The organism is Acinetobacter sp. YH01009, from assembly GCF_013420765.1.
GTDB lineage: Bacteria > Pseudomonadota > Gammaproteobacteria > Pseudomonadales > Moraxellaceae > Acinetobacter > Acinetobacter amyesii.
Genome location: NZ_VOYE01000008.1, coordinates 57,672 through 115,342 on the forward strand (window position 1 = coordinate 57,672; position 57,671 = coordinate 115,342).

Here is a 57,671-nt window from a genome sequence, read left to right on the forward strand (position 1 = left end):
TATTAAAGTCGGTCACGACATGAAACTTGCAACTTGCGAGTGGGCGCCACTTTGGGTTGTTGACTTCCCAATGTTCGAAGAAACTGATGACGGTAAATGGACGTCTGTTCATCACCCATTCACGCTGCCAAAATCAAGCGTTGAAGAAGTGAAGAACAACCCAGGTGCTGCACTTTCTGTTGCTTACGATATGGTATTGAACGGTACTGAAATCGGTGGTGGTTCATTACGTATCTTCAACCTAGAAATGCAAAAAGCGATCTTTGAAGCGCTTGGTATTTCTGAAGAAGAAGCAGAAGAGAAATTCAGCTTCTTGCTTAACGCCTTGAAATTCGGTGCGCCTCCTCACGGTGGTTTAGCATTCGGTCTTGACCGTTTAGTGATGTTGATGACTGGTGCATCTTCAATCCGTGACGTGATTGCATTCCCGAAAACTAAGACTGCGGAATGTCCTTTAACTCAAGCGCCTGCGCCAGTTGAAGCAACCCAATTGCGTGACTTAGGTATTCGCTTACGTGAAAAACCAAAAGCTGAAGAATCTAAATAATCTTACATTTTAAGATTTAGATTTTAAGGTTCAAAAAACCCTGCGCTATGCAGGGTTTTTTTATTTCAACCTACAAAAGGTGGTCGAAAACCTACAAAACATAAATTAAAGATTTGATTTACTTTGCTAATATCAAAACGCTTCAAGTACGTTATGATGTTTCACTACATCCTTTGAGCAATGGACAGCTCAATTTTCCACTTCCAATTATTTTGTTTTTAGATTCAGATCTTTTTGTACTTTTCACTGAATAAGTCCGGTCTCTTGGCAAAATTTATTTTATTCCATGCTGTAAATTTTGAGACCTTGTGATCCATGTACTTTATGTTCAAAATCATCGCGCTATTGCCACTTTGGCTGTTACAAAACTTGGCTTTGATGATCGCGTTTATTCTTAATCTATTTAATTCATCGATCAAACGTATCACTAGCATCAATATTCAACTGGCCTACCCAGACTTGTCCGAGACAGCGCAGAGACAGCTCGTCAGCCAAAGTATCCGAAGCCAATGCCTGACCTATATTGAATTTATTAAATGTTGGGGGATGCCGCCAAGTTATAGCCTGAGCTTATTGAAAAACATTTATGGTGAAAATATCCTCACGGAAGCACTTGCGAATAAAAAAGGTGTCATTGTTGTGGTTCCGCATTTTGGCTGCTGGGAACTACTCAATGCATGGCTGAACTTGTATACAGAACCGATGATTATGTATAAACCGAATAAAAATAAAGGGATCAATCGTTATCTGTTAGAAGCACGTGAGAAGTTTAATGCAACCTTAGTCCCGACAGATGAAACAGGGATCCGTGCCATTTTTAAACATTTGAAACAAGGTGGACTAACAGTCATTTTACCTGACCATTTGCCAAAGGCTTCAGGCGGCATATATTCCAATTTTTTTGGGCAAAATACTTTATCGATCACGCTGGTTTCAAAGCTTGCTGCAAAAACCCAATGTAATGTCATCGGCTTAAGTTGTATTCGACAACCCAACTTAAGGCACTTTGATGTGCATTGCCAAACCTTAGCAGAAGAGATTTCCTCTAAAGATTTACAATGCTCAGTCGACGCACTGAACATCGCGATGCAAGACATCATTAACCAAGCACCAGAACAGTATATCTGGTCTTATAAACGCTTTCGGGTCTGCTTTGGCAATATCAATATGTACCGCAAATAAAGGTGATCTAAGAACATCTCAACCTTTAGAGGTGTGTTCCACAGGCTTGAATTAATCTTATTCAATTGAGATCGATTATCGACAGTGGCATAATAGCCTCAATTTCCACTTTAAGTGATTCTCCTATGGCTATGCGTCCTGAAGTCCGTCGTCGTGCAATCGTGTTGATTGTTTTTTCTGTCGTACAATGGTTGTTCATGCGCTACATTTTAGCCAATGAATTATTCAACTTAACCACCTATAACCGTATTGTTTTATTCTGTGTCAGCAGCCTTGCAGGTGCATTATTAATCTTTGTCGGTTTGATTTATATGGTATTGAAAGGTAATGCGGATAAAGCTGAATAAACTAAAATATCGAATTCTGTATGTAATATTGAGGGAAAAAGAAATTTTTCTTATTCCCCCTATCAAATTGTAAATTCAATATTATTCAATCAAAGCCCAAGCTGCTGGTGTTCCCTTCTCAATAGCAATGCGTGCTTTTTTGCCAATCAGGTTCTGATAAAACCGCGGGTGCAAACCAAAACCTGGACGTACTACACGTAGATTGTCTACTGTCAGCACTTCACCTGCCTTAACATCTTCCGAAAAATATACAGAACGCTTAAACATTAAAGATTTTTGTTCAGCTGCTGTAGGTCCATATTGAACAGACCCCAGACTTTGCCAAGCACGTTCAGACTCAACCACCAACGATTTTAACTCAGCGGGTTCAAGCGAAAATGCACTGTCTACACCGCCATCTGCACGATTTAAAGTAAAATGCTTTTCAACAACTGTAGCACCATGTGCAACTGCTGCAACAGATACTCCAACCCCCATCGTATGATCAGATAAACCAATTTGGCAATCGAACATTTGTTTTAAATGTGGAATCGTCAAGACATTGGTATTGTTTGGAGAAGCAGGATAAGTACTTGTACATTTGAGTAAAATCAAATCTTTACAGCCCGCAGCTCGCGCTGTTTTCACTGCTTCCTCAATATCGGATAAAGTTGCCATACCCGTGGAAATAATCATTGGTTTACCTGTTTTCGCCACTTTTTCAATCAACGGCAAATGATTATTTTCAAATGATGCAATTTTATATGCAGGAACATTCAAGCTTTCAAGGAAATCAACAGCACTCTCATCAAACGGCGAACTGAAACACAGCATGCCATGCTTTTCAGCACGCTCCATAATTGGCTTGTGCCATTCCCATGGCGTATATGCTTTTTGATATAAATCATGCAGATTACTGCCATCCCACAGACTATTTTTATCTTCTATTAAAAAATCTTTATTGCGGACATTCAAAGTAATTGTATCTGCGGTATAGGTCTGCAATTTTAATGCATGTGCGCCTGCCTCGGCGGCTGCATCCACAATTTCAAATGCCCGTTCCAATGATTGATTATGATTGCCAGACATTTCAGCAATAATAAATGGTGTATGATCAGCACCAATTGCACGGTGTCCAATATGAATCACTGAATTCATCAAGATCTCTCTATATTTTTCAAATAAGTCGTTGATTTTTTTTGATAGCCCGCATTGATAAACAAATGATGGGATGACTGATTTTCAGCAAGTACTACCGCATTGATCAGCTTGATTTGTATATGGTTATACTGAAGATAATGCTCAGCTTGCTGCAGCATTTCAAGTGCATTTCCACTACCTTTAGCATCGGGAACACAATAAATGGAAATTTCTGCACTTATTCCACTAAAATCAAATCGAATCACACCCACAGGTTCAGAAGCTAATTCTGCAATCAGAATAATCCGATCCGTACTCAGCAAAGTCTGTTCAAACCACTGCTGATGACTTTCTAGTGGAATAATCTCAGTATGACGTGAAACCAATCGTATTGAATCATGATTGCGCCACATCCAAAGCGAATGGCTATCAGATAACTCAGCCTTGCGCACCTGAACGGAATATATTCCCATGGCACGTAACACCCGTTGTACACCACGCCCATCTACTGTTTGCCATGATGTTTGGGCTATACGTTGGCGTGCCAATGGATTATCAATCATTCCCATAACAGCCTGACGAATGGATACTACATTATTCCAGTCAATAATAGGCGAATCAATTAGGCTCTGTAATGCTGCATGTTTAGTCAACAATTGCTGATTTGTTGCCACTGCTATGGCTAGGCTAGGCAGTCCCAAAGCACAACGTTCCCAACTTGCTGAACCTCCTGCTCCAATCGCCATATCGGCCTGTAGCATTAATGTCGCCATCTCAGTGCTATTGATATGACACTCATAATGGTACTGTTTACACACGCCCTGAATATACAATAAATCAGGATGCTGTGCCCCCACGACAACAATCAATTGATATTGTAAGGAAAAATTTGAATGATCAAGGCTTCTTAATAATTTTCCGGTGTAATTATCCTTATCCATCCCTCCAAAAAAAACCATGATTTTTTTGACTTTCACTGTAAAAGCTAGCTGTTTTTTGTGACGAGCAATTCGGAATTCATCTCTTAATAATGCATAGCGCGCACCCAATAATAATTGGGTTTTTACCGGAACTTTATTGTGATAGCGATTTGCTAAATCCAGATATTGGTTCTGATCCAATAAAAGATCACAATCGTGAATACGATCTGCAAGGTCATCAATCACCATGATCTTATCCACGGCTGGACGTAGTATTCTCTCCCAGCGCTGGTCCAATGCATAATGATCAACGATCAACCATTCTATTGTTTGATGATAATCCTGAAGGATCTGTAGTGTTTTCTCAGCATCATCCTGTTGAGATACCCCCAACCAGGCACTATGAAATAATTCATCACTGGCTGCAGACTGTTCTTTCAGCATACTCAGCTGAAATCCTCTGTCCACAATCAGTTTTTTTAAATAATCGGTAATATGTCTGACGACAAATCGTATTTGTGCACCATGCTGTGCCAAAGCATCGGCCAGACACAGACACCGTATGATATGCCCAGAACCAATATGCACTGAAGCATCAGCACGAAATACGACCTGCATAATCAACCTATTAATTTAATCGTTTAAAACCAGCATGACAAATAGGGCCATTCAATAAAGAATGTACATCACGACCATCTTCACACTCTTTGATTAATGCAAACACTGGATCCAATGCCTCAAAATAGCCATTTACAATATCATCAGTATGTTTGGTACAAACATAAATGGCATTGCTAGCCAAATACCCTTTTTTCAACATTTCCTGAGTAATCAGCGTCTTATAGGCAAGCATATTATCACTATTTAAGGAAAAGCTCGTCAATGCAGGTAAACCGCTTGTTAAAACATTTAAGCCATGCTTTTGACCCAACTGCTTCCATCGCTCATTAATTTTTAAGCCTGTCTGAGTAATCATATCCCACGAATGGTTTTTTTCCATGACTTCCAATGTTTTTAACGCAGCACTTGGTCCTATACGTTCTGTCCAGAAGGTACTACTGATAAATGTAGTCTGTGCAGCTTCCATAATTTCTTTACGACCAATGGTTGCGGTAATTGCATAACCATTACCCAACGCTTTACCAAACATGGCCATGTCAGGCTCTACGCCATATAGTTTATGTAATCCACCAAAGGTTTGTCTAAATCCTGAAGTACATTCATCAAAAATTAGTACAATTCCTTTTGCTGTCGCTAAATCCCGAACTTTTTGTAAAAAGCCATCTTCAGGACCATGATTACGTGATACTTCCATTTTTATCACACCAATATCATGCTGGTTCACCAAGGCTTCCAACTCATCATAACGGTTATAATTAAAAGGAAAAACAGTACCGCGTAAATTTTCAGGCACACCATTAGGCTCCAAGCCTGGTAATAAATGCCCCGCCAGATTTTTTTCATCACCCAGGTTTGCGGCAAGATACCAATCATGCCAGCCATGATAGCCACAAATAGCAACTTTACTTTTGCCGCTTGCTGCACGGGCAATACGAATCGCCAATGCATTGGCCTCACCGCCTGAACGGGCGAAACGTACCATATCAGCCCAAGGATGTAACTCGATTAACTTTTCCGCGAGATACACTTCCTCAGGACAGTTTAAAGTAGACATATTTCCTGCTGCTACGGTTTGACGCACTGCCTCATCTACCTCAGGATCACCATAACCTAAGGTGTTGGTCCCTACACCCATAATGGTCATATCCGTATAGGCTATACCATCAAGATCCCATACTGTACAACCTTCGGCCCGACTGAAATATGCTGGCCATTGTTCTGGCAAAAACATTTCTGGTCGCTTAGAGAGCAACATATTGCCCCCTGCAATGACACTTTTAGCACGCTTCCAAAGTTTTTGACCTGTGCTCATCGTTGCTCCTTCATTTCGAATCAAATGCTGGTTTGCTGCGAAAATTTGAGGCTGAGTCTGGCGCAGTTCCAATACTTCAGTCCAACTGAATTCAATACGAGGATGAAAATGCTGAAAAACTTTTTCTACAACATCAAAATCGGTTTGTTCATCGACTGTCCAACGCTCATCAGAATAATCTGTTGTAGAGCAATAACTATCAACTTTAAATAAGCCTGAATTACGTAAAAACGGAGTAACATGTTCTTGGTCAAACGGGCTTTCAGCCTGTCGCCATGCTTTTTCAAGTGCCTGAAATGAAAATACTTCTGTATCAAGTCCATCAGGAAAACTTGCAGGTGAACAGTTACTCACATAGTCGGCATGACTTGACAGATATTTATCAATCACCTGATCGACAAGTTGTGCATCAATTAAAGGACAATCACCTGTAATCCGGATAACAACATCTGCCTGAGCTTGCACAGCTGTCTGATAAAAGCGATCAAGGACATTATTTTCATCGCCTTGATATACCGAATATCCCATCCCCATCACATGTTCCGCCAAGGGCACATTTATTTGATTTTGTGCAGTGGCAAGCCATATTTGATTAATATATTTTGATGCTGACAAACGCTTCAAAAGTATTTCAATCATTGGAACACCCTGAATCGGGCACATCACTTTATTGGGTAAACGGGTGGAACCCATACGGGCCTGTACAATTGCGATAATACGTAATGAGTGAACCTGTGACATATTTTCCAACTTATTTATTCAGTTGCCAACGTGAAGGCTCTATCAGTGCCTTATCTGAAATTGCCCAGTGTTGCCAATCGGTATCGATCTGTACGCGGGCACTTTCCACAATTTGTTGCAGCTGAGCTTCGCTGTCCACTCCAACAATAATGTTTTCAACTTCTGTAATTCCATTCAAAAATGCAATTGCAGCCGCAATCGGCTCAATATTCTTTTCATTACACCATTTATGCCATGCAGACAAATATTTAGTCCACGGTTGAAAATATGCAGGAATATTTTCCTCAGGCATCAACAACAAACCTTGTAAAAAAACCGAACGAGTATGTACCCGAATACCCAGCTCATTAAGCTTTTGTAACCAGCCAGACTGAATCAAACGCTGATCAAAAATATTCAAAGGGCTTTGAATTAAATCGGGCTTCCATATTGGAATAATCTGCTCAAGTTCGACAGGATTATAGATCGAAATACCCACTGCTTTTAGCCAACCTCGATCAACAGCATGCTGCAGAGCCTGCTGCAACACCACACCTTGTGACTCAACAATGTCTAATGAGCGATGTAATAATAATGCATCAAGCTGTTTTAAGTTTAGTCGCTGTAAAGAGGCCTGAATTTGTGTCTCCACCCATTCATTTACGTCTACATTTTCAGGTAATGGAGGGAGTTTGGAAACAATATTAAACTGTTCTACCCCTGCCTGCCCTAGGCACGCTTCACTGTTGCCATAGGCAATTGCTGTATCCAAAGTTCGAATACCCACTGTATGAGCCAAAGCTAAAATATTTTTAACTTCAGTCAGACTGACCTGTCCAGAAGCATTGGCAACGCCATAACTCAAACCAAACTGAACAGTTCCCAACCCCAGTTTCATTGAGCAATTCCTGTCAAAATCTGAGATAAGGTATTCACCACCTGGTCTTGCTGAGCATCTGTCAAAGTTGCATACAAAGGTAGTGAAATACAGCGTTTGTAATAATATTCACTATGAGGAAAATCTCCCCATTTAAAACCAAGCGCCTGGAAATCAGGTTGGGTATGTACAGGAATATAATGTACATTTACCCCTATTCCCAAACGTCGTAATTCACCAAAGATAAATTTACGGTCCAATGATGTCCTGGATTCATCCAATTGAATCACATATAAATGTAATCCCGAATAATCACGCCCAGAATGCTGCGGTAAAATGACCGGTAAATCTGCCAACAACGCATCATATCTGTGCGCGAGTTCATGGCGACGTGCAACCCACTCATCCAAATGAGTCAATTGTGTTGTACCCAAAGCAGCCTGCAATTCGGTCATACGATAATTAAAACCCAGTTGCTGTTGTTCGTAGTACCAGGGACCATGACTCTCTTCAAGCAATTGATCTGCATCACGGGTGATGCCATGTGAACGATACAGTTGCATCTGTGTGGCGAGTTCCGGATCATTGGTGACTGCCATCCCACCTTCTGCGGTGGTAATAATTTTAACAGGATGGAAGCTGAAGACTGTAATATCACTATATTTTCCGCACCCTATGATTGTGTCCTGATATCGACCACCAATCGCATGAGATGCGTCTTCAATAATTTTAAAATTATATTGTTTTGATAATGCGTATATTTTTTCCATATCACAGGATAAGCCTGAAAAATGGACAGGAATCACCACCTTGGGTAAACAACCTTTCTGTTCTGCCTGCTTTAATTTTTCTTCAAGTTTTTCAGGCGACAAGTTAAATGTCAGTGGATCTATATCAACAAAATCGATTTTTGCCCCACAATAACGGGCACAATTTGCACTTGCAACGAATGTATTTGGTGTCGTCCAAACATAATCTCCTTCCTTGACACCTAATGCTAGGCAGGCAATATGCAATGCTGAGGTTGCACTATTGACTGCAACCGCATATTTGGCACCACAATAATTTGCAATACTTTGCTCAAACTGTGGAACAGCTGGGCCCTGCGTCAGAAAATCAGATTTTAAAACAGCGACAACCGCCGCAATATCTTCATCAGAAATGGTTTGGCGACCATAAGGTATCATGTTCTGGACTCTAAATGGTGCCTGACTCAGCACATGAAATCAGGCGAATAAATTTTAAATTTTAAATGATGAATCAACATGTTGAACAATTAATTCACGAATTTCCTCTACACTTAAAAACTCAGTATTGGTGCCAGAGTTATAGCAGAAGCCCTCAGGAACTTTGACCACACCTTCTTTCTCTGCATATTTTTTCCCTAGCACTTGATCAGCAGAAGGTAAAATTGCAAAGTAACGTCCCAAATCATAAGTATTGAAACTGTCACTTTCAGTGATCATTTCTTCATGTACTTTTTCACCAGGTCGAATACCAACAACAGGATGTTCTGCTTCAGGTGCAATCGCTTCTGCGACATCAGTAATTCGGTAAGATGGAATTTTGGGTACTAAAACCTCGCCGCCCAATGCATGTTGAATTGCCCACAACACCATATCCACACCATCATCTAGAGAGATGTTAAAACGTGTCATTGCTGTATCTGTAATCGGTAACACCCCACTTTTCTTCTTACCGAGGAAAAATGGAATAACAGAACCACGACTGCCCATAACATTGCCATAACGAACAACGCTGAAACGCATTTCACGTGGGCCTTTAATATTATTTGCTGCTACAAATAACTTATCTGAACACAACTTTGTTGCACCATATAAGTTAATTGGTGCTGCGGCTTTATCTGTAGAGAGTGCAACAACATTTTTTACGTTGGAATCTAGACAGGCTTCAATCAGATTCTGAGCGCCAAGAATGTTTGTTTTAATACATTCAAATGGATTGTATTCAGCAGCAGGAACCTGCTTCAAAGCAGCTGCATGCACAACAATATCAATGCCTTCCAATGCTCGGCGAATTCTGGCCTCATCACGAATATCACCAATGAAATAACGAATCATTGGATATTCAGCTTCACTAAAAGTCTGGCTCATTTCAAATTGTTTGAGCTCATCGCGGCTAAAGATGACAACACGTTTGATTTCTGGATAGTCCGTAAGAATACGCTTCACAAACGCTTTACCAAATGAACCTGTACCACCTGTGATTAAAATAGATTTCGCATTAAGCGACATTGTTAATTTCCTTAGTAATATCCTGAATGAAAATTCCCCGTTGAGCAAAGTCCTCATAAATGATTTCTAATCGTTTAGCCACACTCGTTTCCATCCAGGGCTGAGGAATTGCCAAGACTTCAAAGTGACAATCATACAGCATTGCCAAGGTGTTTAAAGCAGAAGAACAGAAACTCGATATCTTTTTTGGATAAATTTTATTCTGAAATAAAGCGAGTTCCACTGCACTGTCAAATTGCACAAATGTGATGTTCAATTCTTTAAATTCTGACTGAAAATATGCAAAATCTTCAAACCGGTGTAGAACATATAAAACCTGACTTTCCTGATAATAATTAGCCATAGCCCGAATCAGATGTTTTTCTTGTTCTGTGTTGACAACGGCACCAGCTATTGCTGAACCAATAAACATCACCTCAGTATTCACACCACAATTAACACTATCTACATGCTGTTTAATACAACGATAATCATTCGGAATGACTTTTTCTAATGGCCATTGCATTTCTGTATATGCTGTAAAGAAATAAGCATTTTTTGCATACTGCAAATCAATCTTTCTAAGCAATACGTGGTCGTACCATTGTGGCTGATGCTTTTGATAAAGCACCTGACCACTGAGTTCCTGAGCTAGAATCAATGATGCATTACCATCATCAAGAAAGATAGTTTTTTCCGCTTTCAACTGATTGGCAAAGTGTGCCCGTATTTTAAATGGGTAGCCCAAATATAAACGATGAACACTTCCCAACGTAGTCAGTACAGATGACAACATCCATGAGTAAAATAATTTAAAAGCCTTGGTGTGCTGATAAATATAGGTTTCAGACCATTCGGCATCAAGCATCTGACACATTTGCTGATATTCAACCGATTTTGCCCAAATCACAAAAATATGTGTTTTATCCTGTAAATGAAAACGATCTCTTGCTTCTATTGCATTTAATAACTGTAGCGGGGACCCCACTACGAAAACGATCGTATTTTCATTTACATGGTCGAGCATCGCAGGCTCCTGCATAAATCACTCACATTCAGAAGAATTAATTTATTTTATTGATTATTTTAAGCCATTTTTTAAAATTTGACTGAATAATTGGGTATGTGATTTTAAATCCAGCTGTTTAAGCAAATCACGTAGTACAACCGGAGAGGCTAAATGCCATAAAATAAGTTGCTTCTGTTGTTGCAAAAAATCCAGTTGCTGCTGAATATCTGCATCTGATATGCTCTCGGCTTCCATAACAATCAAATTTTGTTCAGCCATAATCACCTCAGCGACCATGGAAGTTGAATCAGGGCTTGCCAAAACCCAGTCTGCGGCTTTAATAAAGTCTTTTACATCACAGCTCTGCCCTTGTGCGACCCATACAAATTGATCATTCTTATGGATAATGTTTGCTTGCTGCAATACTTGTTCCAAAGATTTTTCAAAGACGATTGGAGTACGCCGGGAGGAGCTCAATAAAATTCTTGCCTGTGGATATTGTGCGCGAATTTCCAATAAAGCCTGTCCCCATTTTTCCACCGATCCTATTTTTACAGTTTTTGTATCTGCCCCCAGTAAAACAGTAATTACCTGTTCATTTTCCTCAATCCCCAGGTGCTGACGTGACTGAGTTTGTGTTAATGGCAATGCTGTCATTTTGTTGGGCGCAATCGGATAATAAACATAATGAGGAAATTGTTTTTGTTCTTTATGAATAGTAAATACAACATCAAACAATCGTGCTGGGATCCCATGTAAAGAACTTGCAACAATATTTTGAGTTTTATTCTGTTCACAGAAATACTGTTTCAATAAAGCATTTACCACAAGCGTGTTTCCACCCGATGAAACAATATAACGTATCGTTCGATTATGAAGCCGAGACCATTCTTCCTGAGTTATAAAGTATTTGAGCCAAGCAGTATTACAGGAAAATTTGAGTAAAAATCTTAAATAACGGTAAAGCCATTTATCAGGAAGTTTAATTGTAATCCATTTTACTTCGAATTCATTGGATGCATTAAGCAACTGTACCAAACCCTGCGTCTGTGTTTCATGACCCGCTTTACCATCAGAGATCGCCAATATGAATGGCTTCACTTCATTCATCAAGTACTGATCCATAAACTTTTTCAATATTATCAATCATACCATCCAGTACCAATTGCTCTTTAGCAAATTCAAATACAGGCTGGTGATCCATTTGAATTTGTCCAAAATCATTCAAAGCTTTCTGTATTAACAAATGCAATGCCGGGACGTCATTTTCAGGACATAAATATTGCTGCGGTAAAATAACAGCCATTGCTCCAACTGCAGTTGAAATCATGGGTGTTTCACACAATAACGCTTCCACCATGGTATAAGGACAACCTTCATAATGAGAAGACATAACATAAAGCGAAGCCTGTTGCATTAAGCTGGTGATATCCGTTCGATAACCTAATAATTTAACAGTATCATTCAAATGATTATCACTGATGAGCCGTTCCAGTTTTTCCTGCTCAAAACCTTCTCCAGCAATCCATAATTCAGCATTTTCGATACCTTTCCACGCCTGAATTAAAATATCAAAACCTTTAACAGGCACCAATCGTCCCACAGCCAAAACAATCGGCTGTGCAGGTTTTTTGATCGTAGGATTTAAAATAGGCGGAACAATCCCATTCAGGACAACACATTTATTTGGATGATTTAATACTTCTGCTGCATTTGGGCTAACGGCAATCACCGCATCAAAATTCTTAAACATTTTTGTGTTTTTCTTACGGCTATGCAGCGTTGCAACACTTTTTTGTTTAAGGAATGGCAACAATCCCCCAACCATGACAGCTGCCTTGTTACCATGCACATGAACGATATCGGGATTTAATGTTTTTAAGGCTTGATATAGTTGATATAAAACCCACAGATTACGGCGACTTTTGCTCAGATCAACTGCAATAAAATTAAGCGGCACCAAACGTGCTCGGTATTTTTCATGCGCAATTACTGTAACAACATGTCCATGTTGAGTTAAGCCCTGTGCCAATTCAACTACATGTTTTTCTAAACCACCCTCTTCATCACCGGCCATGACCAAACAAATATGCATGATTCTTCTCTCTGTTATAATCCACGCTGACCAAGTTTCAAACGGCATTTCACTGCCAACATCGAATCTTTACCACTAATTTTGATCCGTTGTAATTGCATAAAGTCAGGACTGAGACCATCAATCCCCTCTTTGGTGGTCACAGCATTACTATAACCTGCTTCCTTTGCCAGACATACATCACGATTCGAATAAATACCAAAAGGATAAGCAAAACTACTCACAGACGTACCAATTAATTGCTCTAATTGTTTTTTAGATTCTGTAAGTTCAAACACGCATCCTGCATCATCTAATTTATCCAAATTGGCATGCGTCAAAGTATGCGAACCAATTTCAACAAGACCACTATGTGCCAAATACTGAACTTGCTCATCATTCAGTTTAGGTTCTCGCGCTAACTCACCGCTATTGTGATGAGCTTTTTTATAGGTTGACCAGTCTCGGTCATGACGATCCACCACTACATAGATCGTCGCTTTAGCTTGATATTTTTCTAAGATTGGATAAGCATTTTCCAAATTATCCAGATAACCGTCATCAAATGTGATGGCAACAGTTTTTTCCGGATGCTGTCCCCAGTTTTGTTGCAACTCATGCATCGTCACAAAATAAAAACCCTCGGCTTTCATCCAAGCCACTTGCTTCTCAAACTCTTCAGGTTTCACCCTCAACTTATTAAATTTTGCACCATCAATGTGTTCGCGTACCATGTGATACATTAAGACGCGCGGTCTTTTCCAATCTACCGCTGGTTTCCACCATGCATATTTAAGACTAAATGCAATCATCAAAACCAACAGAAAAATGAATATATAAATCACGGTTACGACCAGTTATTTTGTCAAAAGATATGTTGCCACACGATCCGCTTCTTTAAAAGCACTAGGTTCAGTCAATTCCGAACTTGAAGTTGATAAAGAAACCAAACCCTTTTGCAAAATCAAATCCACCGAACCTGTAATACGGTCCTCTTTCAAACGATCAATTTGAATCACCCCGACTTTACACCCCGCAGTCAGTGCCTCATAAATCATCGACACACTATCCCCTGTCACCCAGACGGCTTCGGCTTTTTGCATTTCCTTAAAAATCCAACCTTGCGGCGTTTGTTCCACTGGATAAATCTGAAGTTGCGCAGAAAAATTTTGTTGTTCCAATACGTTCAAAAATGCCTTCGGTGTACGACGAGAGGTGGTTAATATAATTTCTGCTTCTGGGTTATCTGCGGTTATGTGTTGGATTGAGTTAAGTACTTTTGCATCATTCCATTGATGGCGTTTCGACGAGCCACCTAAGGCAATCAAAATTCGCCCTTGCTGATGGCGCTGTTCATTCACAATTGGATTTAATGCACCTTGAGTGACCAACACTTTTTTGGATGCAGTAACCCCATCATGTTCTGGAATCACCGCATAATCAAACAAAGCAAAAGGTAGACTTGGTTTCATTAAAATAACGGTTTTAGCTTGTCGATAAACTTGTCCGAATAACCATACACGAAAATGAGTATGACTCCCGACACCAAAAATATAATTCGGCGCCTGATCCACACCTGCGACTTGATGACGAAATAGACCCGACAGCAATGTGCCGATCGGTAAATCATCAATTGAAATTTCTTGAAAAGTAACAGTCGATGTATATTGACGCTGCATAGCTTTAAATAACCCTAAGGCTTGTGAGCAATGTCCGGCTTTACCATCACTGACATAAACAATATGCATAGTCACTTTCCAATCTTTCAATAATCTAGGGCCATAAAAAAAGGCGAAACTTTCATTTCGCCTTTCCATCTTAACCGATCAACTTATTTTACGTAAGTTAACCAGTGTGCATATTTAGGGTCTTTACCCTGAACAGCATTAAAGAATGCAGTTTGAATTTGCTCAGTAATTGGGCCACGACGACCTTCACCAATTTGACGATCATCATATTCACGGATTGGCGTCACTTCAGCAGCAGTACCTGTGAAGAATGCTTCATCTGCAATGTAGAATTCGTCACGTGTAATACGACGTTCAACTACTTCAAAACCAAGGTCTTTCGCAATCGTAATAATGGTTTGACGGGTAATACCATCAAGTGCACCACCCGCGATGTCAGGAGTATGAATCACACCATCACGAACTAAGAATACGTTTTCGCCTGAACCTTGACATACATAACCTTGTGGGTCGAGTAACATTGCTTCGTCATAGCCAGCATGTGCCACTTCTTGGTGTGCAAGAATTGACAAAGTATAGTTACCAGATGCTTTTGCTTTACACATGGTCACGTTTGGATGATGGTGCGTAAATGAAGACGTTTTAACACGAATACCCTTCGCCATCGCTTCATCACCAAGGTAAGCACCCCAGCTCCATGCAGCAACAACAGCATGAATTGTATTGTCAGTTGCTGCAATACCTAATTTTTCTGAACCAATAAAAATAATTGGACGTAGGTAGCAAGAAGCCAATTTGTTTTCACGAACCACATCAATTTGAGCTTGTTCTAATGCTGCATGATCAAATGGGACTTTCATTTGATAAATTTTTGCAGAATTTAATAAACGCTTAGTGTGTTCTTTTAAACGGAAAATAGCCGTTCCATTCGGAGTTTCATAAGCACGGACGCCTTCAAACACACCCATGCTGTAATGCAATGTATGTGTTAATACGTGAGTTTTCGCCTCACGCCAATCAACCAATTGTCCATCTTGCCAAATAAAACCATCACGATCAGCCAAGTTCATGGCACACACTCCAAATTTTTATACACAGTCATTTTTATCCAATGCAAACGTTGCAGTTGGATCAATTAATCTTTGCCATAGCTTGCAAACGACCACTCGGGTATCGTGCCAATCGTCAGCTGAAACTTGCATGGATTGATTCGCAAGTGCTAAACGGTGGCTCTCGGCTCGTTCACGGAGATAAGCTTGAATCAATGCTGTCGCATCGGCGCTGGATAAGCAATCCGTTCTTGCGGCATCCTCAAGGATTCGTACGTTGTCAGAGTAATGGGCGAGATCGGGATTCGACCCACTCCATGCTAATACTGCATACTGTGCCATAAATTCGATGTCAACGATACCACCTGCATCTTGTTTTAAATGAAAAATTCCATCTTTTTGCTGCTCTTTAGAAGAACCTAGATGGTCTTTCATTTTTTGGCGCATTTTGAGCACTTCTGCACGAACATTGTTCTCATCTCGTGGCTGAGTCAAAATATTGCAGCGCAAGTTTTCAATTTCAATCCGTAAACTGTGCTCACCTGCAATCGTTCTGGCACGTACTAAAGCTTGATGCTCCCAGACCCAAGCATTTTTATGTTGATATTGCTCAAAGGCTTTTAAGCTGGTCACCAATAACCCCGCCTCTCCCGAAGGTCGTAAACGTGTATCCACTTCATACACTCGACCATCTAGGGTTTGCGTGGTCATTAAGGACATAAATTTTTGTGCAACCCGCATGGCAAATTCAAAGCCACTAATTGGTTTCTGTCCATCGGTATCGGCTTGTTCGTCCATATAGTGAATAAACACCAAATCCAAGTCCGAACCATAACCCAGCTCGATGCCACCCACCTTGCCATAACCAATTACCGCGAAAGCCGTGTGATCAATCGAACAACGCTGCCCTTCTGCATCGATTGGATAGCCATGTTTTTTGGCAACAATTTGATATGCCAAATGCAAGGTTGCATTCACCGACACTTCAGCAATATCGGTCAATGCATCCGATACTTTCATCAATGGACTTTCTGCCAAAACATCGCTGGCCGCAACAGCTAAGACATTGGATTTTTTAAACAATCGAAGAACACGCATTTGGTCTTCAACTTGATCAATTTCAATTCGAAGCAATTGCTGACGTAGAGAATCTTCCAAATCTTTACGTTTTGGCAGCTCAAAATCCATCGACAAAAACTCGTCCAACAGCACGGGATAATGCGTCAATTCTTCGCAGATCCAAGGACTGACTGTCGCCATTTTCACTAATCGTTGTAATGCCCCTTTGCTCTCAATCAGCATCACCAAATAGACCGTACGGCGCAGCACCGACTCCACCAAAGGCATGAGACGTAGTAAGGCCACCTGAGGTTTATCTGACTGTAATATCGCCTCAATGAGATGTGGCCAAAAGGTTTTTAAACGCTGTACTGCTTTGGCAGGTAATTTTTTCAGCGCATGTCCATACCAAAATTCGTGAATTAAATTTTTGGCATCATCATCTAAAACATCGTTCAACTGGGCTTCTAAATGACTAAAACTTTCCAGTAACGGATCGGGTTCTTTTTCTTTAATAAGATGCTCAAATTGGTAAATGACTTTGGCGCGTTTCTGATTGAGCACATGCAAAAAATCATCCCAGGTCGCAAAACCTAAAGTATCTAAGATACGTTGGCGAGGTTCAGGCTCATGTGGCAACGATTGGGTTTGCTGATCATTGAGTGCTTGAATCGCATGTTCAATACGACGTAAAAATAAATACGCATCTTCTAAATCAGCAACTGCGGTTTTTTCTAATAATCCGACTTCGCCTAAATGATGCAGACTCACTAAACATTGACGGTCTTGCAGCTCGAGTTTTGAACCTCCATAGATGAGCTGAAAAACTTGAACAATAAACTCTACTTCACGAATTCCGCCTGCACCGAGTTTAATGTCATCTTCGATATTACGACGTAGCACTTCACGTTCGATCATGGCTTTCATTTCACGCATGGCTTCGAAAGCGGTGTAATCGACATATTTTCGGAAGACGAAAGGTCGGGTCATTTCCAGTAACTCGGCGCCTTCTTTACCGCCCGTGACGATACGTGCCTTAATCCAGGCATAGCGTTCCCATTCTCGGCCATGCTGGCTTAAGTATTTTTCTAATGCCGCATGACTGATTGCCAAGGCAGAACCATCACCCCATGGGCGTAGACGCATATCTACACGGAAGACAAAGCCGTCTGCAGTAATATGGTCAAGCAGGTAAATTAATTTTTGTCCCCATAAAATACAGAACTGTTGTACATCGATACATTTTCGACCGTTGGTTTCGCCTTGTTCATCAAAGGCAAATATAAGATCAATATCACTTGAAAGATTAAGTTCCTGTGCACCAAGTTTTCCCATGGCAACCACAATTAGGTCTTGAACTTTCCCCTTATAGCCTAGCGGTTCGCCATATTTCGCAATCAACGGATTCAGCGCAAAATCTTTTGCCGCACAGATGGACGCATCGGCAAAGTCTGAAAGCTCTCGAGTTAAGGTGACGACATCGGTGAGTTGATTGGCTTCTTGCCAAATCCAACGAAACATCAGACGTGCGCGCAGCACACGAATTGCACGCATCCAGCTATTTTCATCTTGGATATCGGCAAGGCTGCTTGCGACAAAATGTTGAATTTGTGCTGTACTGAGCGAGGTTTGAAACTGATCAATTGCATAGTCTTGTTCTAAACTGGCCTGATGGATTCCGAGCACCTGTTCAGCATATTGACTGGCACGTAATGTTTTCTGCAATTGCTCCGTATTCATTTCACAAACCCTAGCGTGATTTTTTTCTAGTTATAACAGTTGATAACGCTTAGGGAAAAGTATTTTTAGGCTTTTATACCAATAGATGCGTATTAAAGTTCACTTAAGGTCGCATCTTTCTGTGCACTGCTGCTCTCGGTATTTAGGGTTTGATGCAGGCTCGTCGCCTGTGGCAACCAGACTTTAAATTGTGTGCCTTCACCTTCTTTCGAGTTCACCACAATTTCACCCTGATTTAAGTCCACAAAACGTTTACAAAGGACTAAACCCAACCCCGTACCACGTTCTCCTGCCGTACCTTTAATACTAACCGTCAGTTTTTGCTGAAATAAATCATCAATCTGAGCTTGGGTCATCCCCAATCCAGTATCTTGAATGGTGAATACAACCCGTTCTCCATCTCGATCGGCTGAAATCGTCACCACACCTCTACCATCGGTATGGGTAAATTTCAATGCGTTTGACACCAAGTTTTGCATCACTGATGTGATCATATTGATATCTGCATTGACTTTAATACCTTCAGGCACGGCATTGATCAGTCGAATATTTTTCTTCACAGCCAAGCTATTTAAGACATCACTTACGATTTTTGCAGACTGATGTAAATCAAAATTAATCGGGTGATAAACAAAGCGACCACCTTCTGCCATAGCCCAGTTTAATAAGCTTTCTAAAAGGTTATACGTCGACTGTGTGGTGTCATATAAATAGTCTGCAATATTTTGCACACTCGAATCATCTAAGGTATGACGCTCCTGTGCCAAAACTTCAGAAAATCCAAGTAGACCATGAAAAGGGGCTCTTAAATCATGCGCAATAATTTGGAAAAATTTAGTCTTACTAAAATTCAGTGCCGACTGCTGTTCATAGGCTTCTTTTAATTCGGCATTTTCAACACGAAGTTGAATAATATTGACTAGACTTTGTACAAATTCTTCAACGATCTTTAATTGTTTGGCTTCAAATGCAGTGACTTGATCATCGAATAAAATAACTTTACCGATAGATTCTTGATCATACTTTAAATCGAAAGCGACTAAACGCTGATGCCCTAAACCCAGTTCTTGCATATAGTCGGAATAAGCTTGGTAATTTTCAGCGTCTCGGTCTATACGAGAATGTTCAGCAAAAAACTGATCTAGACGATCATCATCAGCTTCGGCCATAAAGGCCTTAAATATGTGCTCTGACGCATACCATATATAAGGTTCATTTTTAAATGCGAGGACAGCATTATCGACTTGCACAATACCACGCGCGAACTTTAAAAATTCTGCAATGCGGTTGTCGTCCGTATAAACCCCCATCAATAAAGACAAACGACAGGCAGTTAATAATTCGGTTTGTGTACCAATATCCAGTAAACGTAAAGCCATCCCGTTGCTCTCCTCAGGGTTTATCTTAAAGATAAAAACCAACTGTTCTGTTCAAGATTAATAGCAAAAATAGCCCAAACACTCAATAACAAAACCCAACAAAAAAATAAACATCATTTACGAATGCGCTATTTAATCGAACTTTCATCCAATTAGAAAATAAAAATATCTATAAAGAACATAACATTAAAGGTAAAACAAAAATTAAAACAATAAAATTAAAAACTTAAATTAATTTAAATTTTATTAACTGTTTATTTTAAATCGTACTTTTCGCGTTTTATGCAAACTAAAAACATGACTAAAAGAAATATTCACTTACATAAGACCTAAAAAACTGGGTTTAATTTTCTTTAACTCCATCACAAAAAATAGTGAGTTTTATGACTATTCTATGACCAGATTGCTCATCAGGATGCTCGTTTCAGTCAGCTACACTAAATGAATCTATTTTTAAGTTTTTCTATTAGACTAATTTATTAGTTTTTATCAGTTGTGTGTGTCATTTGAGCATTAAACCATACTTGCTTGCTTTTACTTTATTAAACTGAGCTAAAGATTCGTTTCATGCTTCTACTGTACATGAACTCATTCACCCAAATGACTGAAGCTAAAAAATAGCCATGCCTTATTCATCAGATATATAAGTTATCGCATAAACATTCCGCGAACGTTCAAAGTCAAACGTAGCATCAAACTCACGTCGTTCTTTAATAAAGTCCCCAATCCTGACTAATTTTCGAACTTCCGCACCAAATCTACACCTAAAAGTTAAGGCATTCGGTTTGACCTATCAAACGCTTTACTTTACAACTAAAACTCGAACGAGCCATAAAGAACAGATCAGCCCCAAAAAAATGATATAAATTTAATTGTTCAATAGCTTTAAGCTATGAATAACAAGCTTTCAATATTTCCCTTCTCGGTTTTGCGCTAAAATTGGGCGTCAAACTGCACTTCTTTTGTATCATTTTTCTACGAAATGACCACATCACAGGATCTTGCGTTGACTGAAAAGCAATGAACCCCGATACTTTCATAGTTTTATTTAAGCAAATCGGTTCATAGAGGCGAGCCACAAGCTCGGACCTCAAAGACACAATCTAAAGCAAGGGGCTATATATGGCTGGTGGAAAGTCAACTATCATCTACACACTGACCGACGAGGCGCCATTATTGGCGACTTACTCTCTGCTGCCGATCATTGAAACCTTTACTAAACCTGCTGGCGTTGAAATCGTTAAACGCGATATCTCAGTTGCAGCACGTGTACTCGCTGAATTTTCAGACTATCTAAGCGAAGAACAAAAGGTGCCAAATAACTTGGCAGAGCTTGGACAATTAACCCAAGATCCAAGCACAAACATTATCAAACTTCCGAACATCAGTGCTTCAGTTGGCCAATTAACTGCTTGCATTAAAGAATTACAGTCCAAAGGTTTTGCAATTCCGAACTACCCAGAAAACCCAGCGACTGAGGAAGAAAAAGAAATCAAGGCGCGTTATAGTAAATGCTTAGGTTCTGCTGTAAACCCTGTACTTCGTGAAGGTAACTCTGACCGTCGTGCGCCTACTGCAGTAAAAAATTACGCGAAGAAACATCCGCACTCTATGAGCGAATGGAAACAGTGGTCACAAACTCACGTTTCTCACATGGACGAAGGTGACTTCTACCACGGCGAAAAGTCGATGACTTTAGACCGCGCTCGCAATGTAAAAATGGAATTGATCACGAAGTCTGGTGAAACTGTTGTTCTTAAGCCAAAAGTTGCGCTTCAAGAAGGCGAAATCATCGACTCAATGTTCATGAGCAAAAAAGCACTTTGCGACTTCTATGAAAAAGAATTAGATGATTGTAAAGAAGCAGGCATTTTGTTCTCTCTACACGTAAAAGCGACCATGATGAAGGTGTCTCACCCAATCGTTTTCGGTCACTGTGTGAAGATTTACTACAAAGATGCATTCGAAAAACACGGCAAATTGTTTGATGAGTTAGGTATTAACATCAACAACGGTATGTCTGGTCTTTACGAAAAAATTGAAACTCTTCCGACTTCTCTTCGTGAAGAAATCATTGCTGACTTACATGCTTGCCAAGAACACCGTCCTGCACTTGCAATGGTTGATTCTGCAAAAGGCATCACTAACTTCCACTCACCTAATGACGTCATTGTAGATGCATCTATGCCTGCAATGATCCGTGCGGGTGGTAAAATGTGGGGTGCTGATGGCAAACAATACGATGCTAAAGCTGTAATGCCTGAATCTACTTTCGCGCGTATCTACCAAGAAATGATCAATTTCTGTAAATGGAATGGTAACTTTGACCCACGTACTATGGGTACAGTTCCAAACGTTGGTTTGATGGCGCAAAAAGCTGAAGAATACGGCTCACACGACAAAACTTTTGAAATCGCTGAAGCGGGTGTTGCAAACATCACTGACCTAGAAACTGGTGAAGTGTTGATGTCACAAAACGTAGAAGAAGGCGATATCTGGCGTATGTGCCAAGTGAAAGACGCTCCAATCCGTGACTGGGTGAAACTTGCTGTGACTCGTGCACGCAACTCAGGCATGCCTGCGATCTTCTGGCTTGACCCGTACCGTCCACACGAAAACGAACTCATCAAGAAAGTTCAAACTTACTTGAAAGAGCACGACACTACTGGTTTAGACATTCAAATCATGTCTCAAGTACGTGCTATGCGTTATACACTTGAACGTGTTGCTCGTGGCCTAGATACAATTTCTGTAACTGGTAACATCCTACGTGATTACCTCACAGACTTGTTCCCAATCATGGAATTGGGTACTTCTGCGAAAATGCTTTCTATCGTGCCTCTAATGGCTGGTGGCGGCATGTATGAAACTGGTGCGGGTGGTTCTGCGCCTAAACACGTACAACAACTTGTAGAAGAAAACCACTTACGTTGGGATTCTTTAGGTGAGTTCTTGGCGCTTGCTGTTTCTCTAGAAGAAATGGGCATCAAAGAAGACAACGCGAAAGCTAAACTTCTTGCAAATACGCTTGATGCTGCGACTGGTAAATTGCTTGACAATGACAAGTCTCCATCACGTCGTACTGGCGAACTAGACAACCGTGGCAGCCACTTCTACCTTGCTAAATACTGGGCTGAAGAACTTGCTGCGCAAGACGAAGATGCAGATCTTAAAGCGAAATTCGCTCCTCTTGCTCAAGCACTTGCTGAAAACGAAGAAAAAATCGTTGCAGAACTTGCTGAAGTTCAAGGTAAAGCTGCGGACATCGGTGGTTACTACGCTGTAGATACAGCAAAAGTAAATGCTGTAATGCGTCCAAGCGCAACTTTGAATGCTGCTCTTGAGGCTGCTCAATAAGTTGATGCAAAACTAACTTAAGTTAATGATGTAAAAAACCAGCGCCGAAGCGCTGGTTTTTTTATACCCTCATTTATATAGTGTTATGCCAACTATTTCATTTAATGCTTAGATCTAAATTTTATGAATGTGAGTGATCAAAGATTAGGATTTTTCATTCAACTATAGTTTTTTGGTGTTTCGGTAGTCATGTTATGTATTCGACTCAATAAATTGTTTTATTCCTATGACAGTAGGTTATCAAACCAATTAAATGATTAAAACAGAGATATTATTGCTAAAGTTGATCGAATTCAGCTATATGAAATTAAAGAATATTAGGTAATATTAGCCAATATAATTTTAGAATTTACGCAGAATTAAAATGGTAAAAAAAGACAGAATAGCTATCGTCATAACTGTAATATATTCACTGTTTCCTTTACTGCTTCTATTTGATGGAACTACGGAAGAATTTGTAATTTTTCTGCTACCAATTTTTCTATACTGGGGATATAGATTCATAAAAGGCGATATTAGCTTTCTCAAACAGAAAGACGATTAATAAAGAATGATTGGATATTGATATGAAAAGAGCAATTTTTTTCCTAATAGTCTTAAGTGCTGTAAGTTTAGAAGTAGCCGCAGGAAACTCCCTATTGACTGAATTTAATAAAGAAATAGCACCTTATCAAAAAGGTATAAAATACAATTCAGCAGCTATGGATCGTCTAGCAGATAAAGAGTTAAGTGGTGCTAAATTAACTGATTCTGACTATAAAAAAGTCTTCTTTTTGAGTTGTAGCTCTTTAACATATATGAATAAAACAACTGCGGTAACAAAAAAAGCTAAATATAAAAATTTAGAAAAAGCTAAAAAACTTCAGAAAATAATTTCAAATTCTAAAGCTGTGATGGATGTGACGGAAAGAGATTGTAATAAAGCAGGTATGCCTGTTTCTTAACAAGAGTTAGCTACATGAATAGGAATTAATTTGAATGGTAGTAGTACTGTTTCATTTACGTAGAGAGAGTATATACGGCATTGGCGGAGATGCTTAACTACACTAAAAAGTTAGTAAATATATCATTGGACTACAGCCATAAAATAAGGAAAACCTAAAATGGCAAATTCATGGGGAATACCAAAGCACATAGAAGATGCGGTCTCGGAGCGAGACCTGTGCTGTGTATATTGCGGCAAAAAGTTTGGTACTGAAAGAGCCAACAAGAAGTCTTGGGAACACATTATCAACGATATAAGAATTACAACCTTAACCAATATTGCATTGTGCTGTGTTGGCTGCAATGCATCTAAAGGCAATAAAGACTTAGCAACTTGGTTCCACTCTGAGAATGCTCGAAAAAGAGGTGTCAACACTGAGACAATTGCAGATGTCATCAAAGTAGCTTTAGATAGTTAATAAATCTTTTAAATACTACAAGCCCTATAAGACACCCGATCAATCACATTTGATTATTGTATTGATCTAATAATTTAAGCTTAGCATCTGATTCCACCATGAGTACCCAAACAAAATTCAGGTACTCATTTTACGAAGTGACCACCTGAAACGTGGCTAGTGAAATCATTGGAAATTTTCTAGGAATTTTATATAATTCATTACTTTTAGACATAAAAAACCCCAAGTCTTAATAAGCTTGGGGTTTTTTAGAATTTTGGTCCCGAGGGTCGGACTCGAACCGACACATCATCTCTGATAGTGGATTTTGAATCCACCGCGTCTACCAATTTCACCACCTCGGGAAGGTGTTGAAACGTATAATAAACTGTTTCAAAAACTTGTCAACGCATGATGTTCTCATTTGATTAAAAATAAACCGTATAAGAATTTTTAGATGGATAATCCATCAATTTCAGCGTTAAAACCCAAAAAAGCTTATACTAAGCCAAATTTCATTATCCCCTTTTCAGATTTCTTAACATGCAACTTTCTGACTTTAACTTCAATCTCCCTGACGAACTCATTGCCCGCTATCCGCTTGAAACACGTAGTGCATCACGCCTGCTCCATCTCGACCTGAATGGCGAATACCACGACCATCATTTCACTGACATTTTAGACTTACTCAATGAAGGTGACTTATTGGTACTCAACGATACCAAAGTGATGAAAGCTCGCTTAAAAGGCAAACGCGCTACAGGTGGTGCAGTTGAGGTTTTGGTTGAACGTATTCTTGATCCAAAAACCGCACATTGCCACATTAAAGCCAGCAATACACCTAAAGAAGGTGCGGAATTATTTATTGGTCCAGACGAAGTTAAAGTGACCGTTCAAGGCCGTCATGAAAACTTATTTGTTGTGGAATTTTCACAGCCTATTTTACAAGTTTTAGATTTATACGGTGCTTTACCGATTCCGCCTTACTTTAACCGTGAAGCAGAAGCGATTGATACCGAACGTTACCAAACTGTTTTTAACGATCCGACCAAATTGGCTTCAGTTGCAGCACCAACAGCAAGCTTACATTTTGATGAAGCGCTACTCAAAAAATTGGCAGACAAAGGCGTAAATAAAACTTTTGTTACCTTGCATGTGGGTGCTGGTACATTCTTACCCGTGCGCACCAATGACATTGAAAATCACATCATGCACAGCGAATGGTGTGACGTGTCAGAAGAATCTATGGCTTTAATCCGTGAGACAAAAGCACGTGGCAATAAAGTCATTGCTGTCGGTACTACAGCGACTCGCGCGACTGAAAGTGCCGCTCAAGCCAATGGCGGCGAACTCAAGGGCTGGACAGGTGATACGCAAATCTTTATCTACCCTGGTTATGAGTTCAAAGTGGTCGATCGTTTAATTACCAACTTCCATTTACCTGAGTCTACCCTGCTCATGTTAGTGTCAGCGTTGTCTAATCGAGACAATATTTTGAATGCCTATCACCATGCCGTCGAAAGCCAATATCGCTTCTTTAGTTATGGTGATGCGATGTTAATTGATAATATTAACCATCAATAATCATGCGATGACTTAGTCCCCATGCCGATCGATTCTGTAAAGCACTCCATCCATATTCGTCGTAAGAAGAATGCTGCGGTTTTTCAGAATATCGCTCGGCTTTGGGATATCGGCCGAAACGCAAAAACTCACCAAGAACTCCTCGATGGGCTGCATCCATGGAATGCACCCATTACGCTCAAATTTGAAAATTTACTGCCGCTGGCTTTAGCCGCACTGGGTATCGGCTTCATGCTGTTTATTGTGATTCAGCCCGATCATGGCTGGGCACAGCTTTGCTTTGCTGCGGGATTGGTCATGGTGTTTTGGGCGTATATCAGCTATGAAAAAGATGATCCGATCGAAGATGTAATTGCATTTTTAGAAACCGAATGCATTGCAAAAAAATACCAACTGGCCTTTAACCGACAGCCTGAATACATTTCGATGCCACTGAATAATCTACAATTTATTGGCAATCTTAAACGTATGTTCCCCGTGTTTAAGCAAGGCAGCCTTTCGAATGATATTCAGACCTTCGCGAGCACCGTTTGGGAAGATGAAAATCAGCAACAGCATCAAGTCATGGTCTTTCATTATCACTATGTGAATGAACTGAAAGTACGTGACAAAGACGGTGATGAAGTCACGGTTAAAGAAATTCATAAAGACCTGTGGGGCGTATTTGTTTTTGATATTGGCATCCATGGACTAGCCGTATCTGCAACAGGCAAAAACTTTGGCTATCCCTATAGTTTTCCTTGGCACAGCAGCGACATTCAAACCAATCAAAAATTAAAGTTTTATGGCGAGAACCAAATGGAAATCGCTAAATTGCTCAGCCCGGGCTTTGTACTCCGACTGGCGGATTTTTTTCAAAACCGTGAAGGTGATCTGCTATTTCATCCGAGCCACCGAATAATGTGCTATCTTGGCTCTACAGATTTATTTAAAGTCAGTAGTAAAGCAAAACGAATTCAGGATGTTTCTGCATTGCGTGGACATCTCAGAACCTTTAAATTAAATGCTTTAGAAAATTTGAAAAACGACTTAACGCAGTTTTTAAAATAGATTTCATTCAATAATGTTTTAAATTACGACCTTTTATCTTGAGGATAAAATTTTATGGGGCTTTTGATCTTTGTTTTAATCATCATTGCATTGGTGATTGGCGCAATCATGATTCGCAACAACATTGTCCGACATCACAATGCAACCATTCGTGCATGGTCAGATGTAGCCAGCTATGAACGTCAAAAAATCAAAATTTTAGATGGATTACAGCCTTTGGTTGAGCAATATTCCAATTTTGAACAAGGGACTTTGGCAAAAGTCACTGAACTCCGTCAAAACATTATGAATTTGAACATCAATAGTACCGATGTCAGCCAATTACAGCGTATTGAAGCCTTAAATCAAGATCTGATGCGCAGCCTGAATGTTGTGGTTGAAAACTATCCTGAGCTCAAAGCCAATGATATTTATCTGAAAATGATGAATGAAATTGAAGAACAAAACGAAAATGTCGGTGCGGCGATTACTATTTTTAACCGCAACGTTGAGTTGTTCAACAACCACATTCAAGTGTTTCCTAACAATATTATTAATACGCTATTGCTGAGTAAAAAAGCGGTTCGCCCTTTCCGCGATCAAGCTGCCAGCCAAAATTTTGATTATCGTCCGAACTTTTAAGTTCGGGCTTTAACGTACCAAAGTAAAAAAATAATGATGAGGTGATCAAGCACCTCCAAAACTAGAAAGAAAAATAAAATATGCAAAATCAAATTAATGCACTGAAAAATGTGCTGATTCAGGAGTTTTTCAAACTCTATGAGCAGCACCAAGACGACCATATTTACGCATGTACATTGGCGTTCAATCCCTATTTATCCATAGACTATATCGCAGTCTCTACGCAGCGTAGTATTTTTGCCGAAGATGAAGATTCTGCTCAATATCTTACAACGCATGATCGATGGAATGTGTCGAAATGGCGCTATCGTAGCCTACCATCTTTAAGTCAAGACTTGGCGCAGTTCAAACTGACATCTGTAAATGAAGTGGGTTTTTTAGACCTCAATCCATCTTCGATCGAAAGCTCAATGAAGTCTGAGTCAACTAACCATCTTTCAATCTTGCTCAATGCCATACAACAAACAAAAGTCGACTTGGTTCAGTCCTACGGCATTGAATTGGACAATATTCTGTTTTTTATCACGGTGCCTACACAGCCCGAAATAGAGATTTATTCAGCTCAAGTTTTAAATACTCCAAATACACAACTTGATGATTTTCTCAAATCCAAACAACCGCTCAAGCTCGACAGCTTACCCAAGCGTATGAAGCTGTCTCAGTATGATAAAGACCTGCTGATTGATTTGGCTCAAATCGTTGAAATACAACCTTATAACTATTTACATGTTGCCAATGAAGTCTATCTTTTAAGCTTAGAAAAAACCTATGCAACCACGAATCCTTATATTCAAAAGCTCATTGACAGCATCGTGGCCATGACATCGGACCCGAAAGGTACATTTGCGATGGAAAAAGAAGAAATTTTGCAGCGAATTAACCAGTTCTATTTTAATGCCAAGAGTTCAGATGAAGCCCTATCACAAGATGCAATCTATAAATTTACAGACTTAACACCCGACAAAGCTAGCGTTTAACCGCAGAATCAAGGAAAATAGAGCACTTTTAGCACTCTTACCATCAGCGAACTGTTTTTTCGCCTTGATCTGGACCTTGTATGAAGTTTGAAAAATTGGCGCAATCGGGCCGTGCTCGTCGCGGCCGTTTAACCCTTGAACATGGTGTTGTTGAAACACCTATGTTCATGCCTGTTGGTACTTACGGTACTGTAAAAGGCATGCTCCCACGTGACATTAAAGAAATTAAATCCCAAGTTATTTTGGGCAATACCTTCCATTTATATCTACGCCCAGGCCTAGATGTTATTCGTGAACATGGTGGTTTACACCAATTCATGAAATGGAATAACCCGATTTTGACAGATTCAGGCGGTTTCCAAGTCTTCAGTCTTGGCGCTATGCGCAAAATTAAAGAAGATGGCGTAACTTTCCGCTCTCCAATTGACGGCTCTAAAGTCTTTTTATCTCCTGAAATTTCGATGGATATTCAGCACACACTGAATTCAGACATCGTGATGATTTTTGATGAATGTACGCCTTATCCTGCGACACATGAAGAAGCGCAAAAATCATTGCAGCTTTCATTGCGTTGGGCGAAACGTTGTAAGACTCAACATCATGACGTGCTGAAAAACCGTAATGCCCTGTTTGGTATTATCCAAGGCGGCATGTACGAAGATTTACGTGATGAATCTTTAAATGGTCTGAAAGAAATTGATTTTGATGGTTATGCCATTGGCGGCTTGTCTGTTGGCGAACCAAAAGAAGAAATGATCAAAGTATTGGATTATCTTCCAGAGAAAATGCCTGCGGATAAACCACGTTACTTGATGGGTGTCGGTAAACCAGAAGATATCGTTGAAGCGGTTCGTCGCGGTGTCGATATGTTTGACTGTGTGATGCCAACTCGAAATGCACGTAATGGTCATTATTTTGTGACTGACGGTTTAGTGCGTATTCGCAATGCCAAATATCGTCATGATCAAAGCCCGCTTGACCCACATTGCGACTGCTATACCTGTACAAACTTCACCAAATCTTATCTCTTCCATCTTGAGAAATGCGGCGAAATGCTCGGTTCGATGCTCGGTACTATTCATAACTTACGTTATTACCTGCGTCTGACTGAAGCGATGCGTGATGCTCTCGATCATGGCACTTTTGATGAGTTTGTTGAAGACTTTTATCGTCGTCGCGGCATGGAAGTGCCACCTTGTCCTCAAGATTAATTCTTTCAGCATTTGCGCTGAAGAAAAAGACAAGGTAAATTGCTGAACAAGTCCAATTTATTTATCAAAGTATTGATAACCAGTTTTTTTAGTTTAGGAAAATGAAATGAGCCTTTTTATTTCTACTGCTCACGCGGCAGGTGAAGCTGCACAGCAACCAAGCATGATGGCAAACCTGTTGATGATTGCGGTATTTGTCGCAATCTTCTACTTCTTGATCTGGCGCCCTCAATCAAAACGTGCAAAAGAACATCGTGCACTAATTGAAAGCCTTGGCGTTGGCAGTGAAGTTGTTTTTGCGGGCGGTTTAATGGGTAAAATCACAAAAATCGAAGGTGATTTTGCAGTTGTTGAACTGAACCGTGGCGTAGAAGTAAAAGTACAACGCGCAAGTGTGATTTCAGTTCTGCCTGAAGGCACTCTAAATAACCTTTAATCAAAAAATAAGTCGTGCACCCGCACGGCTTTTTTCATTTTAAGAAGAAAACGAATGCGTTACCCAGCATGGAAATATCTACTGATTCTAGTGGTACTAGTCATCAGTACATTATATGCCCTGCCAAGTTTGTATCCTGATGAACCTGCTGTTCAAATTTCAGGTGCCAAAGCCGGTACCCAGATTGACCAAAGCATCGTACAAAAAGCAGAGCAGATTTTAAAATCTGAAAATATTGCCAGCCATGACAATAGCTTCACCAATAATGCCGCTTTATTACGTGTTGATTCGAGCGAACAACAATTAAAAGCGAAAGAAGCACTGCGTCGTGGGCTCGGTGAAAATTATGTCGTCGCACTAAACCTTGCGCCTACTACGCCAGAATGGCTACAAAAAATTGGTGCTAAACCAATGAAGCTAGGTCTGGATTTACGTGGTGGTGTACATTTCCTACTTGAAGTGGATATGGATAAAGCCATTTCACAACGTATGGAAACGTCTGCGGCTGACTTACGTCGCCAACTTCGTGACAATAAATTAAAATTCAATAGCTTATCTTTGAACAACAACACCATTACGATGCAATTTGCAAATAATGATGACCGTTCTGCAGCTATGGATTTCCTTCGTCGTAACGGCAATGAATATACGCAACAAGCGGTTGCAACTACTGAAGGTTCGACTCTTCGTCTAAGCTACACCGATACACGTAAACAAGAAATTCAGTCTTATGCTGTCAACCAAAACTTAACGACTTTACGTAACCGTATTAACGAGTTAGGTGTAGCGGAAGCATTGGTGCAAACTCAAGGTAGCAACCGTATTGTGGTTGAATTACCGGGTGTACAAGATACTGCTGAAGCAAAACGTGTACTTGGTCGTACTGCAAACCTTGAGTTCCGCTTAGTTTCTGACTTAAATGATCAATACATCGATCCATACACAGGTCAAGCAAAAGGCTCATTACCTCCGGGTACCGAAGCTTTTGCTTATGAATCTTTGGACAACGGTCGTCAATTATTGCTTAACCGTAACCGTATCTTAACAGGTGAACGTGTACAAAATGCGTCATCAGGCTTTAGCCAAGATACAGGTGGTGCTGAAGTAAATATTACTTTGGATACTGCGGGCGGTAAGTTGATGTCTGAAGCCACTCGTAATGCTGTAGGCAAACGAATGGCTGTTCTGTTCATCGAGAACAAACAAAAAATTAGTTATGTTGCAGATCCTACAACAGGCACACAAACTGAAGTTCGTACACCTTATACCGAATCTGTGGTCATCAATGCGGCAACGATTCAAGCCGTATTGGGTTCTCAGTTTCGTATTACTGGTCTAGATTCACCTCAAGAAGCGTCTGAACTTGCATTGATGCTACGTGCAGGTGCATTGGCAGCGCCAATGTACTTCGTGGAAGAACGTGTGATTGGTCCGAGTCTCGGTCAAGAAAACATCGACAAAGGCGTATTATCAACTCAAATCGGTTTCTTATTGGTTGCGATTTGGATGGTGGTCTTCTTCCGTGTGTTCGGTTTGATTGCCAACTTTGCTCTCGTGGTTAACCTTGCCATGATTTTAACCATCATGTCTTGGATTGGCGCGTCCCTCACCCTTCCGGGTATTGCAGGTATCGTGATTACCATTGGTATGGCGGTCGATGCCAACGTACTGATCTGTGAGCGGATACGAGAAGAAATTAAATGGGGTGCCTCGCCGAAACAGGCGATTGTTGCGGGTTATGATCGTGCGTATAACACCATCTTTGACTCCAACTTAACCACATTCTTGGTTGCTTTCATTCTGTTCGCCATTGGTACAGGCCCGATTAAAGGCTTCGCGGTTACCCTAATGATTGGTATTGTGTGCTCGATGTTCACAGCGATTACCGTGACACGTGCAATCGTACAAATCATTTATGGTAAAAAACGTAACCTGAAGAAGTTGAGCATTTAGGAGATCGAAGATGACTGAAAATACTCAACCGAAACAATACGGCCGTCCGGACAACGAGCGCATTATTCCGTTTATGAAGATTGCCAAACCGGCAGCCTTGATATCGATTGTCTTAACGCTCGCAAGTATCTTTTTTATTTGCACCAAAGGTCTAAACCTCGGTTTGGACTTTACTGGCGGTGTAGCAGCAGAGTTGAACTATAGTCAACCAGTAAAATCTACCGATGTGAGCTCAGCGCTGACAAAAGCTGGTTTTAAAGATCCTGTAGTACAAACCTTAGGATCTGACCGCGACCTGATGGTTCGTATGCCAGTTCAAAAAGACATTGAAGCTGAAGACTTAACCAAAGCCATTACAACTGCTGCTCAATTGCCAGGCAATAAAGCAGAAGTACATAAAGTTGATGTGGTTGGTGGTCAAGTCGGTAATGAACTCTATGTGCGTTCTGCGGGCGCTGTAGGTCTTGCCCTACTGCTCATGCTGGTTTATGTCACTATTCGCTTTGAGTTCAAACTTGCAATGGGTGCTGTATTGTCTTTATTCCACGATATCGTGGTGACCATTGGTATCTTTGCCATGATGCAGTGGCCGTTTGACTTAACAGTTTTGGCTGCGCTACTCGCGATTATTGGTTTCTCGCTCAACGATAACATCGTTGTATCTGACCGTATTCGTGAAAACTTCCGTAAGATTCGTGGTGCTGAGCCTCTCGAAGTTGTCAACAGTGCATTAACTGAAACACTTCGCCGTACCATTCATACCTCAATGACACTATTACTGGTTGTTGTAGCAATGATGGTACTGGGCGGTGATGGTCTGAAATGGTTCTCTGTTGCAATGTTTGTTGGTGTATTTGTGGGTACATATTCATCAATCTACATTGGTACTGCTTTCGCGCTATGGCGTGGTCTAAACCGTCAAGACTTCATTGTACAAGTGAAGCCTGAATTTGAAGAAGAAGAGATTCCTTAAGCTTTTCGACTTATAGTTCAAATCAAAACCCATCTTCGGATGGGTTTTTTTATGCGACTACGTTAAATAAATGAGCTAGGTAAGATCGCAATAATAGGATGTAATTTTTCAATATCGGATTGCAGGAATTCCACCTGTCGTTTTTGGTCTAGACTTGCAAATTGCCACGTGTCATCTGTTTGCTGTATCACGTTTAAAATAAGATTTAAGCCATTCCGCAAATATACACAGGCTAGATCCGATCTCTCCACTCCTCGCCTTTCATCACAGACCACAAGCCAACCCTCTTGTAATACAGGGGCATAATACGACGCTGTGATGCGAATAAAATATAAGCCTTGAGTGTTTTTAAATAATGCTGAATATTGAGATGCATTATTTGAAATCGGTTTTAATGAAAATGCCTGTGTCTCAACCACCTGCATTTCAAAAAGGACTAAACTTACTTGCTCCTTAGCGCGCTTGTCTTGCTCTATAAACTGAACTTCATCATCCAAACTTCCCTTTATGAGTCCCAATTGTGACTCTAATTCACGTGCAAATTTCTCTCCAATCTGCCGATGACTATTTAATAATTGGGTAATTAAAGGAACCGCTAAGCCAAAATGTTCACACACGGCTTTACCATTTTTAAATAGGCCAGTTGCCACCCAATGGTCAATGGCTTGTGTTAAATTCTGTCGACGCTTTTCAAAAAGCTCTGAAGGCAGCATAAGCATTTAATTTTATAATTTCTCTCCCCCCAATATAATAAAAAAACCCGCACGCAGCGGGTTTTTTTATACAACTTTATTTTTAGCTACCTTGTACCAAGCGACGTGCGCTGATAATGCCCGGTTGTTGCTCTAGACGTGCTAACAGTTTTGATAACTGTGCCAAGCCTTTCACTTCAATCAACAGCTTCATATTGGCAATACCATCACTTTCGGAAATCGTGTTCACCTGACGAATGTTGATTTGGTCTGAGAAAATCACTTGAGTCAGATCTTTAAGCAAACCACGACGGTCATAAGCTTCCACCACAATTTGCACACTTTGACCGCGAGTTGGCTGCATTTCCCAATCCGCTTCAACCGCACGCTCAGGCTCTTGTCCAATCATACGGATATAATCCGGACATGCGACCTTATGGATACTCACGCCACGATTCAGTGTGATATAACCAGCAATCGATTCACCATGCACAGGCTGACAACACTGAGCAATGTGTAGTTCTACATTGTCCAGACCATCAATCAAAATACCATGCGCCGAAAGCGTATGACTTGCACGAGGGTTCAAGGTCGGTTTTAACACCAGTTCAGGCTCATCCTGATCGAGGTGCATATGACGGTTAACCTGATTGATTAAGGCATGTAAGCTAATGTCGCCACTCACCAAGCCAATCAAGATATCTTCACCCAATTTCACATTAAAATGATTGCAGTAATCATTCAAATCGATACTTTTCGGGTGAATCGCCAAACGTGACAATTCTTTATTCAGAATCTCACGTCCCACTTCCAAATTTTTACTACGGTCTTGCTGACGGAACCAATGACGCAACTTATCACGTGCACGAGCCGTCTTGATATAACCCAGCGAGTTCACCAACCAATCTCGGTTAGGCTCACGATCTTTCTTGGTTAAAATCTCAACCTGTTCCCCAGTTTTGAGGGTATAGGTTAAAGGCACATAACGTTGGTTCACTCGTGCCGCATAGCACTTGTTGCCTACTTCAGTATGCACATGATAGGCAAAGTCGAGCACGGTGGAACCGCGTGGTAATTCTTTGATATCACCATCACGACTAAACACATAGATTTTCTCAAAATCTTCAAACTCTTGGATTTGTTCGAAGTTTTCAGAATCTTCATCTTCTTTATGGGCGCTAGCATCATTTCGTTCTTGATAATGTTCAAGCACGGCACGCAAAGAATGTAAGCGATGATTAAATGAATAATCTGTGGTTTTAGAACCTTCTTTGTAGTTAAAGTGCGAACACACCCCGAGTTCAGCTTCTTCATGCATATTATGCGTACGAATTTGCACTTCTAAAGATTTGTTCTCTGCAATCACGGCCGTGTGCAGTGAGCGATAACCATTGGCTTTCGGGTTGGTAATATAATCATCAAACTGATGCGGAATATGACGCCAAATCTGATGAACAATCCCCAGTGTGTGATAACACTCAGGTACATTATCCACCAAAACGCGAACCGCTCGAATGTCATAAAGCTGATCAAAGCTCAGGTTCTTACTCTTCATTTTTCGATAAATCGAATAAATGTGTTTAACCCGACCATTAATCTCGGCCTCAATGCCATGATCTAACAGTTCTTTACGCAACTTTTCTGTCACGAACTGAATATATTGTTCACGCTCTAAACGTTTTTCATTCAGTAAAGAGGCAATTTCTTTATAGCGTTCAGGTGCAAGATAACGGAAAGCAAGATCTTCTAGCTCCCACTTGAGCTGTGCAATCCCTAAACGGTGCGCGAGCGGCGAGTAAATGGTTAAAATTTCTCGTGCGACACGCTCTTGACGCTCTTTGGTTGAGTGCGCCAACTCACGTAATGCATAGGTACGTTCAGAAAGTTTGATTAATACAACACGAACATCTTCGGTCACCGAAATCAGCATTTTATAAATGCCGGTCAAATGTTCACGTTGGTTATTATTAAAATGATCTTCTAGACGTTTATTTTGCTCAATCAGGTCAGACAACTTACCCATAGCAAGCGTGCCTTTCACCAAAGCATGCACTTGATCGCCAAATTTGCTTTGGACTTCTTCTAAACTGGTTACGCCTTCACGAACACTTCGATACAGCATAGCTGCTGATAACGTATCTTCATCCGCATACAGATGAGCAAGAATATCCGCCATTTCAATACCCGTATAGAAGGTATTCGAGCGATGGTTGACCGTTGTTTCAAGTTCATTCTGTAAGGTCAGATGTGCAACTTCTTCGAGTTGCTTTAGAGGAGCCCCGTCAAACATGCCACTCACACGCTCTAGCCATTCAGCTAAATCATGCTGTGCTTGCTCGGCATGTTCTACAGTCGTTTCCTGAGACAGCTCATTGAGACGTCCAGGTAATTGTTCACGTACTGTGACCATACCCTACTCCTAGTTTTCTACGCTTCATAACTTTTAATCGTTTATCTGATTTTCTTTTTCGAACAAAGCAATCGATTCGACATGCCCTGTATGGGTAAACATGTCCATGACACCCGCTTTTTTCAAACGGTAGCCTTGTTGTACCAGCATTCCAGCATCGCGTGCTAGTGTTGCAGGATTACATGACACATAAACGATTCTTTTTGCACCAAATTTGGGCACATAACGCATTATTTCTTCTGCACCAGAACGTGGTGGGTCTATCAATAATGCATCAAATCCTTGTTTTGCCCAAGAATGATGCGAAAAATCTTTTGTTAAATCTTGTGAATAAAATTTCAGTTGCGAAAGGCCATTGTTTTGTGCATTTTCTGCACCACGCTGAACCATTTCTTCACTCCCTTCAACTGCAACGACTTGACCCGTTGAACCCACACATTGAGCAAGTGGTAAAGAAAAGTTTCCTAAGCCACAAAACAGATCTAGAACTCGCTCACCCTGTTGTAACTGAAGCAATTCACATGCCAGTTTCACCATTTGCGGATTAATCGTGGAATTCACTTGCGTGAAGTCCTGAGGATTAAAGCCAAATTTCACAGCAAAGTCACTTAGACCATAGTGCAGACGCATCGGTGCATCGGGATGATCCACACGATGTAAGCTGTCTGGCCCTTCAGGTTGTAAGTACAGTTGCCACTCTTTATGTAACGCAAATTTTACTAATTGGTTGACATCTTCCGCGCAAAGTTCCGCCGTATGACGAATCAGGAGAGCAATTTCTTGATCTCCCATGGCCAGTTCCATATGCCCAATATCTGCTTTACCTTGCAAACTTTGTAACAATTGTTTGAGTGTGGTGATTGAGCCAAACTCACGATCCAACACCATACAACGGTCAATCGAAGTCAGCTTATTTGACTGGCTCTCACGAAAGCCGACCACAAGCTTATCTTTTGCAGGTAGGTAACGCACACCAATACGTGCTTTGCGACGGTAGTCTTCACGCAATGAACGTAAAGGAGCTAACCATTGATCAGGCTGAATGCCGGCAAAATGTTGCAAATGTGATTGTAAAACATCTTGTTTTAAACGAATTTGCTCGTCGGGATGGATATGTTGCATGCTACAACCACCGCAGACCCCATAATGTGGGCAGGCCGGTTTTACTCGTAGTGTAGACTCTTCGCTCAGCAATTCCAGACTGTCTGCTTCTTCAAGACGCTTAACGACATTGGTAATACGCGCACGCACTGTTTCACCCGGCAAGGCATAACGAATAAATACTTTCTTACCGTGTTTTTCTGTAGGATGATCTGGATGCGTCCCAAAGTGCGCTATGCCTCGCCCCTCATGTGAAAGCGATTCAACCTGAAATGTATAAATGGGTTGTTGGGCTTTTTGGGGTTTGGCTTTGTGTTTCATGCGTACCTAATGTGTGGAAGATGGGAAATCAGATTGAGTGAATTCGGTACGTTGCGAGGTTTGCTGCCATACCGATAAAAAGTCAGCGTGTTGCGGCTGAGTTTGTAAATATTGAATCGTACTTTGAATCAGGTGCTGATGATCATTCAACAATAACTGCCCTTTCAGCAACAGCCAGCGTAAATAAATCAACCATGTATTGAGCACATCGCCTTCACAGTAGCTGGTCAGTTCCATCCACTGTTGTTCACGTACATATTCAGGCACATGGTAGCCACCATCACCACGTTTACCAGGGAAACCAAGTAAATGTGCTGCATCGTCAAGTTTTTGAAAATGACGACCATGGAACATGGCCATGACATCCATCAAATCTACATGACGATGATGATAACGATTCTGGTAGTTATTATAGCGCTTTTGCGTATCAATCTCGCCCTGATCGAACAAACTTGGTGCAGATAGTCCGTGATACATGGCACGGAACAAAATTACAGGCAAATCAAACTGCGAACCGTTCCAACTGACCAAAGTCGGATGTCGCTTTTCAAAAATAGAAACGAATTTTTTTAAAATTTCAGCTTCGCTATTGTCTTCACGACTAAATGAAAACAACTTCATGCCCTTTTCATCAATCCATAGTCCAGAGATACAGACAATTTCATGCAAGGCCAAACGCTGAAAATCCGTGCCCGCCTCTTGGCGACGCAGTTTAGTCAGCGCAGCATCTAGATCCACCTCAGGCAGATCCAGTCCATACAAATGCGCACCTGACTTCAAATCTGTCAGTGTTTCGATATCAAAAATTAAAACAGGTAAACGCATAAGTACTCACCAGTGCCGATCGGCTACTGTAATTATTCAGGATCAACAACAGAGAATAGACCAGTAGATAAGTAACGGTCACCACGGTCACATACGATGCAAACAATCACGGCATCCGGATTTTCTTCAGCCAATTTAACTGAAGCCCATACCGCACCACCCGATGATGTACCTGCACTGATACCTTCTGTACGCGCTAAACGACGAGCCGTTTTTTCCGCTTCAATTTGCGGAATATCCATAATACGATCAACACGTGAAGGGTCAAAAATCGTAGGAAGATATTCTTGTGGCCAACGGCGAATACCAGCAATGTTTGAGCCTTCAGACGGCTGTAAACCGACAATTTGAATATCCGGATTTTGTTCTTTTAAATATTTCGAAATCCCCATAATGGTCCCCGTGGTACCCATAGAGCTGACGAAATGTGTAATTTTACCGCCTGTTTGTTTCCAAATTTCTGGACCCGTAGTGAGGTAATGTGCTTCTACATTGTCTGGGTTACCAAATTGGTTTAGGACTAAACCTTTGCCGTCTTTTTCCATTTGAAGGGCAAGATCACGTGCTTCTTCCATGTTTTCAGATTCGATCAGTTCAGCACCGTAGGCACGCATGGCATCTTTACGCTCTTGGCTAGAACTTGCAGGCATGATCAAGGTCATTTTATAGCCACGCATTGCAGCAACCATGGCTAAAGCAATCCCTGTATTTCCGCTCGTCGCTTCAATCAACGTATCACCCGGTTTAATCTGACCACGCTTTTCCGCTTGCATAATCATGTTATATGCAGGGCGGTCTTTGACCGAACCCGCTGGGTTATTGCCTTCTAACTTGGCTAATACTGTTGCTTGAGTATGACTTGCCAGACGCTGTAAACGCACTAACGGCGTGTTGCCGACGTAATGGTCTAATAAAAAATCGTCTGCTTGAAAATCAGGGGTTGTATTACTCATTATTCACACCTATATCGAGGTGCGCCTATTGTATGAAAAAATGCCTTTGCCTGCACCAATTTGCCTCGCTTTTTCGCGAAAGTGATTAAAGCGCAATCAGTTTTAAATAATCCATGCTAATATTCGGGGCATAAGGAATAAACTGCTTAAACCATGTCAAATATCAACAAAAAGCTTTTTAAACGCCTACACTTAAATCATGCCTATGGTCAGTTGATTGCACTTATTTTCGTGCCGATCACCATTTTGGCCTGTGTCGGTGCGATGTTGGTAATAACAGAAACCTCCAATGCAGCCAAAGCACAACAAAAACAAATGGCTGTCGCGATCCTGACGCGTTATCAACCGACATCAGAATCTGCCATAGAGTTGCTCAACCATTATCCGTGGCAGTTTGATCAAGCTCGTAACGCCATGCAAAGCATGTTGAACGAAAAACATTTGATTCGTGCCGCGATTATAGATTTCAAAGGCAACAACCGCCTGAGCATTGGCTTTCAAGATCAAGATATTTGGCCTGCTTTTGACAGTAAAGCATCTTTTATTGGACCGATTGCACATCAGGGTAACCATATTTATGCCCTGAAAATTTCAGATTCAACCCAGACGCCGGCATGGTTAAGCATTGAACTGGATAATCAACCGCTGCAAATTGCCCGCTATCGCGTGTTAATCGTGTTGATTGCAACAGGCTTATTGACGCTCTTATTACTTTTGCTGTGTTTGAATTTTTATTCACGTCGTTGGATCGCACCAATGTACGAAATTCGTATGCAGTTACAACGTTTAAATGCCGACACCCTAGATCAGCACATGATCATTAACAGTACTGGCGAACTCCGTTTATTACAGCGTGATATTGCCAATGTGGTTAAACGCTTGCATTTCAGTTTCTTAGAGTTACGTGAACATACCGAACAAACTGAAGATGACTTAAGACGCACCCTCGATACTTTGGAAGTGCAAAACATCACCTATCGTCAAGCTCGTGACCAAGCAATCCATGCCAATCAGTCGAAGTCGGTGTTCTTAGCCAATATTTCCCATGAACTGCGCACACCGCTGAACAGTATTGATGGCTTTATTCATCTTTTACTGCGCCAAGGTAACCTCAGTAATGAGCAAAATTTATATCTACAAACGATTCGTAAATCTTCAGCGCATTTATTGGCTTTAATTAATGACGTGCTCGATTTCTCCAAAATTGATGCCGGCAAACTAGAACTCGAAACTGCGCAATTTGACTTAGAAGAAGCCGTCTTTGATGTGATGGATATGTTGTCGCCATTGGCAGCGCAAAAGCACATCGATATGACCTTCTACTATGCGGACAATGTGCCAAAATTTGTGGTCGGCGATGCCCTACGCTTCAAGCAAATTTTGACCAACTTAATTTCAAATGCGATTAAGTTCACTCCAGATGGTGAAATTATTGTCCGTGTCCGTATGGAGCACGATGACATCGGTCAATGCCTGCTGCACTTTAGTGTGCAAGACAGTGGTATCGGCCTAAGCGGTACCGACCGTAAGAAACTGTTTGAATCTTTCTCGCAAGGTGATGCATCTGTGACCCGTCAATTTGGCGGTACAGGTTTAGGTCTTGCCATCTCCAAACAATTGGTCAGCCTGATGCATGGACAAATTGGCTTTGAAGATAACCAAGAACGTGCCCCAACAGAAAAAGGCTCAACCTTCTGGTTTACTGCGCGCTTTGTGGTCGATGAAGAAATTGAAATTGTGCATCCACAATTTAGCAATCTACAAGTCGTTTCCTACTTGGCACATCCAGCAACTGCCAATGTCCTACGTCATTATTTAGAAAATTATGATGTTGAACATATTGAAACGCAGTCAATCCTAGATTTATTTAGCCGTCTCAATCAGCTAAAAACCAATGAAAATACTTGGTTAATTGTTGACCATAGTGGTGACTCCGAAGCCTTACTGAAAGAAATTCGTCATCGTTATAGCGGTAACTTAGCAGTTTATGGCTACCAAATGATGCTCGATCCAAGCATGTTGAACGAGTACCGTGCTCGCCCATTGCATCAACCACTTAGCCGTACAGCATTGGTTCATTTATTGAGTAATGAGCCTTGGTTTGATCAGGAGCAACATGAAGAATTTAATGGTCAAGGTCTGCACATTTTAGCTGTCGACGACCATTTACCAAACCTGATTGTGCTTGAAGCCCTGCTCTCTGAGTTAAATGTTAAAACCACTAAGGCTTTGAGTGGACAAGAAGCCATCGAAATCATTCAGGCTCGCCAAGAGCAAGGTTTGGCAGCTTTTGACCTCATCTTTATGGATATTCAAATGCCTGTGATGTCAGGTGTCGATACCACGCGCGCTATTCGTTCACTTGAGTCAACCTTCGAAAATCATAAGCGCCTTCCAATTATCGCTTTGACGGCACATGCGCTCTCTGATGAAAAACAAAAACTCCTACAAAGCGGTATGGATGACTATGTCACCAAGCCAATTCAAATGGATCAAATTATTCAAATCTTGACCCAATGGACTACCGATAACTTTAAGAAAGTACCGGTTTTAGAGCGCAGTTCAGTGATTGAAGCCCTAGAGCCGAGTATTTTAGATTGGCAACAAAGCTTGCAGTTGGCCGCGAATAAAGAAGACCTTGCGGTCGATTTACTGAAAATGCTCGTCGATAGCTTTGAGCAAGAAATCCATGAAATGGCTCAACTCATCGAAGATGAAGATTTTCCACAATTAGAGCATGTGCTACATCGGCTTTATGGCGCAACCCGCTATGTGGGCGCTCCGACCCTCCAAGAGGTTTCAGGTCATTTTGAGCAGTTTGTATCGACCTTACGTAAGGAACGCCGTAAAGCAGATGACGCTTTTGTCCAAGAAACCCTGAACCGTTTTGATGAGTTAAAAAATGTCATGGCTCAAGTTGAACACGCAGCTCAACAAATCTTAGCCAAACAAAATAATTAAGCACAGTCCGACTAAAGTCAGTGCCGTCCAGCTTCTGTTGTGACTGCACTGTCATGTATCCTGTCAGGGTGCATGCTATGCTCGGGCGCAGAAACAACAAGAGTAATTACCATGGCTTTATTACGTGTAGAAAAAAATAATGGCATTGCAACGGTTTACTTAAACCGTCCAGAAAAACGTAATGCAATGAGCTTTGCATTGCTCAAAGAATTGGTCAGCACCGCTGAAAAATTAAAAAAAGATCGTAGCTTACGCTGTGTCATTTTAACCGGTGAAGCCAATGTATTTAGTGCTGGCATTGATTTGGCTGACCTAAATGATCCGAAAAATCGTGCCTATGCTGCATGGGAACTGTTAAAACCCGGTCAAAGTTTATTTCAAAAAGCCTTTCTGATTTGGCAGCAACTTCCTGTGCCGGTGATTGCCGCACTTGAAGGCTTTTGCTTTGGTGCAGGCATGCAACTTGCCTTGGCTGCCGATATCCGTATTGCCCACCCGAAAACGCAAATGTCGATTATGGAAAGTCGTTGGGGCTTAGTCCCTGATATGGGCTTAACTCGCTCACTCAAAGGTGTGATTGGACTGGATTTAGCCAAAGAATTAACCCTTACAGCACGTATTTTTGACGCAGAATATGCCAAGGATATTGGCTTAGTGACGCATTTAAATGTACAGCCTTTGCTTCAGGCACAGCAGTTAGCCGAAGAATTATCGCAACGTTCACCAGATGCCTTGGCAGCGGCAAAACAAGTGCTAGATGCTATGGAACATAGTCCAAAACGCTCTTTACGCTTAGAAAAAATCTGGCAATTTAAATTACTGCTCGGCAAAAACAGCCAATTGGCACGTAAAAAAGACAAGAACCCAGAGGTTCAGTTTTTACCACGCCAATATAAGTAAAATAGTCACACAGGATAGATTGAGTACAGCACATGGCGTTTGATCGTAATACAAAAATTGCATTTCTAGGTATGGGGCTGATGGGTAGCCGTATGGCCACGCGTCTCATTCAGGCAGGATTTGAAGTTGCGGTATGGAACAGAACTGCCGCTGCGTGTGATGAGTTGATTGCGATTGGCGCGACAGCGCTTCAATTGGACAAGATTGCCCATTATCCTGTGGTTTTATCTTGTCTCGCAGATGATGCTGCTGTTGCCGCGGTGTATGCAAGCATCGAAACCCATTTAGCGGCAGGACAAATTATTGTCGACTTCTCGAGTCTTTCTGTGAATCAATCCCATCAATTGGCTCAAGCTGCAAAGTTGAAACAAGTCACTTGGATTGACTCTCCTGTTTCGGGGGGCACAACAGGTGCTGAACAAGGCACTTTGGTCATCTTTGCCGGTGGTGATGCTCAAACGATTCAAGATTTGAGTCTGATTTACAATGTTTTATCTCAACGTGTTACCCGCATGGGCGACTCAGGTACAGGTCAAGCCACCAAAATTTGTAATCAGCTGATCGTTGCTGCCAATAGTACGTTAATCGCCGAAGCCGTTGCATTGGCCGAGAAATCAGGTGTAGACACCACGTTATTAGCACCAGCGCTTGCCGGTGGTTTTGCAGACTCAAAACCTTTTCAGATTTTAACTCCACGTATGGCCTCGCATCAGTTCGAACCCGTGCAATGGAAAGTTCAAACTTTATCTAAAGACCTGAATAATGCAGTCCAACTGGCCGCCGAGTTTGAGTTAAGCATCCCTGTTGCCAGCCTTGCTTTATCGCAACTCAAAGCCCATCAGGACAATGGTTTTGCAGAAAAAGATTTAGCCACCATCATTCAACATGTCGAACAAAACTAACGACTTTCACTTTAGAAGTAAATTGCTTCAAGGACGATATACATGACTCAGCTCGCGGTTAATTTATCCATGATTTTTACCGAAGTGCCGTTGTTAGAGCGTTTTGCTTTGGCTCGTGAACATGGTTTTAAGCATGTAGAAATTCAGTTTCCGTATGAGCTGAGTATTGAGCAAATCCAAACCCAGCTCACTATCAATGATTTAAGCCTGTGTTTAATTAATGTCCCTGCGGGTGATTTGATGCAAGGCGGCGATGGTCTTGCGGGAGTTCCGGGGCGTGAAAATCAATTTCATCAGGCCTTAGAGCAATGTATTCGCTATGCCACTGCGTTAAATGTACCGAGTGTCAATATTTTAGCCGGCAAACAGCCACAAGATGCAGACTTACTCCCATGTTTAAATACCTTGTCGAGCAACCTTAAACTGGCATGCCACATGTTGTCCGAACATCATATTCAACCGGTATTTGAAATGATTAATGGCACTGATATGCCGCGCTTTTTGGTGCAAAATATTGCCCAAGCTCAGGAAATGCTTGAAGCTGTACAACACTCTACTTTGAAGATGCAATATGACTGCTACCACATGGCGATGATGGGTGAAGATATTCTCAGTACTTTGGCAGAAAATATTCAGGATATCGGTCACATACAGTTTGCTGACTGTCCGGGGCGACATGAACCTGACTCAGCGCAGATTCCATTTGCAGAGATTTTTAAATGGTTAGATCAAAGCCAATATACAGGTTACATCGCGGCTGAATACCGACCACGAAGCAACTCATCACATTCTTTTGCGTGGAAAGACAAATACTTCCCTCATTTAGCCAATGGTCAATGACGTGTTGATTTGAAATTCAGCAACAAAACCGCTATATTAGACCATGTAAAATTGTCAGGAAATCATACCCTCTATGAATTTAGAACCATCGCCCAGCGCTTCTAATTCTCTCGATCTCGCAAAATCAACGCAAATCAAAGACGTACAAGCTTGCTTAGCTGTTGTACGTGAAGCACTTGAAGATGTAAAAGCCAAAGATATTATTGAACTTGATATCAGCACTATCAGCAACGTAGCAGATGCGATTGTTATTGCGAGCGGTACTTCAACTCGTCACATTAAGTCTCTTGCAGACAACGTGGCAGAAGAAGCACGTAAAGCTGGATTCCGCCCTATCGGTGTTGAAGGCGAACGTGATGCAGAATGGATCCTGATTGATCTCGGTTTTGTAGTGGTACATGTGATGTTACCTACAGCACGTAAATTCTATGATTTAGAAAGCTTATGGCGTACAGCTCCAGAAACTGTAGCTTAAGCTTCCAGAAAAAAGCGACCTAATTAGGTCGCTTTTTTTATCCCTTGATTTTATACACCAAGGACTATCAGCTTCATGGTGTTTCCCCCCGGCACTAAAGCAGTTGATGTAAATCCACCTCAGGATAATTGGCTTTAATTTTCAGCTTGGTTTGTGCATAAACTTGGTCTGCACGCATCGGGCCATAAAAGTCACAATACACTTCATAAATGCTCGTTAAAACTTTGGCATAACTGGTCAAGGGCAAAAACTCGACAAAACTCGCCGTATTTATTTGTGCATTTGCCGCAATTGCCAGCCCGATTTCTTCTAATTGCTCAATCACATCTTGGGTGAAATCAGCCTGATCTGTAGATTTCACCGTCAGCATGACTGACTCGATAAAGCCTAAAAAAGCTTCGCTAATGGTCTCTGCAATGAGCTCGTCTTCTTGCACCTGCTCCTGTGGTTTTTCAGCACGTAACAGTTCCTGCTTTTCTAAGGTAGATAACTCATACAAAACTTGCTTCAGCATATCTTTACGATAAAAGCGAAGCTCCTCTGTGGTACAGATATCATTTAAGAAGCGATTTAAGACAAATGACGGTTTCATGCTGTACTGCTGTTCCCAGTGCCGTAGCGCACTGTCGAGTAAAGTCCCATGAATAAATTGTTGTAAGCCTTTTTCTAAAGCTTCGCGGCGTTGTGCTAAATTCAACAGTTCGGTGCTCATTGCTTTACTCCTATTAATGACGTTTGGTCATATCATCCGTTTCAAAAGTCACATCTTTTTGAAACTCGGGATAAGACAATTCAGCATGCTCGGTATAGTCCAAACCACGTTGTTCATGTTGCTTACTCACCCGTAAGCCACCCAACAATTTATCTAAGACCTTAAATACAATGAACGCAACGCCAAAGCCCCATAAAAAGGCTGCAATCACTCCAAGCCCTTGTATCGCGATGACATCGCCATTAAACATATTATTTTCAAGGAAGATCCCTGCAGCCAATGTTCCCCATGCGCCACAGAATCCATGCACGGTCACCGCATCAACCACATCATCCAGTTTCATTTTTTCCATGAGCATTGGTAGGAAGGTCACCATCACACCTGCACATAAACCGGTGATGACCGCATACAGTGGAGACATCGTTGCACAGCCTGCCGTAATGGCAACCAAGCCACCCAGTGAGGCATTGATCGTACTGCGGATCAAAATGGCTTTAGATCGGATGAGACAGAGCAACATATATGCAACCACGGCAGCACACGCCGCAAGATGCGTATTTAAAGCAATACGTCCTACGCTGACATTGGCATTAATGGTCGAGCCTGCATTAAAACCAAACCATGCTAACCATAAAATAAAACCGCCTAATGCTACCAAAGGTAAGTTATGCCCTGGTAAATAATGGCTTTGCCCATTGCGTCCAAATCGACCCAAACGTGGTCCCAATACAATGATGCCAGCCAAGGCAACCCAGCCGCCCATTGAATGCACCACGGTCGAACCTGCAAAGTCGATAAATCCGAGTGCTTTTAACCAACCGTCTCCGCCAAATAAACTGCCCCATGCCCAACTACCAAAGACAGGATAAATCAGACCTGAGACAACGGCCGCACTCACCACATAAGCGACAAAATGAATCCGCTCTGCCATTGCACCACTGGCAATGGTGGTTGCCGTTGCAGCAAACATCATTTGGAAAAATAGAAGGTTCCAGTGCCAATCATCCAGTTGATCGGGTGCAAAATGACTGAAGCCAAACCAGCCCGTGGTATTGACCCCAAACATCAGACCAAAACCCACCAACCAAAACACCAGACCACCCAAGCAGGCATCCATGTAGTTTTTCATGAGTACATTCACGGTATTTTTACTGCGAACTGAACCACTTTCGATCATGGCAAATCCGGCTTGCATAAAGAACACCAAGATACCGCCCAGTACCACCCAAATACTGTCGAGCGAGATACGAATTTCTTGAATATTACTGGCGATTTGCGGGTCAACTGCCCATGCAGTCGATGTCAGGACACTCAGAAACAGTGCCATCAAGTATGTTTTTTTCATGATTATTCCCCCAAGAATAACCATGCTGTGCAAAAAGAATACCAAATTTCAGACAATTAATTATTTTTCAATGCATTGCGTCACAAAACCAGTTCGCGACAATATTTTGAATCACTGAGATCGAATTTAATGGAACAAAACAGCTCATCGATCTGTACCTTGGTTTCAAAACACGCATCAATTTGATTCAAGCACCTGATGCGCTAAATATTTGTGCACTTTTAGTGTGAAGCATTCATTAATCAAAAGCCAAGAAAATAAAAGCGAAGAAAACAAAAAACCACCCGAAGGTGGTTTAAATCTTCCTCAATCCCGCTTTATCACAGCGGGACTTTGGCAATATGGATTAATGACCACCGCCATTAATGGCTTTTGTCATATCTTCCACAACTTTCTTCGCATCACCGAAGATCATCATCGTTTTATCGTTATAGAACAAGTCATTGTCTAGACCTGCGTAGCCTGTAGCCATAGAGCGTTTGATCACCATAATGGTACGTGCTTTATGCGCTTCAAGGATTGGCATACCGTAAATTGGAGAACTTGGATCGTCTTTTGCCGCTGGGTTCACAACGTCATTCGCACCAATCACGAGTACTACATCTGTTGCAGGGAAGTCAGAGTTGATCTCGTCCATTTCAAGAATGTCTTCATATGCAACGTCAGCTTCAGCTAAAAGTACGTTCATGTGGCCCGGCATACGACCTGCCACAGGGTGAATCGCAAAACGAACTTTTACACCTTGCTCTTTTAAGATTTCACACAATTCTTTCACGGCATTTTGTGCACGACCTTGCGCCATACCATAACCCGGTACGATCACAACGCTATCCGCATTTGACATCAAGAAGCCAGCATCGTCTGCAGAACCTGAACGGTGATTACGCTGTGCTTTTTCACCATTATCCGCCGCCGCTACTGCTGTACCCCCCATTGCACCACCAAACAAGACGTTGATGATTGAACGGTTCATGGCTTTACACATGATGTAAGACAGAATCGCACCCGATGAACCAACCAGTGAACCTGCAACAATCAGCATGTTGTTTTCAAGCGTGAAACCAATCCCTGCTGCAGCCCAACCTGAGAATGAGTTCAGTAGCGATACCACCACTGGCATATCACCACCGCCTACAGGTGCAATCCATACCCAACCAAATGCAAGTGCAAGAACAGTCATTGCCCAGAAAGCATTCATGTTGCCTGTAGTGAAGAAGTAGATACCACACGCTAACATTGCAAGGAAAATTAAAGCTTGAACAGGTTTTACCCATCCACCCGAAATGGTTTTTGCCCATTTCTTCGCAGCCAATTTACCATAAGCAAATACAGACGCTGTGAAAGTAATCGCACCAACGAAACAGCCTACAAACAATTCAAATAAATGAACTTTGCTCATGTGGGCATGTTCTACACCCGCAGCTGTTAATACCGCTTCATTCTCCGCGAATGCCGCAGTCAATTGGTTGTTATGTAGAATTGCAGCGATCGCAATCAGTACCGCAGCCAAACCGACCAATGAGTGCATCAGTGCCACAGTTTCAGGCATTTGCGTCATCGGAACTGTTTTTGCACGTGCAATACCTACGACTGCACCCAACACCATTGCACCCACAATCATCCAAATCACGGGATGATCTGCAACAAAGAATGTAGTAATTACAGCAATCGCCATTGCGATCATGCCGTAACGGTTACCTTGAATCGCAGTTTTCGGACCAGACAAACCACGCAACGTTAAGATAAAAAGAACGGCACCAATCAGGTAGAACCAATCCGCATATTCTTTAATGAATTCCATGGATTAACCCTCTTTTTTCTTTTGCTTAGGTTTGAACATTTCAAGCATACGTGCAGTCACCGCAAAGCCACCAAAAATATTGATACTTGCAAGGAAAACGGCAATCGCACCTAAAATACTCACCACGTTAATGCTTTGGAACTGTACGCTTGCATCCACAATACCTGGGATACCAACGGTTTGAATCATCGCACCAACGATAATGATCGATGACAAAGCATTGGTTACAGCCATTAATGGTGTGTGTAGTGCAGGTGTTACCCCCCAAACCACGTAGTAACCAACAAAGATTGCCAAGACAAAAATAGTAATCGTTTCAACCATGATGATTCTCCTTAACCACGTTTCAGCAGCACTTGGCCGCCATGAGTGACAAGTAGTGCTTTTTGAATTTCTTCTTCAGGGTTAATTGCGAAGTTCTTTTCGCTATCAAACAGGGTTTCAATGAAATTCAAAACGTTACGTGCATACAGTGCCGACGCTTCAGTCGAAACTGTTGAAGGAATATTTGGAATACCGAGAATTTTCACGCCATTTGCAGTCACAACATTTTCGCCGCAGACAGAACCTTCAACGTTACCGCCAGTTTCAACCGCCATATCTAAAATGATTGAGCCCGGTTTCATTTTGGCAACAGTTTCTGCTTTGATTAAACGTGGTGCGTCACGGCCCGGCAATAATGCAGTCGTAATCACGATGTCAGCATTCGATACGGCTTTATCAACAATAATCGCTTGGTCACGAATGTAGTCTTCACCTGGCATCCAGCCATAACCATTTTTTGCAGCATCAGCTGCTTTTTGTTGCTCTTCTGGTGACATTGGTACGTCTAACCATTTACCACCCAAAGATTCAACTTGGTCACGTGCTGTAGGACGTAAGTCAGTTGCTTCAACTACGGCACCTAAACGTTTCGCTGTTGCAATAGCTTGTAAGCCTGCAACACCTACGCCCATGATCACCACACGTGCAGGTTTTACTGTACCTGCTGCTGTCATCAGCATTGGGAACATACGTTGATATTCTGCCGCAGCCAAAAGCACAGATTTATAACCTGAAAGGTTGGCTTGAGATGAAAGTACGTCCATGTTTTGCGCACGAGATAAGGTCCGTGGCAAAAGTTCCAATGCAAATGCAGACACGTTTTGTGACGCAAATTGGTCAAGTTCGGTGTTGCGGTAAGGGTCAAACATCCCCACAACGGTGGTGCCCGCTGTGAGTTTTTGAATTTCGTCACCTTTAGGCGCACGAACTTTCAAAATCATTTGACTACCGGTATAGGCATCATCCGTAATTTTGGCACCAACTTGTTCATAGGCGCTATCGATGTAAGCAGCGTTTACCCCTGCTCCACGTTCAATAACGACGCTATGACCAGCGCTGATCAACTTCTTTACTGTTTCAGGCGTCGCAGCGACGCGATTTTCACCGACAACAGTTTCGGCTGGAATTCCGATCTGCATGAGCGTTCCTCAAGCTAATTTTTCTTAAGTAAACATCGCAATCCGCGATGTCTCCCCTCAGGATGTGTTTTTGTACAATTTTTGGATTCTAATTGAACTTTTTTAAAATACTACCCAATATTTATTTAATAAATACCCATATTTTGAACTCATGATTCATGAAAAGAATAGTGCGATATTTCATTTATTCAGTTTTATTTGTCGATTTATTACCCATTTTTATCCTATTTATAACTTTTTAATATTACTTAAGACCAAAAACATAAATATTTTCGCTGGTTTTAGCGCGTATTGTTTCAGCGCGTTGATCATTGTGACATTTTCATTCGACAACTAATGATTCGAACTTGTCGTTACAAATCGACTTAAGTCAGGTAAAGCCAGTCGTTCATTCAAACTGCATCAGCTCGTTGACTCATTTGACAGTTTTGACGTGCTGACTGGTATTGAAAACTGACTTTTTTCTACCACAGTCTCGTCAAATCGGTCAGCTTGAATATTCGATGGATTTTTGCGCACGTTTCGGGTTTATTGAGATCTTGCCCTCCCCACCTGATGCTTCGCCTTAAGTCTTAGAATTGACTTTTTTAGTTAAAAAAATAATTTTTTGAATATTTAGCATCATGATATTGCTACTGAGTTTCTATCCCTAAAAAACACTATTGCACCATTTGTGTGCAATTTTCACCTTAAATGTTTCAGCCTGATATATTTGACCTGCCGAGTCATGTTGAGATTAAAAAATTCAAAACCAAATTGGTCATTTCTTCCGCTGTTTTTCATGTTTGATCTAGCAATCCCTTATGCATAAAGGAATAAGTACTATTCTTTTTTTGCATTTTTACTCACACGATGCATTTTTATAATCAAAATGACAGTTCAAATTTATCGGAACAATGCTGTCGAATTCGTTCAGTCGTCATGAGGCACACCTTAACTTATGTCAAGAAACCTTAGTCCGCACTTCATCGGTGCAATTTTTGCGCTGATTGCTGCCTTCTTGTTTAGTACCAAAGCAATTTTTATTAAGCAAGCCTATGCACTTTCTCCTCTTGTCGATGCCACTGTCCTCATGGCCTTACGCATGATGAGTGCATTGCCGTTTTTCTTGGTCATTACATGGCTGAGTCGATGTTCTTATCAAACGATTCAACGAAAAGATTGGGTACTTTTACTCATTTCAGGATTAATCGGCTATTACTTTTCGAGCTGGCTCGACTTCCGTGGCTTGATGTATATCAGTGCTTCGCTTGAACGAATTATACTTTTCCTATATCCCACATTAACCGTGCTGGCTTCCGCTGTTTTATTCAAAAAGCCACTAAGTTTTAAAACAATTCTTGCCCTGATTTTAAGTTATGGCGGGACAGTTTTAGTGATGCTACAAGAACAAAATGCCACACCACATGATCAGTACTTTTGGCTCGGATGTAGTTTGGTTTTTGCCAGTGCCGTGCTATTTGCAATTTACTTATTACTCACGCCAGGCCTCATGCAAAAGTTTGGTTCTTTACACTTTACCGGTCTAGCCCTGAGCATTGCCTGCGTTGGGACGATTATTCATTTTCTATTTGCAACACCACAGCCTATCGCCTTGCTCCAACAACTCCCGAGTCAAGTCTGGCTGTATGGTTTAGCGCTCGGACTATTGGTTACTGTGCTTCCAACCATTTTGATGATGCAAAGTATCGTCCGACTTGGGGCTGCACAATCGGCTATGATTGCCTCTATCGGGCCCATTTTAACGATTTTACTGGCTGTCGCGTTGTTGAATGAACATTTAAACCTATGGCAATGGGTCGGTTGCGGTCTGAATATGCTGGGTGTCTTGATGATCAGTCTCAGTAAGAAATCCTAATCGCGAGCTTGGATACTATTCACAGAGAAACACTTTAAGACCTGTTTGATTTTCCTTATAGTGACCACAACAGCGTGGCAGCAAATTCTTTGCATACGCTTCCGCCCAAAATCTGGACAATTTATGAAAGCCTCGATCGACATTAGCCATGATAAAACCCTGTTGTGGCTTATGGCTGCTGCATGTGGTTTATGTGCGGGTGCCAATTATTATTGCCAACCTTTAGTGGCTTCCATCCAACAAAGCTTTCAAATTTCACAATCAGAAGTGGCGCTAACCGTCACTTTCGCGCAAATTTCTTATGCTTTGGGTCTACTGTTTATTGTGCCGATTGGCGATATTGTGAATAAAGCCAAATTTATTCCATTACTCATGCTTGGTGCGACTGTCGGTTTAGCCCTCTGTGCTTTTTCGACCAATCTATACATGCTTTGGGCAGGAACCATTATCACGGGGCTATTTTCAGTGGCTGCTCAGGTTCTTATCCCTTTGGTCACTGTTGCGATACGACCTGAAAAAATTGGGGCAGTTGTTGGCTTTTTAATGAGTGGGTTATTGGTCGGCATTCTGTTATCGACCAGTCTCTCTGGCTTATTGTCCTATCTGTTTCATTGGAAATCGATTTACATCCTCAGTGCGCTCTTGATGTTGGTATTAGCACTCTTACTCAAAAAACGTCTGCCCGTGGTCAGCATCACACGGATGCCCTACAGCCAAGTTTTCCAGTCAATGGGCGCATTACTCAAACATGAGCCACGGTTAATTTTCCGATCTCTGATTGGGGGCTGTGTCTTTGCTGCGATGAGTATGCTGTTTTCCACCATTGCCATGTTACTGACTGAGCCACCTTTTCAGTTGGCCGATGTTTGGGTCGGTGTTGTAACTTTAGTTGGTGTGTTTGGTGCCCTATCGACACAGTGGATCGGGCGTTGGGCGGATTTGGGTTTCAACAGAAAATTAACTTGGCTCGGTTGCAGTATCTTAGCCCTCAGTTGGGGACTGCTATATTTGGGTGGAAGCTCCCTCGCCTTTTATATTTTGGGCTATGGTTTAATCAACCTCGGTTTGGCTATGGTACATAGCTGTAATCAAAATATTATCTTCCAACTCAACCCGATTGCACGCTCTCGAATCAATTCAATTTACATGACGTTTTATTTTGTCGGTGGTGCATGTGGTTCAGCTTTGGGCGTGTTTGCATGGCATCATGGTGGCTGGACCACCACCTGTATGACAGGGATTGCCTTAGTCATTGCTGCTGGATTTTTTGTATTGATCGATCAACTCTATACTGCGCGGCAACTAAAATATCCACAATGAAATGTCTGGATCATTATTCTAAAGCCACATTACTGTGGCTTTATTTTTTTGAAATTAACTGACCTGCACCACAGGATAAAAGGGTTTGCCTAAATCCAAGGTTTCTGCATTTTCTAAAAGAATCACCATAAACACCGGTAAGAGAGCCAACAGTATTGTGCAGCCATCTTGAAGTTGTTTCCGATTGACCGAACTTTTATAGGTCGCGCCGCCATGAACCATTTGATTGCGTAGCGTATACATGCGATTAAACAGCACCATTAAAATATCAACGGAATCTTTTTCTTTAAGTGCGTGCAGTACTTTTTGTTTTTCATGCGCCAAGCCCTCTTTGCATGCGTCATGGCTAATTTTTTGATTTTGATAATCCCAAAAACCTTGATAAACATAGGGATTATCTAAAAACAACCGTATCGGCTGACTAAAACGCTCCCATAAAATATTATAGATTTTATGCTCTGCATCCTTTTGGCAGATCACATATAAAAACTGCCTTAAGCTTTGCTTGTCCTGCGCAATCTGTAAGTCTTGCGCATATATTGCGTTGAAGGACACCCACAAACTTATAAATTGCAAATCGAGATCATCTTGAAGATCAATTGACTTTTTCAGCCAACTTAAACCTCGATGAATGCGTAAATTAAATTGGTCGGTATGTTCCGACTTTTTACTTTTAAATATTTCTTCAAGTAGCATCATGCCTGCTAAATTCCAATGGATAATTCGTTTATTTTTCTACCATTTTAACTTAGCGCAATTGTTTACCGGCATGCAATCAAAATATCTCTGTATTCAACTATTTGGTCTCATCTTGTGTGAGATAGGTATAACGTTCTAAAAGACCATTTTCATCAAAAATCAATTCATAAGACATTTTCTTTCCATTAAAAACGGATTCGGCAGGTGTTCCGAAAAGCTCCCATAAACCCACAGTCGCCACATCTGCCGCACCATGCCAAAACGCACGCCCCACTTTACTGGCAGTCGAATAACCTTGGGTAAAGGTATAAATTTCATAGCGTTTGCCATTTTTATATTCAGAGGTGATCGGTGCGCCAAATTCAGCAATCACCAAGTTACGAGACAGCCCTTGTTGAATCATTTCGGTATTTTTCTTGTTTGGCTGCTTGCTTGCCATGACAACTGAACAGCCTGTTGTGCCTGACAATGTGAAAACTAAAGCTATTCCTAAGCAGGTCTTTTTCATCATGTGGTATTCCCCAAATTCTTCACATTTCTATTTTTAATTTTTGATTTTCATCTGCTGTTGATCTTAATTGTTTATTTCATCTTTTTCATTTTTTTATACGACTATTCGTCTGATTTTTAGAATGATTAGCGCTTGAAAGAATCACCTTTATGAAGGTTTTAGACTGAATAATGCTTTAAGTGAATTATTGTTCTGTTGGTGACGAATTCGGTGGAACAAACCAGTTTTTCCAAGAGCTACTGTGGCGAGTTTCAATTGCAACGGTAGGGATGAGCTCTTGCTTCAGCATTTTTTCTTGACCGACGGCTTTCGCCAACCGCGCTTTGACCGAGTGTATACACTCACGGTCTTCAAACTCACAGCGGTCAAGGTTGGAGCCACCACAGGGTCCATTGGCTAATCCTTTGGGACAGGTTTCAGGACAAATATATAAGGTTTCGCCTAAACGACATTGTCCACAACTTTCACAGCCCACAATGCCATGTTTACTAATAAATTCTGTTTTCAGCAAGACTGCATCAGCTTTCGGTTTTTGCCATAATTTGGCCGAAAAAATATAAGATCCCGCCCCTTTGGCCAGTTTTGAACTAAAAAATAACTCATGCATGATATGCATACTTTTATATTTCAAAACTTGTTCAACTGGAGCCTTATGGTTATTTGCGCCCGTTGGTTGGAAGTTCACCTCAACACTAGAGCGCCAAAGCATTTTCCATTTTGCTAAACATTGTTCAAACGTTAATGTGGCAAATTGCAAAATTGCTTTTTGCAACTTCTCTTGTTCTTCCGCTTTATGACAGGCCGATAAATGAACCCCTGCATAGCCCAATTGCTGACACATTAAAATTTGTAAGGCACAGCGAGCATAGACATTTTGTTCAGCTTGTATGGCATCAGTTTGCTGTTCTTGTTGCAGAAAATTTAATACATCTGCTGAAAGCACGATGCCTGCGATTTTTTGCTTGGCCATAAAACGGGCACGGGCAAATGTCAGCGGCATGACACAAGCCAGTACAGGTACACGTGGATAGTATTGCTGCATATAGCGTTGGTAACTGCTCAACACATCCATGTCAAAGCCCAACTGTGTAATCACATAGTCAGCGCCAGCTTGAATTTTTTTATTCAGTTTAAAATACTGCGCATCCTTTTCTGCTTCTGCATATTTAAAAGGATTAAATGCTACCCCTAAATAAAACCCGCCATAGTCTTTGGCTGCCATGACTTGATTGACCGACTCTAAATAACGGCTCCGTAGAGTCGGATCATTTGCCCCATCCTGATGCTGCTTGAGTTTATCGCCACTGAGCAAAAGTAAATTCTCTACCCCGTGCTGCTGAGCATCTTTCAGAAAAGTTTGAAAATCTGAGATATCTCGACCTTTCCCCGAATAATGCAGAATTTTTTCAATGCTTTGAGGGTAGTCATGCAGCGCTTCTAGAGGAGCAATATCCGTGTCACTTTGTACACGGTCAGCCAATGTCATGCACACAGGAAAGCCCGCAAATGTCGTTGGGACCAAATGCGGTTTTTGCGTCGTTAGATATTCAAACGAGATACAAAATTGGCGTTGCATTAGATATTGGGAAAATAAAGACATAAAGGCAGGCAGTTAAATTTGCTGAGAAACCATACAATAAAGTTTATAAAATTATAGATTAATCACATAAAAATTTAAATTACTTAAGCCACACTTCCAACTCATTCTGGCTTGACTTTGAATAAGCCACACTAGCAAGACCATGCCCCAAACCACAATTTATGCTAATATTGCGCGCGTCTTGAAATGCGGTTTTTTTCATCGTATTTCAGACAGCTTTTGGTATTTCTTCACCATTTTCCATTTCGTTCTTCCATCTTGTTCTTTTAAGGCGTGTTTTTTTAATGACTGATCTCCAACCCATTGAAAATAAACTTCAACCACGAATTAGTGTTGCGCCGATGATGGATTGGCAATAAATATAAAATAATTTCAATTTATTCAATAATTTATAATTCTTATGAAAACCAATAGTTGCAAAATAGTTGCAAGAAAAACAAAAAAGATGCCCTCAGTCCGAAGACCAAGGGCATGCATAAAATTGGACCACTTACTTATAACGCTTGCTATTAAATACGGACTTTGCGAAGTCAATAAACGTGATAATCACCTTCGCCCAGC

At 41.3% G+C, this 57,671-nt stretch carries 49 protein-coding genes and 1 tRNA gene (2 of these 50 cut by a window edge); 21 read left to right on the forward strand and 29 right to left on the reverse strand.

The features are described from left to right. The 3 genes from aspS to FTT76_RS09715 form a co-directional block, all read left to right on the forward strand. On the forward strand, nt 1–547 hold the 3' portion of the coding sequence (gene aspS / locus FTT76_RS09705; protein ID WP_180190424.1) for an aspartate--tRNA ligase. The gene continues 1,238 nt to the left of window position 1, outside the view; only the last 547 of its 1,785 coding nucleotides appear in the window; its start codon lies off the left edge, out of view; its stop codon occupies nt 545–547. Nucleotides 548–862: 315 nt separating this feature from the next. Next, nucleotides 863–1,729 carry a lysophospholipid acyltransferase family protein gene (locus FTT76_RS09710; protein WP_180117991.1) on the forward strand — a complete coding sequence of 289 codons (867 nt, stop codon included), beginning with the start codon at nt 863–865 and terminating at the stop codon, nt 1,727–1,729. Nucleotides 1,730–1,854: 125 nt separating this feature from the next. Next, nucleotides 1,855–2,076 (forward strand): hypothetical protein, encoded by a 222-nt coding sequence (locus FTT76_RS09715; protein ID WP_180163269.1) that lies wholly within the window; start codon nt 1,855–1,857, stop codon nt 2,074–2,076. Between the two features lie 81 nt (nt 2,077–2,157). Here the strand turns inward: FTT76_RS09715 and pseI are convergent, their stop codons facing one another. The 14 genes from pseI to FTT76_RS09785 all read right to left on the reverse strand — a co-directional run bounded on the left by pseI (nt 2,158) and on the right by FTT76_RS09785 (nt 19,877). After that, nucleotides 2,158–3,213 (reverse strand): pseudaminic acid synthase, encoded by a 1,056-nt coding sequence (pseI, locus tag FTT76_RS09720; RefSeq protein ID WP_180163270.1) that lies wholly within the window; start codon nt 3,211–3,213, stop codon nt 2,158–2,160. Then, entirely contained in the window at nt 3,213–4,733 is a 1,521-nt protein-coding gene (gene pseG, locus FTT76_RS09725; protein WP_180163271.1) for a UDP-2,4-diacetamido-2,4,6-trideoxy-beta-L-altropyranose hydrolase, read from the reverse strand. The genes pseI and pseG overlap by 1 nt, the downstream gene beginning before the upstream one ends. 10 nt (nt 4,734–4,743) lie before the next feature. After that, on the reverse strand, nt 4,744–6,789 hold the full coding sequence (locus FTT76_RS09730; protein WP_180163272.1) for an aminotransferase class III-fold pyridoxal phosphate-dependent enzyme: 2,046 nt from the start codon (nt 6,787–6,789) through the stop codon (nt 4,744–4,746). A gap of 10 nt (nt 6,790–6,799) precedes the next feature. Continuing rightward, nucleotides 6,800–7,666 (reverse strand): aldo/keto reductase, encoded by an 867-nt coding sequence (locus FTT76_RS09735; RefSeq protein ID WP_180163273.1) that lies wholly within the window; start codon nt 7,664–7,666, stop codon nt 6,800–6,802. After that, nucleotides 7,663–8,832, reverse strand: a complete 1,170-nt coding sequence (gene pseC, locus FTT76_RS09740; RefSeq protein WP_180164872.1) for a UDP-4-amino-4,6-dideoxy-N-acetyl-beta-L-altrosamine transaminase — start codon at nt 8,830–8,832, stop codon at nt 7,663–7,665. Before pseC ends, FTT76_RS09735 begins: the two co-directional genes overlap by 4 nt. Nucleotides 8,833–8,886: 54 nt before the next feature. Further along, nucleotides 8,887–9,900, reverse strand: a complete 1,014-nt coding sequence (gene pseB, locus FTT76_RS09745) for a UDP-N-acetylglucosamine 4,6-dehydratase (inverting) (protein ID WP_180163275.1) — start codon at nt 9,898–9,900, stop codon at nt 8,887–8,889. Next, nucleotides 9,890–10,921, reverse strand: a complete 1,032-nt coding sequence (locus FTT76_RS09750; RefSeq protein WP_180164874.1) for a hypothetical protein — start codon at nt 10,919–10,921, stop codon at nt 9,890–9,892. The genes pseB and FTT76_RS09750 overlap by 11 nt, the downstream gene beginning before the upstream one ends. A gap of 39 nt (nt 10,922–10,960) precedes the next feature. Further along, nucleotides 10,961–11,998 (reverse strand): ELM1/GtrOC1 family putative glycosyltransferase, encoded by a 1,038-nt coding sequence (locus FTT76_RS09755; RefSeq protein ID WP_180163277.1) that lies wholly within the window; start codon nt 11,996–11,998, stop codon nt 10,961–10,963. Beyond that, nucleotides 11,991–12,983 (reverse strand): glycosyltransferase, encoded by a 993-nt coding sequence (locus FTT76_RS09760; RefSeq protein ID WP_180163278.1) that lies wholly within the window; start codon nt 12,981–12,983, stop codon nt 11,991–11,993. The genes FTT76_RS09755 and FTT76_RS09760 overlap by 8 nt, the downstream gene beginning before the upstream one ends. A 14-nt stretch (nt 12,984–12,997) precedes the next feature. Then, nucleotides 12,998–13,807, reverse strand: a complete 810-nt coding sequence (locus FTT76_RS09765) for a polysaccharide deacetylase family protein (protein ID WP_180164876.1) — start codon at nt 13,805–13,807, stop codon at nt 12,998–13,000. A gap of 12 nt (nt 13,808–13,819) precedes the next feature. Beyond that, nucleotides 13,820–14,710, reverse strand: a complete 891-nt coding sequence (locus FTT76_RS09770) for an ELM1/GtrOC1 family putative glycosyltransferase (RefSeq protein WP_180163280.1) — start codon at nt 14,708–14,710, stop codon at nt 13,820–13,822. Nucleotides 14,711–14,793: 83 nt separating this feature from the next. Beyond that, a complete protein-coding gene (locus tag FTT76_RS09775; protein ID WP_180163281.1) occupies nt 14,794–15,720 on the reverse strand; it encodes a branched-chain amino acid transaminase in 927 nt (308 codons plus the stop codon). A gap of 18 nt (nt 15,721–15,738) precedes the next feature. Beyond that, nucleotides 15,739–18,498 (reverse strand): bifunctional [glutamate--ammonia ligase]-adenylyl-L-tyrosine phosphorylase/[glutamate--ammonia-ligase] adenylyltransferase, encoded by a 2,760-nt coding sequence (gene glnE, locus FTT76_RS09780; RefSeq protein WP_180190425.1) that lies wholly within the window; start codon nt 18,496–18,498, stop codon nt 15,739–15,741. A gap of 92 nt (nt 18,499–18,590) precedes the next feature. Next, the gene (locus tag FTT76_RS09785; RefSeq protein ID WP_180024557.1) at nt 18,591–19,877 is read right to left on the reverse strand and encodes a sensor histidine kinase KdpD; all 1,287 of its coding nucleotides are present in this window, start codon (nt 19,875–19,877) and stop codon (nt 18,591–18,593) included. A gap of 1,122 nt (nt 19,878–20,999) precedes the next feature. On the opposite strand from FTT76_RS09785, the gene FTT76_RS09790 reads away from it, so the two are divergent. The 3 genes from FTT76_RS09790 to FTT76_RS09800 all read left to right on the forward strand — a co-directional run bounded on the left by FTT76_RS09790 (nt 21,000) and on the right by FTT76_RS09800 (nt 24,637). After that, on the forward strand, nt 21,000–23,234 hold the full coding sequence (locus tag FTT76_RS09790) for an NADP-dependent isocitrate dehydrogenase (RefSeq protein ID WP_180190426.1): 2,235 nt from the start codon (nt 21,000–21,002) through the stop codon (nt 23,232–23,234). A 566-nt stretch (nt 23,235–23,800) separates the two neighbouring features. Beyond that, nucleotides 23,801–24,178 carry a hypothetical protein gene (locus FTT76_RS09795; RefSeq protein WP_168378736.1) on the forward strand — a complete coding sequence of 126 codons (378 nt, stop codon included), beginning with the start codon at nt 23,801–23,803 and terminating at the stop codon, nt 24,176–24,178. Between the two features lie 159 nt (nt 24,179–24,337). Then, a complete protein-coding gene (locus FTT76_RS09800) occupies nt 24,338–24,637 on the forward strand; it encodes an HNH endonuclease (RefSeq protein WP_168378735.1) in 300 nt (99 codons plus the stop codon). A 257-nt stretch (nt 24,638–24,894) separates the two neighbouring features. Here FTT76_RS09800 and FTT76_RS09805 read toward each other — a convergent pair. Further along, nucleotides 24,895–24,981: transfer RNA gene (locus tag FTT76_RS09805), tRNA-Leu, on the reverse strand. Nucleotides 24,982–25,159: 178 nt separating this feature from the next. Between FTT76_RS09805 and queA the strand changes: the two genes are divergently transcribed. From queA to secF, 8 genes are all read left to right on the forward strand, one after another. Next, on the forward strand, nt 25,160–26,200 hold the full coding sequence (gene queA, locus FTT76_RS09810) for a tRNA preQ1(34) S-adenosylmethionine ribosyltransferase-isomerase QueA (RefSeq protein ID WP_180110502.1): 1,041 nt from the start codon (nt 25,160–25,162) through the stop codon (nt 26,198–26,200). A 21-nt stretch (nt 26,201–26,221) separates the two neighbouring features. Further along, nucleotides 26,222–27,250: a hypothetical protein gene (locus FTT76_RS09815; RefSeq protein ID WP_180190427.1), complete on the forward strand. Its 1,029-nt coding sequence runs from the start codon at nt 26,222–26,224 to the stop codon at nt 27,248–27,250. A 54-nt stretch (nt 27,251–27,304) separates the two neighbouring features. Beyond that, nucleotides 27,305–27,871, forward strand: coding sequence for a LemA family protein (locus FTT76_RS09820; RefSeq protein WP_180190428.1), 567 nt, complete (start codon nt 27,305–27,307; stop codon nt 27,869–27,871). Nucleotides 27,872–27,951: 80 nt separating this feature from the next. Further along, complete coding sequence (locus FTT76_RS09825) at nt 27,952–28,848, forward strand: DUF4303 domain-containing protein (RefSeq protein WP_180190429.1); 897 nt, start codon at nt 27,952–27,954, stop codon at nt 28,846–28,848. Between the two features lie 80 nt (nt 28,849–28,928). Further along, on the forward strand, nt 28,929–30,059 hold the full coding sequence (gene tgt / locus FTT76_RS09830; protein ID WP_078191270.1) for a tRNA guanosine(34) transglycosylase Tgt: 1,131 nt from the start codon (nt 28,929–28,931) through the stop codon (nt 30,057–30,059). A gap of 106 nt (nt 30,060–30,165) precedes the next feature. Next, nucleotides 30,166–30,495, forward strand: a complete 330-nt coding sequence (gene yajC / locus FTT76_RS09835; protein WP_078191271.1) for a preprotein translocase subunit YajC — start codon at nt 30,166–30,168, stop codon at nt 30,493–30,495. 54 nt (nt 30,496–30,549) lie between these two features. After that, complete coding sequence (secD, locus tag FTT76_RS09840; RefSeq protein ID WP_180190430.1) at nt 30,550–32,448, forward strand: protein translocase subunit SecD; 1,899 nt, start codon at nt 30,550–30,552, stop codon at nt 32,446–32,448. Between the two features lie 10 nt (nt 32,449–32,458). After that, a complete protein-coding gene (gene secF, locus FTT76_RS09845) occupies nt 32,459–33,421 on the forward strand; it encodes a protein translocase subunit SecF (protein WP_180102843.1) in 963 nt (320 codons plus the stop codon). A gap of 62 nt (nt 33,422–33,483) precedes the next feature. Here secF and FTT76_RS09850 read toward each other — a convergent pair whose 3' ends face one another. The 5 genes from FTT76_RS09850 to cysM all read right to left on the reverse strand — a co-directional run bounded on the left by FTT76_RS09850 (nt 33,484) and on the right by cysM (nt 39,723). Further along, nucleotides 33,484–34,140 carry a hypothetical protein gene (locus FTT76_RS09850; RefSeq protein ID WP_180190431.1) on the reverse strand — a complete coding sequence of 219 codons (657 nt, stop codon included), beginning with the start codon at nt 34,138–34,140 and terminating at the stop codon, nt 33,484–33,486. 76 nt (nt 34,141–34,216) lie between these two features. Continuing rightward, nucleotides 34,217–36,523 (reverse strand): bifunctional (p)ppGpp synthetase/guanosine-3',5'-bis(diphosphate) 3'-pyrophosphohydrolase, encoded by a 2,307-nt coding sequence (locus FTT76_RS09855; RefSeq protein ID WP_078191275.1) that lies wholly within the window; start codon nt 36,521–36,523, stop codon nt 34,217–34,219. Nucleotides 36,524–36,556: 33 nt separating this feature from the next. Next, nucleotides 36,557–37,945 (reverse strand): 23S rRNA (uracil(1939)-C(5))-methyltransferase RlmD, encoded by a 1,389-nt coding sequence (rlmD, locus tag FTT76_RS09860; protein ID WP_168378728.1) that lies wholly within the window; start codon nt 37,943–37,945, stop codon nt 36,557–36,559. A gap of 6 nt (nt 37,946–37,951) precedes the next feature. Further along, nucleotides 37,952–38,770, reverse strand: coding sequence for a 3'-5' exonuclease (locus FTT76_RS09865; RefSeq protein ID WP_180004601.1), 819 nt, complete (start codon nt 38,768–38,770; stop codon nt 37,952–37,954). Between the two features lie 32 nt (nt 38,771–38,802). Next, nucleotides 38,803–39,723, reverse strand: coding sequence for a cysteine synthase CysM (cysM, locus tag FTT76_RS09870; RefSeq protein WP_078191278.1), 921 nt, complete (start codon nt 39,721–39,723; stop codon nt 38,803–38,805). 153 nt (nt 39,724–39,876) lie between these two features. On the opposite strand from cysM, the gene FTT76_RS09875 reads away from it, so the two are divergent. From FTT76_RS09875 to rsfS, 5 genes are all read left to right on the forward strand, one after another. Then, entirely contained in the window at nt 39,877–42,684 is a 2,808-nt protein-coding gene (locus tag FTT76_RS09875) for an ATP-binding protein (RefSeq protein WP_180190432.1), read from the forward strand. 111 nt (nt 42,685–42,795) lie between these two features. Continuing rightward, the gene (locus FTT76_RS09880) at nt 42,796–43,584 is read left to right on the forward strand and encodes a crotonase/enoyl-CoA hydratase family protein (protein WP_180004603.1); all 789 of its coding nucleotides are present in this window, start codon (nt 42,796–42,798) and stop codon (nt 43,582–43,584) included. Nucleotides 43,585–43,616: 32 nt separating this feature from the next. Beyond that, on the forward strand, nt 43,617–44,486 hold the full coding sequence (locus FTT76_RS09885; protein ID WP_180117957.1) for an NAD(P)-dependent oxidoreductase: 870 nt from the start codon (nt 43,617–43,619) through the stop codon (nt 44,484–44,486). A 42-nt stretch (nt 44,487–44,528) separates the two neighbouring features. Beyond that, nucleotides 44,529–45,326, forward strand: coding sequence for a hydroxypyruvate isomerase family protein (locus FTT76_RS09890; protein ID WP_078191282.1), 798 nt, complete (start codon nt 44,529–44,531; stop codon nt 45,324–45,326). 73 nt (nt 45,327–45,399) lie between these two features. After that, the gene (rsfS, locus tag FTT76_RS09895) at nt 45,400–45,801 is read left to right on the forward strand and encodes a ribosome silencing factor (protein ID WP_078191283.1); all 402 of its coding nucleotides are present in this window, start codon (nt 45,400–45,402) and stop codon (nt 45,799–45,801) included. Nucleotides 45,802–45,895: 94 nt separating this feature from the next. Here rsfS and FTT76_RS09900 read toward each other — a convergent pair whose 3' ends face one another. From FTT76_RS09900 to FTT76_RS09920, 5 genes are all read right to left on the reverse strand, one after another. Beyond that, nucleotides 45,896–46,513: a hypothetical protein gene (locus FTT76_RS09900; protein WP_180123881.1), complete on the reverse strand. Its 618-nt coding sequence runs from the start codon at nt 46,511–46,513 to the stop codon at nt 45,896–45,898. 13 nt (nt 46,514–46,526) lie between these two features. Next, a complete protein-coding gene (locus FTT76_RS09905) occupies nt 46,527–47,858 on the reverse strand; it encodes an ammonium transporter (RefSeq protein ID WP_180022576.1) in 1,332 nt (443 codons plus the stop codon). Between the two features lie 346 nt (nt 47,859–48,204). Further along, nucleotides 48,205–49,659, reverse strand: coding sequence for an NAD(P)(+) transhydrogenase (Re/Si-specific) subunit beta (locus tag FTT76_RS09910; protein ID WP_078191286.1), 1,455 nt, complete (start codon nt 49,657–49,659; stop codon nt 48,205–48,207). A gap of 3 nt (nt 49,660–49,662) precedes the next feature. Next, a complete protein-coding gene (locus FTT76_RS09915; protein ID WP_078191287.1) occupies nt 49,663–49,983 on the reverse strand; it encodes a proton-translocating transhydrogenase family protein in 321 nt (106 codons plus the stop codon). A gap of 11 nt (nt 49,984–49,994) precedes the next feature. Then, a complete protein-coding gene (locus FTT76_RS09920) occupies nt 49,995–51,122 on the reverse strand; it encodes a Re/Si-specific NAD(P)(+) transhydrogenase subunit alpha (RefSeq protein WP_111885447.1) in 1,128 nt (375 codons plus the stop codon). Nucleotides 51,123–52,062: 940 nt separating this feature from the next. Between FTT76_RS09920 and FTT76_RS09925 the strand changes: the two genes are divergently transcribed. Both FTT76_RS09925 and FTT76_RS09930 read left to right on the forward strand, forming a co-directional pair. Next, complete coding sequence (locus tag FTT76_RS09925; RefSeq protein ID WP_180190433.1) at nt 52,063–52,980, forward strand: DMT family transporter; 918 nt, start codon at nt 52,063–52,065, stop codon at nt 52,978–52,980. Nucleotides 52,981–53,103: 123 nt separating this feature from the next. Then, nucleotides 53,104–54,300, forward strand: coding sequence for an MFS transporter (locus tag FTT76_RS09930; RefSeq protein ID WP_180190434.1), 1,197 nt, complete (start codon nt 53,104–53,106; stop codon nt 54,298–54,300). A gap of 54 nt (nt 54,301–54,354) precedes the next feature. Here the strand turns inward: FTT76_RS09930 and FTT76_RS09935 are convergent, their stop codons facing one another. The 4 genes from FTT76_RS09935 to FTT76_RS09950 all read right to left on the reverse strand — a co-directional run. Continuing rightward, nucleotides 54,355–54,999 (reverse strand): HEPN domain-containing protein, encoded by a 645-nt coding sequence (locus FTT76_RS09935; RefSeq protein ID WP_180022580.1) that lies wholly within the window; start codon nt 54,997–54,999, stop codon nt 54,355–54,357. A gap of 97 nt (nt 55,000–55,096) precedes the next feature. Beyond that, the gene (locus tag FTT76_RS09940) at nt 55,097–55,507 is read right to left on the reverse strand and encodes a hypothetical protein (RefSeq protein ID WP_180022594.1); all 411 of its coding nucleotides are present in this window, start codon (nt 55,505–55,507) and stop codon (nt 55,097–55,099) included. Nucleotides 55,508–55,694: 187 nt separating this feature from the next. Continuing rightward, nucleotides 55,695–57,110, reverse strand: coding sequence for a methylenetetrahydrofolate reductase C-terminal domain-containing protein (locus tag FTT76_RS09945; RefSeq protein WP_180190435.1), 1,416 nt, complete (start codon nt 57,108–57,110; stop codon nt 55,695–55,697). 490 nt (nt 57,111–57,600) lie between these two features. Beyond that, on the reverse strand, nt 57,601–57,671 hold the 3' end of the coding sequence (locus tag FTT76_RS09950; protein ID WP_180190436.1) for a hypothetical protein. Its footprint extends 193 nt past the window's final position; only the last 71 of its 264 coding nucleotides appear in the window; its start codon lies off the right edge, out of view — the gene reads right to left on this strand; its stop codon occupies nt 57,601–57,603.

Coding starts and splice junctions, on each gene's coding strand:
- FTT76_RS09710 (WP_180117991.1), top strand. CDS start 863: ATGTACTTTATGTTCAAAATCATCGCGCTATTGCCACTTTGGCTGTTA.
- FTT76_RS09715 (WP_180163269.1), top strand. CDS start 1,855: ATGGCTATGCGTCCTGAAGTCCGTCGTCGTGCAATCGTGTTGATTGTT.
- pseI (WP_180163270.1), bottom strand. CDS start 3,213: ATGAATTCAGTGATTCATATTGGACACCGTGCAATTGGTGCTGATCAT.
- pseG (WP_180163271.1), bottom strand. CDS start 4,733: ATGCAGGTCGTATTTCGTGCTGATGCTTCAGTGCATATTGGTTCTGGG.
- FTT76_RS09730 (WP_180163272.1), bottom strand. CDS start 6,789: ATGTCACAGGTTCACTCATTACGTATTATCGCAATTGTACAGGCCCGT.
- FTT76_RS09735 (WP_180163273.1), bottom strand. CDS start 7,666: ATGAAACTGGGGTTGGGAACTGTTCAGTTTGGTTTGAGTTATGGCGTT.
- pseC (WP_180164872.1), bottom strand. CDS start 8,832: ATGATACCTTATGGTCGCCAAACCATTTCTGATGAAGATATTGCGGCG.
- pseB (WP_180163275.1), bottom strand. CDS start 9,900: ATGTCGCTTAATGCGAAATCTATTTTAATCACAGGTGGTACAGGTTCA.
- FTT76_RS09750 (WP_180164874.1), bottom strand. CDS start 10,921: ATGCAGGAGCCTGCGATGCTCGACCATGTAAATGAAAATACGATCGTT.
- FTT76_RS09755 (WP_180163277.1), bottom strand. CDS start 11,998: ATGAATGAAGTGAAGCCATTCATATTGGCGATCTCTGATGGTAAAGCG.
- FTT76_RS09760 (WP_180163278.1), bottom strand. CDS start 12,983: ATGCATATTTGTTTGGTCATGGCCGGTGATGAAGAGGGTGGTTTAGAA.
- FTT76_RS09770 (WP_180163280.1), bottom strand. CDS start 14,710: ATGCATATTGTTTATGTCAGTGATGGTAAAGCCGGACATTGCTCACAA.
- FTT76_RS09775 (WP_180163281.1), bottom strand. CDS start 15,720: ATGAACTTGGCTGATCGTGATGGTTTTATTTGGCAAGATGGACAATTG.
- glnE (WP_180190425.1), bottom strand. CDS start 18,498: ATGAATACGGAGCAATTGCAGAAAACATTACGTGCCAGTCAATATGCT.
- FTT76_RS09785 (WP_180024557.1), bottom strand. CDS start 19,877: ATGGCTTTACGTTTACTGGATATTGGTACACAAACCGAATTATTAACT.
- FTT76_RS09790 (WP_180190426.1), top strand. CDS start 21,000: ATGGCTGGTGGAAAGTCAACTATCATCTACACACTGACCGACGAGGCG.
- FTT76_RS09795 (WP_168378736.1), top strand. CDS start 23,801: ATGAAAAGAGCAATTTTTTTCCTAATAGTCTTAAGTGCTGTAAGTTTA.
- FTT76_RS09800 (WP_168378735.1), top strand. CDS start 24,338: ATGGCAAATTCATGGGGAATACCAAAGCACATAGAAGATGCGGTCTCG.
- queA (WP_180110502.1), top strand. CDS start 25,160: ATGCAACTTTCTGACTTTAACTTCAATCTCCCTGACGAACTCATTGCC.
- FTT76_RS09815 (WP_180190427.1), top strand. CDS start 26,222: ATGCCGATCGATTCTGTAAAGCACTCCATCCATATTCGTCGTAAGAAG.
- FTT76_RS09820 (WP_180190428.1), top strand. CDS start 27,305: ATGGGGCTTTTGATCTTTGTTTTAATCATCATTGCATTGGTGATTGGC.
- FTT76_RS09825 (WP_180190429.1), top strand. CDS start 27,952: ATGCAAAATCAAATTAATGCACTGAAAAATGTGCTGATTCAGGAGTTT.
- tgt (WP_078191270.1), top strand. CDS start 28,929: ATGAAGTTTGAAAAATTGGCGCAATCGGGCCGTGCTCGTCGCGGCCGT.
- yajC (WP_078191271.1), top strand. CDS start 30,166: ATGAGCCTTTTTATTTCTACTGCTCACGCGGCAGGTGAAGCTGCACAG.
- secD (WP_180190430.1), top strand. CDS start 30,550: ATGCGTTACCCAGCATGGAAATATCTACTGATTCTAGTGGTACTAGTC.
- secF (WP_180102843.1), top strand. CDS start 32,459: ATGACTGAAAATACTCAACCGAAACAATACGGCCGTCCGGACAACGAG.
- FTT76_RS09850 (WP_180190431.1), bottom strand. CDS start 34,140: ATGCTTATGCTGCCTTCAGAGCTTTTTGAAAAGCGTCGACAGAATTTA.
- FTT76_RS09855 (WP_078191275.1), bottom strand. CDS start 36,523: ATGGTCACAGTACGTGAACAATTACCTGGACGTCTCAATGAGCTGTCT.
- rlmD (WP_168378728.1), bottom strand. CDS start 37,945: ATGAAACACAAAGCCAAACCCCAAAAAGCCCAACAACCCATTTATACA.
- FTT76_RS09865 (WP_180004601.1), bottom strand. CDS start 38,770: ATGCGTTTACCTGTTTTAATTTTTGATATCGAAACACTGACAGATTTG.
- cysM (WP_078191278.1), bottom strand. CDS start 39,723: ATGAGTAATACAACCCCTGATTTTCAAGCAGACGATTTTTTATTAGAC.
- FTT76_RS09875 (WP_180190432.1), top strand. CDS start 39,877: ATGTCAAATATCAACAAAAAGCTTTTTAAACGCCTACACTTAAATCAT.
- FTT76_RS09880 (WP_180004603.1), top strand. CDS start 42,796: ATGGCTTTATTACGTGTAGAAAAAAATAATGGCATTGCAACGGTTTAC.
- FTT76_RS09885 (WP_180117957.1), top strand. CDS start 43,617: ATGGCGTTTGATCGTAATACAAAAATTGCATTTCTAGGTATGGGGCTG.
- FTT76_RS09890 (WP_078191282.1), top strand. CDS start 44,529: ATGACTCAGCTCGCGGTTAATTTATCCATGATTTTTACCGAAGTGCCG.
- rsfS (WP_078191283.1), top strand. CDS start 45,400: ATGAATTTAGAACCATCGCCCAGCGCTTCTAATTCTCTCGATCTCGCA.
- FTT76_RS09900 (WP_180123881.1), bottom strand. CDS start 46,513: ATGAGCACCGAACTGTTGAATTTAGCACAACGCCGCGAAGCTTTAGAA.
- FTT76_RS09905 (WP_180022576.1), bottom strand. CDS start 47,858: ATGAAAAAAACATACTTGATGGCACTGTTTCTGAGTGTCCTGACATCG.
- FTT76_RS09910 (WP_078191286.1), bottom strand. CDS start 49,659: ATGGAATTCATTAAAGAATATGCGGATTGGTTCTACCTGATTGGTGCC.
- FTT76_RS09915 (WP_078191287.1), bottom strand. CDS start 49,983: ATGGTTGAAACGATTACTATTTTTGTCTTGGCAATCTTTGTTGGTTAC.
- FTT76_RS09920 (WP_111885447.1), bottom strand. CDS start 51,122: ATGCAGATCGGAATTCCAGCCGAAACTGTTGTCGGTGAAAATCGCGTC.
- FTT76_RS09925 (WP_180190433.1), top strand. CDS start 52,063: ATGTCAAGAAACCTTAGTCCGCACTTCATCGGTGCAATTTTTGCGCTG.
- FTT76_RS09930 (WP_180190434.1), top strand. CDS start 53,104: ATGAAAGCCTCGATCGACATTAGCCATGATAAAACCCTGTTGTGGCTT.
- FTT76_RS09935 (WP_180022580.1), bottom strand. CDS start 54,999: ATGATGCTACTTGAAGAAATATTTAAAAGTAAAAAGTCGGAACATACC.
- FTT76_RS09940 (WP_180022594.1), bottom strand. CDS start 55,507: ATGAAAAAGACCTGCTTAGGAATAGCTTTAGTTTTCACATTGTCAGGC.
- FTT76_RS09945 (WP_180190435.1), bottom strand. CDS start 57,110: ATGTCTTTATTTTCCCAATATCTAATGCAACGCCAATTTTGTATCTCG.